Source organism: Curtobacterium sp. Csp1 (genome assembly GCF_013347185.1).
This window is the reverse complement of the sequence record NZ_CP054594.1, coordinates 2,312,818-2,368,377: the sequence shown is the minus strand read 5'-3', so window position 1 is coordinate 2,368,377 and position 55,560 is coordinate 2,312,818. Positions and strand designations below refer to the sequence as shown.

57 protein-coding genes (1 of these 57 only partly in view) are annotated in these 55,560 nt (G+C 73.3%); 24 read left to right on the top strand and 33 right to left on the bottom strand.

The window, feature by feature from the left end; all coding sequences use genetic code 11:
• Positions 1–17: 17 nt before the first annotated feature.
• From HUN58_RS11330 to HUN58_RS11320, 3 genes are all read right to left on the bottom strand, one after another.
• A complete protein-coding gene (locus HUN58_RS11330) occupies positions 18–893 on the bottom strand; it encodes an HAD family hydrolase (RefSeq protein WP_180224796.1) in 876 nt (291 codons plus the stop codon).
• On the bottom strand, positions 890–2,158 hold the full coding sequence (serS, locus tag HUN58_RS11325; RefSeq protein ID WP_180224795.1) for a serine--tRNA ligase: 1,269 nt from the start codon (positions 2,156–2,158) through the stop codon (positions 890–892). Before serS ends, HUN58_RS11330 begins: the two co-directional genes overlap by 4 nt.
• A gap of 70 nt (positions 2,159–2,228) precedes the next feature.
• A complete protein-coding gene (locus HUN58_RS11320) occupies positions 2,229–2,705 on the bottom strand; it encodes a MarR family winged helix-turn-helix transcriptional regulator (protein ID WP_114850510.1) in 477 nt (158 codons plus the stop codon).
• Between the two features lie 61 nt (positions 2,706–2,766).
• On the opposite strand from HUN58_RS11320, the gene HUN58_RS11315 reads away from it, so the two are divergent.
• Entirely contained in the window at positions 2,767–3,135 is a 369-nt protein-coding gene (locus HUN58_RS11315; RefSeq protein WP_114850511.1) for a VOC family protein, read from the top strand.
• A 41-nt stretch (positions 3,136–3,176) separates the two neighbouring features.
• Positions 3,177–4,259, top strand: coding sequence for a diacylglycerol kinase family protein (locus tag HUN58_RS11310; RefSeq protein WP_141862597.1), 1,083 nt, complete (start codon positions 3,177–3,179; stop codon positions 4,257–4,259).
• A gap of 33 nt (positions 4,260–4,292) precedes the next feature.
• Here HUN58_RS11310 and pheA read toward each other — a convergent pair whose 3' ends face one another.
• The 4 genes from pheA to HUN58_RS11285 all read right to left on the bottom strand — a co-directional run bounded on the left by pheA (position 4,293) and on the right by HUN58_RS11285 (position 8,263).
• The gene (pheA, locus tag HUN58_RS11305) at positions 4,293–5,249 is read right to left on the bottom strand and encodes a prephenate dehydratase (RefSeq protein WP_114850513.1); all 957 of its coding nucleotides are present in this window, start codon (positions 5,247–5,249) and stop codon (positions 4,293–4,295) included.
• 78 nt (positions 5,250–5,327) lie between these two features.
• Positions 5,328–6,362, bottom strand: a complete 1,035-nt coding sequence (locus HUN58_RS21025) for a bifunctional helix-turn-helix transcriptional regulator/GNAT family N-acetyltransferase (RefSeq protein ID WP_306669557.1) — start codon at positions 6,360–6,362, stop codon at positions 5,328–5,330.
• A gap of 9 nt (positions 6,363–6,371) precedes the next feature.
• A complete protein-coding gene (locus tag HUN58_RS11290) occupies positions 6,372–6,824 on the bottom strand; it encodes a hypothetical protein (RefSeq protein ID WP_147281448.1) in 453 nt (150 codons plus the stop codon).
• Entirely contained in the window at positions 6,821–8,263 is a 1,443-nt protein-coding gene (locus HUN58_RS11285; protein WP_306669556.1) for a molybdopterin-dependent oxidoreductase, read from the bottom strand. Before HUN58_RS11285 ends, HUN58_RS11290 begins: the two co-directional genes overlap by 4 nt.
• A gap of 18 nt (positions 8,264–8,281) precedes the next feature.
• Here HUN58_RS11285 and HUN58_RS11280 point away from each other — a divergent pair, with 18 nt between their 5' ends.
• From HUN58_RS11280 to HUN58_RS11270, 3 genes are all read left to right on the top strand, one after another.
• Positions 8,282–9,766: a glycosyltransferase family 87 protein gene (locus HUN58_RS11280; RefSeq protein ID WP_114850516.1), complete on the top strand. Its 1,485-nt coding sequence runs from the start codon at positions 8,282–8,284 to the stop codon at positions 9,764–9,766.
• Positions 9,767–9,876: 110 nt separating this feature from the next.
• A complete protein-coding gene (gene moaA, locus HUN58_RS11275; protein ID WP_180224794.1) occupies positions 9,877–10,914 on the top strand; it encodes a GTP 3',8-cyclase MoaA in 1,038 nt (345 codons plus the stop codon).
• 2 nt (positions 10,915–10,916) lie between these two features.
• Positions 10,917–11,156, top strand: a complete 240-nt coding sequence (locus HUN58_RS11270) for a MoaD/ThiS family protein (protein ID WP_208738919.1) — start codon at positions 10,917–10,919, stop codon at positions 11,154–11,156.
• Here the strand turns inward: HUN58_RS11270 and HUN58_RS11265 are convergent.
• From HUN58_RS11265 to HUN58_RS11245, 5 genes are all read right to left on the bottom strand, one after another.
• Positions 11,153–12,178 carry an ABC transporter ATP-binding protein gene (locus HUN58_RS11265; RefSeq protein WP_254631457.1) on the bottom strand — a complete coding sequence of 342 codons (1,026 nt, stop codon included), beginning with the start codon at positions 12,176–12,178 and terminating at the stop codon, positions 11,153–11,155. The genes HUN58_RS11270 and HUN58_RS11265 overlap by 4 nt on opposite strands.
• Complete coding sequence (locus tag HUN58_RS11260; protein WP_114850518.1) at positions 12,175–12,960, bottom strand: ABC transporter permease; 786 nt, start codon at positions 12,958–12,960, stop codon at positions 12,175–12,177. Before HUN58_RS11260 ends, HUN58_RS11265 begins: the two co-directional genes overlap by 4 nt.
• On the bottom strand, positions 12,957–13,760 hold the full coding sequence (gene modA / locus HUN58_RS11255; RefSeq protein WP_114850519.1) for a molybdate ABC transporter substrate-binding protein: 804 nt from the start codon (positions 13,758–13,760) through the stop codon (positions 12,957–12,959). Before modA ends, HUN58_RS11260 begins: the two co-directional genes overlap by 4 nt.
• A gap of 37 nt (positions 13,761–13,797) precedes the next feature.
• Positions 13,798–14,844, bottom strand: coding sequence for a HesA/MoeB/ThiF family protein (locus tag HUN58_RS11250; RefSeq protein ID WP_180224793.1), 1,047 nt, complete (start codon positions 14,842–14,844; stop codon positions 13,798–13,800).
• A gap of 92 nt (positions 14,845–14,936) precedes the next feature.
• Positions 14,937–15,350 carry a molybdopterin-binding protein gene (locus HUN58_RS11245; RefSeq protein WP_058741187.1) on the bottom strand — a complete coding sequence of 138 codons (414 nt, stop codon included), beginning with the start codon at positions 15,348–15,350 and terminating at the stop codon, positions 14,937–14,939.
• Positions 15,351–15,441: 91 nt separating this feature from the next.
• Here HUN58_RS11245 and HUN58_RS11240 point away from each other — a divergent pair, with 91 nt between their 5' ends.
• Positions 15,442–17,079, top strand: a complete 1,638-nt coding sequence (locus HUN58_RS11240) for a glycosyltransferase family 39 protein (RefSeq protein ID WP_180224792.1) — start codon at positions 15,442–15,444, stop codon at positions 17,077–17,079.
• Between the two features lie 44 nt (positions 17,080–17,123).
• Here the strand turns inward: HUN58_RS11240 and HUN58_RS11235 are convergent, their stop codons facing one another.
• The 5 genes from HUN58_RS11235 to HUN58_RS11215 form a co-directional block, all read right to left on the bottom strand.
• Positions 17,124–18,056 (bottom strand): 4-(cytidine 5'-diphospho)-2-C-methyl-D-erythritol kinase, encoded by a 933-nt coding sequence (locus HUN58_RS11235; RefSeq protein WP_114850522.1) that lies wholly within the window; start codon positions 18,054–18,056, stop codon positions 17,124–17,126.
• Between the two features lie 9 nt (positions 18,057–18,065).
• On the bottom strand, positions 18,066–19,370 hold the full coding sequence (locus HUN58_RS11230) for an O-acetylhomoserine aminocarboxypropyltransferase/cysteine synthase family protein (protein ID WP_180224791.1): 1,305 nt from the start codon (positions 19,368–19,370) through the stop codon (positions 18,066–18,068).
• Positions 19,370–20,437: an LLM class flavin-dependent oxidoreductase gene (locus HUN58_RS11225; RefSeq protein WP_180224790.1), complete on the bottom strand. Its 1,068-nt coding sequence runs from the start codon at positions 20,435–20,437 to the stop codon at positions 19,370–19,372. Before HUN58_RS11225 ends, HUN58_RS11230 begins: the two co-directional genes overlap by 1 nt.
• A gap of 85 nt (positions 20,438–20,522) precedes the next feature.
• Positions 20,523–21,518 carry a RimK family alpha-L-glutamate ligase gene (locus HUN58_RS11220; protein WP_180224789.1) on the bottom strand — a complete coding sequence of 332 codons (996 nt, stop codon included), beginning with the start codon at positions 21,516–21,518 and terminating at the stop codon, positions 20,523–20,525.
• Positions 21,519–21,570: 52 nt separating this feature from the next.
• A complete protein-coding gene (locus HUN58_RS11215; protein WP_180224788.1) occupies positions 21,571–22,425 on the bottom strand; it encodes a helix-turn-helix transcriptional regulator in 855 nt (284 codons plus the stop codon).
• A 101-nt stretch (positions 22,426–22,526) separates the two neighbouring features.
• Here HUN58_RS11215 and HUN58_RS11210 point away from each other — a divergent pair, with 101 nt between their 5' ends.
• Positions 22,527–23,267: an SDR family oxidoreductase gene (locus HUN58_RS11210; protein WP_141862607.1), complete on the top strand. Its 741-nt coding sequence runs from the start codon at positions 22,527–22,529 to the stop codon at positions 23,265–23,267.
• A gap of 157 nt (positions 23,268–23,424) precedes the next feature.
• Here the strand turns inward: HUN58_RS11210 and HUN58_RS11205 are convergent, their stop codons facing one another.
• The 7 genes from HUN58_RS11205 to rsmI form a co-directional block, all read right to left on the bottom strand.
• A complete protein-coding gene (locus tag HUN58_RS11205) occupies positions 23,425–23,841 on the bottom strand; it encodes a hypothetical protein (RefSeq protein ID WP_180224787.1) in 417 nt (138 codons plus the stop codon).
• A 33-nt stretch (positions 23,842–23,874) separates the two neighbouring features.
• Positions 23,875–24,354 (bottom strand): hypothetical protein, encoded by a 480-nt coding sequence (locus HUN58_RS11200; protein ID WP_180224786.1) that lies wholly within the window; start codon positions 24,352–24,354, stop codon positions 23,875–23,877.
• Positions 24,355–24,393: 39 nt separating this feature from the next.
• Positions 24,394–24,609 (bottom strand): hypothetical protein, encoded by a 216-nt coding sequence (locus HUN58_RS11195; RefSeq protein ID WP_180224785.1) that lies wholly within the window; start codon positions 24,607–24,609, stop codon positions 24,394–24,396.
• Between the two features lie 243 nt (positions 24,610–24,852).
• Positions 24,853–25,701 (bottom strand): 16S rRNA (adenine(1518)-N(6)/adenine(1519)-N(6))-dimethyltransferase RsmA, encoded by an 849-nt coding sequence (rsmA, locus tag HUN58_RS11190; protein ID WP_180226129.1) that lies wholly within the window; start codon positions 25,699–25,701, stop codon positions 24,853–24,855.
• A 2-nt stretch (positions 25,702–25,703) separates the two neighbouring features.
• Positions 25,704–26,642 (bottom strand): TatD family hydrolase, encoded by a 939-nt coding sequence (locus tag HUN58_RS11185; RefSeq protein WP_180224784.1) that lies wholly within the window; start codon positions 26,640–26,642, stop codon positions 25,704–25,706.
• Positions 26,639–28,219 (bottom strand): methionine--tRNA ligase, encoded by a 1,581-nt coding sequence (gene metG, locus HUN58_RS11180; protein ID WP_144804969.1) that lies wholly within the window; start codon positions 28,217–28,219, stop codon positions 26,639–26,641. The genes HUN58_RS11185 and metG overlap by 4 nt, the downstream gene beginning before the upstream one ends.
• 129 nt (positions 28,220–28,348) lie before the next feature.
• Complete coding sequence (gene rsmI / locus HUN58_RS11175; protein WP_180224783.1) at positions 28,349–29,170, bottom strand: 16S rRNA (cytidine(1402)-2'-O)-methyltransferase; 822 nt, start codon at positions 29,168–29,170, stop codon at positions 28,349–28,351.
• Positions 29,171–29,225: 55 nt separating this feature from the next.
• Here rsmI and HUN58_RS11170 point away from each other — a divergent pair, with 55 nt between their 5' ends.
• Positions 29,226–30,857, top strand: a complete 1,632-nt coding sequence (locus HUN58_RS11170; RefSeq protein WP_180224782.1) for a dolichyl-phosphate-mannose--protein mannosyltransferase — start codon at positions 29,226–29,228, stop codon at positions 30,855–30,857.
• Between the two features lie 267 nt (positions 30,858–31,124).
• Here the strand turns inward: HUN58_RS11170 and HUN58_RS11165 are convergent, their stop codons facing one another.
• A complete protein-coding gene (locus tag HUN58_RS11165) occupies positions 31,125–31,784 on the bottom strand; it encodes a TetR/AcrR family transcriptional regulator (RefSeq protein ID WP_180224781.1) in 660 nt (219 codons plus the stop codon).
• A gap of 145 nt (positions 31,785–31,929) precedes the next feature.
• Here HUN58_RS11165 and HUN58_RS11160 point away from each other — a divergent pair, with 145 nt between their 5' ends.
• Entirely contained in the window at positions 31,930–33,480 is a 1,551-nt protein-coding gene (locus HUN58_RS11160) for an MFS transporter (RefSeq protein ID WP_141862611.1), read from the top strand.
• 191 nt (positions 33,481–33,671) lie between these two features.
• A complete protein-coding gene (locus tag HUN58_RS11155) occupies positions 33,672–34,532 on the top strand; it encodes a sulfurtransferase (RefSeq protein ID WP_141862613.1) in 861 nt (286 codons plus the stop codon).
• 298 nt (positions 34,533–34,830) lie between these two features.
• Here HUN58_RS11155 and HUN58_RS11150 read toward each other — a convergent pair whose 3' ends face one another.
• Positions 34,831–35,058 carry a hypothetical protein gene (locus HUN58_RS11150; RefSeq protein WP_180224780.1) on the bottom strand — a complete coding sequence of 76 codons (228 nt, stop codon included), beginning with the start codon at positions 35,056–35,058 and terminating at the stop codon, positions 34,831–34,833.
• A 41-nt stretch (positions 35,059–35,099) separates the two neighbouring features.
• Between HUN58_RS11150 and HUN58_RS11145 the strand changes: the two genes are divergently transcribed.
• The 5 genes from HUN58_RS11145 to HUN58_RS11125 all read left to right on the top strand — a co-directional run bounded on the left by HUN58_RS11145 (position 35,100) and on the right by HUN58_RS11125 (position 42,432).
• Positions 35,100–35,627 (top strand): hypothetical protein, encoded by a 528-nt coding sequence (locus HUN58_RS11145; protein ID WP_180224779.1) that lies wholly within the window; start codon positions 35,100–35,102, stop codon positions 35,625–35,627.
• A gap of 4 nt (positions 35,628–35,631) precedes the next feature.
• Positions 35,632–36,159, top strand: coding sequence for an AAA family ATPase (locus HUN58_RS11140; protein WP_180224778.1), 528 nt, complete (start codon positions 35,632–35,634; stop codon positions 36,157–36,159).
• Positions 36,160–36,241: 82 nt separating this feature from the next.
• Complete coding sequence (locus HUN58_RS11135) at positions 36,242–38,086, top strand: thioredoxin domain-containing protein (RefSeq protein ID WP_180224777.1); 1,845 nt, start codon at positions 36,242–36,244, stop codon at positions 38,084–38,086.
• An 82-nt stretch (positions 38,087–38,168) separates the two neighbouring features.
• Positions 38,169–42,044: an ATP-dependent RNA helicase HrpA gene (gene hrpA, locus HUN58_RS11130; RefSeq protein ID WP_180224776.1), complete on the top strand. Its 3,876-nt coding sequence runs from the start codon at positions 38,169–38,171 to the stop codon at positions 42,042–42,044.
• A gap of 109 nt (positions 42,045–42,153) precedes the next feature.
• On the top strand, positions 42,154–42,432 hold the full coding sequence (locus HUN58_RS11125) for a VOC family protein (protein WP_368075736.1): 279 nt from the start codon (positions 42,154–42,156) through the stop codon (positions 42,430–42,432).
• Here HUN58_RS11125 and HUN58_RS11120 read toward each other — a convergent pair.
• Positions 42,413–42,970 (bottom strand): YbaK/EbsC family protein, encoded by a 558-nt coding sequence (locus tag HUN58_RS11120; protein ID WP_180224775.1) that lies wholly within the window; start codon positions 42,968–42,970, stop codon positions 42,413–42,415. The two genes, HUN58_RS11125 and HUN58_RS11120, sit on opposite strands and share 20 nt — an antisense overlap.
• A gap of 119 nt (positions 42,971–43,089) precedes the next feature.
• Here HUN58_RS11120 and HUN58_RS11115 point away from each other — a divergent pair, with 119 nt between their 5' ends.
• Entirely contained in the window at positions 43,090–43,677 is a 588-nt protein-coding gene (locus tag HUN58_RS11115) for a hypothetical protein (RefSeq protein ID WP_180224774.1), read from the top strand.
• Between the two features lie 21 nt (positions 43,678–43,698).
• On the opposite strand, the gene HUN58_RS11110 is transcribed toward HUN58_RS11115, so the two are convergent.
• Positions 43,699–44,520 (bottom strand): hypothetical protein, encoded by an 822-nt coding sequence (locus HUN58_RS11110; protein WP_180224773.1) that lies wholly within the window; start codon positions 44,518–44,520, stop codon positions 43,699–43,701.
• Between the two features lie 69 nt (positions 44,521–44,589).
• Positions 44,590–45,261 (bottom strand): DUF2461 domain-containing protein, encoded by a 672-nt coding sequence (locus tag HUN58_RS11105; RefSeq protein ID WP_058743164.1) that lies wholly within the window; start codon positions 45,259–45,261, stop codon positions 44,590–44,592.
• Between the two features lie 62 nt (positions 45,262–45,323).
• Here HUN58_RS11105 and HUN58_RS11100 point away from each other — a divergent pair, with 62 nt between their 5' ends.
• From HUN58_RS11100 to HUN58_RS11090, 3 genes are all read left to right on the top strand, one after another.
• The gene (locus HUN58_RS11100; RefSeq protein WP_180224772.1) at positions 45,324–46,007 is read left to right on the top strand and encodes a CatA-like O-acetyltransferase; all 684 of its coding nucleotides are present in this window, start codon (positions 45,324–45,326) and stop codon (positions 46,005–46,007) included.
• Between the two features lie 47 nt (positions 46,008–46,054).
• Positions 46,055–46,528: a nucleoside deaminase gene (locus HUN58_RS11095; RefSeq protein ID WP_144804945.1), complete on the top strand. Its 474-nt coding sequence runs from the start codon at positions 46,055–46,057 to the stop codon at positions 46,526–46,528.
• Positions 46,529–46,667: 139 nt separating this feature from the next.
• Positions 46,668–47,399, top strand: a complete 732-nt coding sequence (locus tag HUN58_RS11090) for a class I SAM-dependent methyltransferase (protein WP_180224771.1) — start codon at positions 46,668–46,670, stop codon at positions 47,397–47,399.
• A 40-nt stretch (positions 47,400–47,439) separates the two neighbouring features.
• Here HUN58_RS11090 and HUN58_RS11085 read toward each other — a convergent pair whose 3' ends face one another.
• Together HUN58_RS11085 and HUN58_RS11080 are read right to left on the bottom strand one after the other, a co-directional pair.
• The gene (locus tag HUN58_RS11085; RefSeq protein ID WP_180224770.1) at positions 47,440–48,177 is read right to left on the bottom strand and encodes a response regulator; all 738 of its coding nucleotides are present in this window, start codon (positions 48,175–48,177) and stop codon (positions 47,440–47,442) included.
• Positions 48,174–49,451 carry an ATP-binding protein gene (locus HUN58_RS11080; RefSeq protein ID WP_254631455.1) on the bottom strand — a complete coding sequence of 426 codons (1,278 nt, stop codon included), beginning with the start codon at positions 49,449–49,451 and terminating at the stop codon, positions 48,174–48,176. The genes HUN58_RS11085 and HUN58_RS11080 overlap by 4 nt, the downstream gene beginning before the upstream one ends.
• 135 nt (positions 49,452–49,586) lie before the next feature.
• Here HUN58_RS11080 and HUN58_RS11075 point away from each other — a divergent pair, with 135 nt between their 5' ends.
• The 5 genes from HUN58_RS11075 to HUN58_RS11055 all read left to right on the top strand — a co-directional run bounded on the left by HUN58_RS11075 (position 49,587) and on the right by HUN58_RS11055 (position 54,276).
• A complete protein-coding gene (locus HUN58_RS11075; RefSeq protein ID WP_180224769.1) occupies positions 49,587–50,621 on the top strand; it encodes a tripartite tricarboxylate transporter substrate binding protein in 1,035 nt (344 codons plus the stop codon).
• The gene (locus HUN58_RS11070) at positions 50,618–51,217 is read left to right on the top strand and encodes a tripartite tricarboxylate transporter TctB family protein (protein WP_180224768.1); all 600 of its coding nucleotides are present in this window, start codon (positions 50,618–50,620) and stop codon (positions 51,215–51,217) included. Before HUN58_RS11075 ends, HUN58_RS11070 begins: the two co-directional genes overlap by 4 nt.
• A gap of 1 nt (position 51,218) precedes the next feature.
• Positions 51,219–52,739: a tripartite tricarboxylate transporter permease gene (locus HUN58_RS11065; protein ID WP_174777621.1), complete on the top strand. Its 1,521-nt coding sequence runs from the start codon at positions 51,219–51,221 to the stop codon at positions 52,737–52,739.
• Positions 52,740–52,829: 90 nt separating this feature from the next.
• Positions 52,830–53,837, top strand: coding sequence for a LacI family DNA-binding transcriptional regulator (locus HUN58_RS11060; protein WP_114850550.1), 1,008 nt, complete (start codon positions 52,830–52,832; stop codon positions 53,835–53,837).
• A gap of 49 nt (positions 53,838–53,886) precedes the next feature.
• Positions 53,887–54,276, top strand: coding sequence for a VOC family protein (locus HUN58_RS11055; protein WP_167510131.1), 390 nt, complete (start codon positions 53,887–53,889; stop codon positions 54,274–54,276).
• A 145-nt stretch (positions 54,277–54,421) separates the two neighbouring features.
• Here the strand turns inward: HUN58_RS11055 and HUN58_RS11050 are convergent, their stop codons facing one another.
• Positions 54,422–55,243: a triacylglycerol lipase gene (locus tag HUN58_RS11050; RefSeq protein ID WP_254631454.1), complete on the bottom strand. Its 822-nt coding sequence runs from the start codon at positions 55,241–55,243 to the stop codon at positions 54,422–54,424.
• Positions 55,240–55,560: the 3' portion of an alpha/beta fold hydrolase gene (locus HUN58_RS11045; RefSeq protein ID WP_180224767.1), read on the bottom strand. It continues 453 nt past the right edge of the window; 321 of the gene's 774 nt are visible here — the last part of the coding sequence; the start codon falls outside the window, past its right edge; the stop codon is at positions 55,240–55,242. The genes HUN58_RS11050 and HUN58_RS11045 overlap by 4 nt, the downstream gene beginning before the upstream one ends.

Below are 55,560 nucleotides of genomic sequence, written 5' to 3'. Positions count from 1 at the left end.
AGCGGCCCCGCCGACCGTCAGCGCGGGAGCGTGTCGAGCGCCGCGGCCAGACCGTCGTCGGTGACCCCGCCGGTCAGCTCGTTGCCCGCGTCGACGACGTCGGACGGCGCCTGCCCCATGACGACCCCGCGCCCGGAGGTCGACGCCCACCGGAGCATGTCGATGTCGTTCCGCCCGTCCCCGGCCGCCATGACCCGGGAGCGCGGGATGTCGAGCCACTCGCGCACACGCTCCATCGCGGTGGCCTTCGTGACGCCCTCTGGTGCGATGTCGAGCCACGACGTCCAGCCGACCGAGTAGGACACCTTGTGCAGGCCCATCCGCTCGACGACCTGCAGGAAGTCCTCGGTGTCGTGTCCGGGCGAGATGACGACCACGCGTGTGGCCTCGACCCCGAGCAGCCGCTCGAAGGGGACGTGCTCGCCGGAGACCGTCATGGTGTCGTCGGGGAAGTTGCCGGACAGCAGGAAGTGGCCGGTCTCGTCCTCCACGCCGAACGCCGCGTTCTCGAGTGCGCCGTGGATGGTCTGCAACACCTCGGACGGGTCGAAGCGCTCGACGTGCACGCGATCGTAACCGCCGTCCTCGCGGCGCCCCAGGATCAGCGCCCCGTTCGCGCAGACGAGGTACTTCGGGCGGATGCCGAGCGTCTCGAGCAGCGGCACCGTCATGCCCTCGCTGCGACCGGTGGACAGCATGACCTCGTGCCCGGCGGCCTCGGCATCGCGCACGGCGGCCACGACGGCGTCGGTGATGACCCCGTCCTCGCGCATCGTCGTGCCGTCGACGTCGAGCGCCACGAGCCACCGCTTCGTCCGAGCCGGAGCACCAGCAGCGCCGGCAGTGCCGCCACCCTGCGCCGACCCGTCCACGAACCGCCCCGCGGTGCTCATCGGGGTGCGATCACCTCGACGCCGCCCAGGTACGGCCGGAGCACCTCGGGCACGACGACTGAACCGTCCTCTTGTTGGTGCGTCTCGAGGATCGCGACTATCCAGCGGGTGGTGGCGAGGGTGCCGTTGAGCGTGGCGACCGGTGCGGTCTTGCCGCTCTCGGTGCGGTAGCGGGTGTCCAGGCGACGGGCTTGGAACGTGGTGCAGTTCGAGGTCGAGGTCAGCTCGCGGAAGGTGCCCTGCGTCGGGACCCACGCCTCGATGTCGTACTTCCGCGCAGCACTCGTGCCGAGGTCGCCCCCGGCGACGTCGATGACGCGGTAGTGCAGCCCGAGGTCCTGCATCATCGACTCCTGCATCGCGACGAGGCGCTCGTGCTCCGCCTCGGCGTGCTCGGGCAGGACGTACGAGAACATCTCGAGCTTGTTGAACTGGTGCACGCGGAGGATGCCGCGGTTGTCCTTGCCCGCCGACCCGGCCTCGCGCCGGTAGCAGGTCGACCACCCGGCGTACCGGATGCCCTCGCCCGACTCCGGGAGCGACAGGATCTCGTCGGCGTGGAACCCGGCGAGGGCGACCTCGCTCGTGCCGGTCAGGTACAGGTCGTCGGCCTCGAGGCGGTAGACCTCGGCCGCGTGCTCGCCGAGGAACCCGGTGCCCGCCATGGTCTCGGGGCGCACGAGCGTCGGGGTGATGAGCGGCTCGAACCCGTGCTGGACCGCGCGGTCGAGCCCGAGGTTCATGAGCGCGATCTCGAGCCGGGCGCCGAGGCCGCGGAGGAAGTAGAAGCGCGAGCCCGAGACCTTGACGCCGCGCGGGATGTCGATGATGCCGAGGTGCTCGCCGAGGTCGGCGTGGTCCTTCGGCTCGAACGAGAACGTCGGCTTCGTGCCGACCGTGCGGAGCGTGACGAAGTCGTCCTCGCCACCCTTGGGCACGTCCGGCAGCACGACGTTCGGGATGGACCGGACGACGCGGTCGAACGACTCCTCGGCCGCGGTGACCTCGGCCTGCGCCTCCTTGACCTTCGCGGCGAGCGCCTGCGCCTGCTGCACGAGGGCGGCCTTCTCGTCCTTCGGGGCCTTCGCGACGGTCTTGCCGAAGGCGTTCTGCTCGGCGCGGAGCGCCTCGAACGCCGTGATCGCCGCGCGTCGCGCCGCGTCCGCCGCCACCGCGTCGTCGACGACGGACACGGAGGCGCCGCGCGCCTCCTGCGAAGCCTTGATGACGTCCGGGTGGTCGCGCAGCAGCTGGAGATCGATCACCGGTTCATCCTAGGGGGACCCGATGACGGACCGGAGGCCCGTGGCAGCGCTGCCACGGGCCTCCGGTCCGTCATCCGGTCGCGTCCGCCGACGGGTCGTCGCGCAGGGCGGCGACCATCCCGCGGAGCAGGCGGAAGGCCGCTGCGCGGCCCGCCTCGTCGAGGTCCTGGGTCATCCGGAGCTCGACCTCGCGAACGGCGGCGCTCGCGCGCTCGCGCTGCCGCCGGCCCGCCGCCGTGAGGCGCGTCGGCAGCACCTTGCCCGCGGTCGGCGTCGCGGCCCGCTCGACGACGCCGTCCCGCTCGAGCTGCTGCAGGAGCGTGTTCATCGACTGGCGGGTGACGAAGGTGCCGCGCGCGAGCTCGGAGTTCGACATCCCGGGGCGCTGCGCGAGCAGTTCGAGGCACGAGTAGTGCGTGATCGTCATGCCGAAAGGACGGAGGGCGTCCTCCATGGCGGCGCGGAGGGCGCTCGCGGCCTCCTTGAGGACGTACCCGACGGAGGAGTCGAGGTCGATGCGTTCGTCGTGTCGATCGTCTTGACGCATGTCAGGAGTCTGACATAGAGTCCGCGTGTCAGACAACTGACACACAACGAAGGAGCACACCATGACCGCCACCGGGATCGACTTCACCTCGCTGCAGGTCCGCGACCTCGACGCCGCACAGGCGTTCTACGAGCGGTACCTCGGGCTCGTCCGATCCCCCGCCGGCCCGCCGCACGCCGTCGTGTTCCAGACCGAGCCGATCGCGTTCGCACTGCGCGACGTGGTCCCCGGCACCGACCTGGACGCCGCCCCGCAGCCGGGCCTCGGGGTGGCGCTGTGGTTCCACGCGACCGACGTCCAGGCGACCCACGACGCGCTCGTCGCCGACGGCCACGAGATCGTCACCGCACCGTTCGACGGCCCCTTCGGTCGGACCTTCACGTTCGCCGACCCGGACGGCTACCACGTGACGCTCCACGACGGACGCTGACGCCCGTCCGCTCGCAGGGCGCGGTCGGTAACGTCGGGGGCATGTCGACCCCATCGGAGACCGCGCCCGCGGACCAGGACGCCCTCCCGACCGAACAGAAGACGGCCGCCGTCGTCTACAACCCGGTCAAGGTGCACCTGGAGACCCTGAAGAGCACCGTCGCGAAGCACCAGCAGGAGGCCGGCTGGGCTGAGACCCTGTGGTTCGAGACCACGGAGGAGGACCCGGGCGGCGGCATGACGAAGGCCGCGCTCGAGGCCGGGGCCGACGTCGTCGCCGCGGCCGGCGGGGACGGCACCGTCCGCGCCGTCGCCGAGGTCGTGCACGGCTCGGCGGCTGCACTCGCCCTGCTCCCGAGCGGGACGGGCAACCTCCTCGCGCGCAACATCCCCTCGCCGATCGACGACCTGGGCGCGAGCGTCCGGACGATATTCCGCGGCGAGGACCGCCCGATCGACATCGGCGAGGTCCAGGTCGAACGCCCCGACGGCAGCCGCGAGGAGTTCGGGTTCGTCGTGATGGCCGGCCTCGGCCTGGACGCCCGCATGCTCGTGAACACCAAGCCCGAGCTCAAGAAGAAGGTCGGCTGGCTCGCCTACGTCGACTCGCTCTTCCGCTCGGTGCGGGACGCCGACGCGTTCGAGTTCCGGTACCGGCTGGACGGCGAGAGCAACCAGTCGGTGCGCGCCCACTCGCTGATCGTCGGCAACTGCGGCATGCTGCAGGCCGGCGCGACGCTGCTGCCGGACGCCGAGATCGACGACGGCGTCTTCGACATCGTGGTCATGCGTCCCCGCGGCTTCTTCGGCTGGGTCCGGATCGGCGCCCGGGTGTTCTGGGAGAACGCGATCCTGCGCTCGTTCCAGCGCTCGAAGATCGGTCAGACCCAGGTCGGCAAGCGCATCGCGACCGCGGCCCGCGAGGAGCGCCCGCTGCGCTACCTGCGCGGTGAGGAGTTCGTGGCACGCCTCGAGCGGCCGGACGAGTTCGAGATCGACGGCGACCCGGTGGGCGAGGTCGTCGCGTTCCGGGCGAGGATCGACGCCGGCGGGCTGCGGGTCCGGGTCGCCGGGCCGCAGGACCAGACGCGCAACACCCGGCGGGTCGAGGACGCGCACAGCTGACGTGGGCCGGGCGGCGGCCCCGCGCCGCCCGGTTCAGTCCGCGTCGGGCTCGCCGGAGACGATCGCGCGCAGCCAGTCCCGCGCCTCGACGAACGCCTCGTCGGAGTAGCGCGCCGACACCTCCGGCCGGAACCCGTCCGCCCGCGGGTACGACCCGAGGAACGTCACGCGCGGGCTGAACCGCCGCAGGCCGAGCAGCGCGTCCGCCACCCGCTCGTCGTGCACGTGGCCGTCCAGGTCGATGACGAACCGGTAGCGCCCGAGCTCGTCACCGATCGGCCGCGAGGACAGCAGCCCCATGTTGATGCCCCGCGTCGCGAACTGCTCGAGCATGTCGACGAGCGCACCGGGGTGGTCCGCCGGCAGCTCCACGATGACGCTCGTCTTGTCCGCCCCGGTCCGCGGCGGGATCGCCAGCGTGCGTGACACGAGCACGAACCGGGTGACCGCCGACGCGTTGTCCCCGATCGACGACGCGAGCACGGCCAGGTCGTGGTGGTCGGTGATCCCGGGCGGGGCGACCGCGGCGTCCGCGACGGGGTGCTCGTCGAGCAGGGCAGTCGCTGCGGCGACGTTCGAGGACGCCGGGATGTGCCCGTGTCCGCGCAGGTTCGTCTCGAGCCAGCGGTGGGTCTGGGCGTAGGCGACCGGGTGCGCGTTCACGGTGCGGACGTCCGCGAGGGCCGTGCCGTGCCGGGCGACGAGCACGAAGTCGACCGGCACCAGGTACTCGCCGACGATGCGGACGCCGGGGATCCGGGCGAGGGCGTCCTGCGTGGCGCTGACCCCGCCGTCGACGCTGTTCTCGATCGCGATCACGGCGCCGACGGACCGGCCGGTGACGACGTCGTCGAGCGCCTCGCCGACGTTGTTCACGCTGCGCCAGGGCTTGCCGGCCGCGGCGTCGACGAGCCTCAGGGCCGCCTCGGTGAAGGTGCCGGCGGGACCGAGGTACGAGTAGGTGTCGGTCGGCTCGGCGCGCTCGGTCATGCCTCCGAGCCTACTGGTGTACCAGTCCCGTCACACCGACGCGGACCGCGCCCGGCCCGCCGACGCGCAGCGTGCCCATCAGGTCCGGACGAGCAGCGTGTCCGAGTCGCCGTTCCGCCCCACCGTCCGGAACCCGGCCCGCTCGTACAGGATCCGCGCCCCGGTGTTCCCGTCCTCGACGCTCAGGCTGACCCCCGGCCACCCCGCAGCCCGCCCGGCGTCGAGCAGGCGTTCGAGGAGCGCTCCCCCGACACCGCGTCCGCGCCCCCGGGCGTCGACGGCGATCGTCAGCTCGGGCACGTCCGCGGCGACGAACCCGTACCCGGGGTCGTCCTCCGGCAGGAACCGCGCCCACGCCACCCCGACCGGGCCGTCCCCGTCCACGGCGACGACACCGCGGTCCCGGGCCGGGTCGAACCCGTCGAAGTAGTGCGCGAACTCGGGGCGGTCGAGGTCGGCGTCCGTGAACGTCTCGGTCCGCCAGTTCATCGCCCGGAGCGTCGCCCGGCGCAGCAGCGGTCCGTCGTCGGCGGTGGCGTCGCGGAACAGCACCCCGGGGACCTCGGGTAGCCCCTCGCCGGCGTCCGCGCCGGTCAGCCGCGCCTCACAGAGTGCCTCGTCCCCCCGCGGGTACGTCAGCGCGGCGAACCGCCCCTCGGGGTCGAGCCGGCCGAGGAGCGCCCGGGTGATCCCGTCGAGCTGCGCGACCTGCTCGTCGGCGAGGGCGTCGATCACGTAGCGGCGCGCGGTCCGGACGTGCTCGGGCGCGGCCTGCACGATCGTGTCGTACCCGGCGTCGGTCAGTCGGACGTCGGTCGCCCGCCGGTCGTCGGCGGACGGGCACCGCGTCACGAGACCGCGCTTCTCGAGCCGGGACACGACGTGCGACAGCCGTGGGAGCGAGGCGTTGGTGGCCGCGGCGAGCGCCGACATCCGCAGCGTGCGGGACTCCGTCTCGGACAGCATCGCGACGACCATGTAGTCGAAGTGGGTCAGGTCAGCGTCCCGCTGCAGCTGCTGGTCGAGCGCCGCGGGCAGGAGCTCCATGACGGCGACGAGCTTCATCCAGGCACGCAGCTGGTCGCGCGTCAGCCACGGGGTCTCGTCGGTCATCCCCACATGCTACCGATTGGTTGTCGCTGCAACCAGTGGCCTGCGCCGTCGGGCCACGACGATCCCGGCGACGAGCACCCCGACCACCACCGCGAGCAGGACCCCCTCGACGACGAGCAGCCGGGTCGCGTAGTCGAACGGCAGCACCGTCGGGTTCTTCTGCCCGTGCGCCTTCGCGGCGATCTCCGGCACGACGACGAGCGCGAGCACGCTCCCGAGCACGACGGCGGCCTGGACCGTGACGAGCACCCAGACGCGCAGCGACCGCCCGGCCCGGCGGAGCAGCAACCCCGCGCCGACGACGAACGGCGACAGCAGGACGTCGTGCAGCAGGACCGCTGCGACGAGCCACGTCACGAGCCCCCAGATGCGCTCGGGCCGCACGGTCGTGACCATCGTCCACGCGCCGAACGCCATCACGAGCACGCCCACCAGGACGAGCACGGTCCTCGCGGCCCTCATCGGATCACCTCGATCTTCCCGATCCACTTCGTCTGCAGGACGCCGGGTCGTCCCGGCGCGATGACCCGGGCGGGGAACCCGTGGTCCAGGTCGAGCGTCGCGCCGTTCAGCTCGAGCGCGACGAGCGTCGTCGGGTCGGCGGCGTACTCCGGCCCCATCTCGGTCACGCGGTAACCGCCGCTCCGCTCGAGGCTCGTGATCCGCAGCGGCGACGACGGGTCGGCCTGCACGGTCTCGAGCAGGTCGCGCATCCGCACGCCCTTCCACGTCGCCGTCTGGCTCCACCCCTCGACGCACGCGATCGGCAGATCGGCCGTCGTGGTGCCGAGGGCGACGAGCTCGGCACGCGAGAACGTCCGGCTCATCCCCGGTCCGACGACGGTGAGCGTCCAGTCCGCGGCGGTGGCGGTGGCCAGCACACCCGCGGCGCGCGCGGTGCGGTTCACCGGCAGGTCGTTCGGCCCGAGGTGCCGCTGCCGTGCCCCGAACACGTTGAAGGGTTCGAGCAGTCGCGTGGACTGCCCGGCGGTGAGCGCGACGACGCCGACGGTCGCCGCCGTCACGCCCGCCACGAACCCGCGTCGGGCGATCCGCTCGCGTCCGCCGTCGGTCGCCGTCCGGGCCGGACGGGAGGCACGCCCCGCCTCCGCCCCGTCGGCTGCGGGCCCACGGTCCGGATCACCGGAACCGAGACTCGCGCTGGGCGACGAGTCGCGGGACGTCGCGTCCGAGTCGTGTCGCGCAGCGCGAGACTCGTCAGGCGCGGCTGCGGCCGGCGCGCCGTCCACCCACCGCAGCAGGCGGCCGGTGAGGCCGCGGGGGTAGGGGCCGGACACGCCACGATCCTCCAGACCCGTGTCGGGGAGCAGCTCGCTGCCCACCGTCGGGTCCGCGACGAAGCGACCGTCCGCGTCGTACGCGTCGCGTGCGCGCCAGTACCGCGCGATGATCCGCAGCTTCACGCCGACGTGCACGACGAGCGACCCGATGATCACGTAGGCGAGCGCGTTGTGCACCTGCCGGAACGGGAACGGCCACGGGTACCACTGGTACGTGTTCACGAGCCCGGTCCCGACCTGGACGATCGCGGCCGACACGAGCACCGCGATCGACAGGCGTTCGAGCAGGTGCAACACGCCGCGGACGGGCGGCGTCTGCGCGAGCGCGGGCATCACCGCGTTCAGCTTGGCGAGCAGGAGCGGGATGATCGCGACGCCTGCGGTGATGTGCAGGCCCTGCGTGAACTGGTAGAACTGCACGGGCCGGGTCGGGAAGCGCATCCCGGGCAGCGGGTCCTGCAGCAGGTGGCTGTACACCCCGGTGCCGAAGCACACGAGGAACGCGACGCCGAGCAGCCGACCCCAGACGACGGCCGAGCGGGCGTTCCGGTTCGGCGACGCCGCCGCGGACCGTGCGTCCAGCAGCAGCCGTCGCACCATCGGTAGCCTCGGGCCACGATGAACGAACGACTGCGCGCCGTCCCGCTGCCCACCAGGCCCGGCGTCCTGCCGACCGTGGTCGCCGTCGTGGGCGTGCTCGCGCTCGCGGGCGTCATCGCCTTCGGCATCACGCATCTGGGGTTCCTCCGTGCCGGTCATCGTGCACCATTCGTTGCGTGGACGCTCATCGCTTGGGCGGTCTTCGCCGGAGCCGTCCTCGCGCTCCGCTGGGTACCCCGTGCCTGGGTGACCCGGATCGTCCTCGGTGGGGCGGTCGTGGTCGGGGTCGCGGCGCTCGTCGGCCCGCCGAACACCAGCACCGACTCTGCCAGGTACGCCTGGGACGGCATCGTGCAGCACGCGGGTGTCTCACCGTACGCGCACACGCCGCAGTCCGGGGCGTTGGCCGCCCTGCGCCCCGAGTGGCTCTTCCCGGACAAGATCGACGGCACGTGCAAGCCCCTCGAACCGCGGATGCGCGGGCTCGGGGACGGCGCGGACGGGCACTGCGTGGCGATCAACCGACCGGACGTCGTGACGATCTACCCGCCGATGGCGCAGCTGTGGTTCGCGGCGGTCCGCGCGTTCGTTCCCGTCACCGCGCAGTACATGCCGTTCCAGGTCGCCGGGCTGCTCGTCTCCCTGGGCGTCACGGTCGGGCTCGTCGTGACCCTGCGCCGCCTCGGACGGCCGACCTGGTGGGCCGCGCTCTGGGCGTGGTCGCCGCTCGTCGCGTCCGAGGCCGTCACGAACTCGCACGTCGACGTGCTCGGCGCCGCGCTCGCGACGGCCGGTGTGGTGCTCGTCGCCTTCGGCCGGCCGGTATGGGGCGGCATCGCACTCGGTGCGGCGACCGCGACGAAGCTCATCCCGGCGATCGTGTACCCGCCGCTCCTCGGCCGGTGGCGACACTGGTGGGCGATCCCCGTCGGCGTCGCGGTCTTCGGACTGCTCTACGTGCCGTACGTCCTGAGCACCGGCGTGAAGGTCCTCGGCTACCTGCCCGGCTACCTCTCCGAGGAGGGCTACGAGGACGGCTCCCGCTTCGCCCTGGTCTCCCTGCTCGTCCCCGGTGACGGAGCGACGGTCGTCGTCGGGCTCGTGGTGTTGCTCGCGGCCGTCGTGGCCTGGCGCCTCGCGGACCCCGCCCGGCCGTGGTCCGGCGAGGTGCTGATGATCGGCGTGACGTTCCTCGCGGTGACCCCGCGGTACCCCTGGTACGCACTGCTCCTCATCCCGTTCGTGGTGCTGTCCGGCCGGTGGGAGTGGCTGTCCCTCGGGCTCGCGATCGCCCTCCGCGGTGTGTGGCCCTCGGCCGACGCCTTCCGCTGGTGGCTCGGCGCCGCGGTGCTCGTGATCGTGGTGGTCACGGTCGTCCGGACCGACCGTGACGAGTGGCGGCGGTGGGGTCGACGGCTCGACCCGCGGCGGTGGCGGCAGACGGACAGCGGAACGGACGGCGGACCGGAGGGTCGGCGGCGCCCGGTAGCATCGGCCCGGTGACGGCGAGGATCCTGCCCGCGACGGGCGAACGGCCCACGACGGGTGCGCCTGCGGGGCTTCCTGCGGCGGGTCCACCGGCGTCCGTCCCGGTCGCCTCACTCCTGCGCCGGGTGCGCAGCGGCTCGGCCGAGCTGCCGCCCCGACCTGCCGACGAACCGGCGCTGCTCGACCGCTTCGGCCGCACCGCGGTCGACCTGCGCGTCTCGCTCACCGAACGATGCAACCTCCGCTGCACGTACTGCATGCCGGCCGAGGGACTGCCCGTCATCCCGTCCGACGCCCTGATGACCGCGGACGAGATCGACCGGCTCGTGGGTCTCTCCGCCGCCCGCCTCGGCGTGCGCAAGGTCCGGTTCACGGGTGGCGAACCGCTCCTGCGCGCCGACCTCGTCGACATCGTCCGCCGGTGCGCCGCGCACGACGTCGAGCTCTCCCTGACCACCAACGCCATCGGCCTCGCGAACCGCGCGCAGGCGCTGGCGGACGCCGGACTCCGACGGGTCAACGTCTCGCTCGACACCGTCGACCCGGACGTGTTCGCCGAGGTCACCCGCCGCCCGTTCCTGGACCGCGTGCTCGAGGGCATCGCGGCCGCCGCCGACGCCGGCCTCGGGGTGAAGGTCAACGCGGTGCTCCTCCGCGGCGTGAACGACCACCTCGCGGCGGACCTGCTCGCCTGGTGCCTCGAGCGCGGCCACGAGCTCCGGTTCATCGAGCAGATGCCCCTCGACCCCGGGCACGCCTGGGACGGCGCGACGATGGTCACCGCCACGGAGACCCGGGCGCTCCTCGGCGAGCGCTTCGTGCTCACCCCGGACGAGGCCCCGCGGAACGGCGCCCCGGCCGAGCGCTACCGCGTGTCCACCCACGACGGCGAACCGCTCGGCACCGTCGGCGTCATCGCGAGCATCACCGAGTCCTTCTGCGCCGACTGCACCCGCACCCGTCTGACCGCCGAGGGCCACGTCCGCTCGTGCCTGTTCTCCGACGACGAGGTCGACCTGCTCAGCCCGCTGCGCGACGGCGCCGACGACGACGCCCTGCTCGACACGTGGCGGCGCGCGATGTGGGCGAAGCCCCGCGACCACGGCGACGACGTGGACGGCATCGTGCACCCGTCCCGCGGCATGAGCGCGATCGGCGGCTGACCGTGACGACCCTCCGCTTCTTCGCCGCGGCCCGCGCCGCGGTCGGCCAGGACGAGACCACCACGTCGGCCGCGACCCTCGACGACGCCCTGCGCGCCGTCGCCGCCTCCGACACCGATCGCTGGGCGGCGCTGCAGGAGCGCTGCTCCTACCTGGTCGACGGGGTCACCACACGCGACCGCTCGACACCGCTCGCTGGCGTCGACACGGTCGACGTGATGCCACCCTTCGCCGGCGGCTAGGCGCCCGGCTCGTAGACCGCGACCTCGTCCGGCGCGACCGACAGCCGGACCGTGACGCCCGGCGCCAGTCCGAGCCCCGCGGCCGTCGCGACCGTCACGTCCGCCACCAGGTCGGCCGTGCGCACGCGCACGAGTCCGTCGCGCGGCTCCAGCGAGGTCACCGTGCGCGCGGGCCCCGGCCCGTCCCGCGTCAGGCGGACGGCCGTCGGGTGCAGGGCGGCGACGACGGGTCGGCCTGGAGGCACGGTGCCGGTCGTCGACGCCAGCGCACCGCCGCCGTCGAGTGCGATCCCACCCGCGGTGGCGGTCCCGCGGACGAGCGCGAGTCCGGAGAAGGACGCCGCGAACGGCGTCCGGGGGTGCCGGAGCACCGCGTCGACGGGTCCCTGCTCGACGACGCGTCCGTCCTGCAGCACCACGACCCGGTCGGCGAGCGCGACGGCCTCGAGCGGGTCGTGCGTGACGAGCACCGTCGGCCGACCGGCGCGCGCGGTGGCGAGGGCCTCGCGGACGGCGGCGCGGGCGTCGACGTCGAGCGCCGAGGTGGGCTCGTCGAGGAGCAGGACCGCGGGGTCGGTGGCGAGCACCCGGGCGATCGCGACGCGCTGCGCCTGCCCGCCGGACAGGGCCCCCGGCGCCCGGTCGACCAGCCCGGCCACGCCGACCGTGGTGAGGGCCGCGACGGCCCGGTGACGTGCCTCCCGGCCGCCCGTCCCGGCCGCGCGCGGACCGAAGGCGACGTTGTCGACGACGGACAGGTGCGGGAACAGATCGGCGCGCTGGGCGACCAACCCGACGTGTCGGCGGTGCGCCTGGAGCCGTGCCAGGTCGCGGCCGTCCAGCGCGACCGTGCTGTCGGGAGCGCGGAGGAGCCCCGCGACGGTCTCGACGACGGTGGACTTGCCGGCGCCGTTCGGACCGACCAGCGCGACGCACTCCCCCGGACCGACCGCGATCGTGACGTCGACGTCGCGGTCACGGTCGACGACGTGGACGAGCAGACCGGCGTCGGGGGCCGTCACGCGACGACCGTCCGGGTGCGGAGCGACGTGACCCCGATGACGACGACCGCGACGACCACGAGCACCAGGGCGAGGGCGACCGCCGTGTCCGGGTCGACCTCGCGCTGCAGGTAGACCTCGAGCGGGAGCGTCCGCGTGACGCCCTGCAGGCTGCCCGCGAAGGTCAGGGTGGCGCCGAACTCCCCGAGCGCCCGCGCACCGCACAGCACCAGACCGGAGACGATGCCGGGCAGGACCCGCGGGGTCGTGACGGTCAGGAACGTTCGGGTCGGTCCGGCGCCCAGGGTCGCCGCGACGCGTTCGTACCGGTCGCCGCCGACGCGCAGGGCACCCTCGACGCTCGACACCAGGAACGGCATCGAGACGAACACCTGCGCCATCACGACCGCCGTCGTGGTGAACGCGATCCGCAGGCCGTGCGCGTCGAGGAACGCGCCGAGCACGCCGAGCCGCCCGAAGGCCGCGAGGAGCGCGAGGCCGCCGACCACGGGCGGCAGGACGAGCGGCAGCAGCACGAGGGCACGGAGGACGCCCACCCACCGGGCGGTCGACCGGGAGAACAGGACGGCCAGGGGGTAGCCGAGCACGAACGCGATGCCCGTGGTCGCAGCGGCGGTGCCGAGGCTCAGGGCGAGCGCGGTCGTCGACGCGGGCGAGGTGACGAGGGCGACGAAGGACGACCAGTCAACGCGACCGACCATCGCGAGGACGGGCACGACGACGAACAGGCCGCCCAGGACCGCGGGGGCGGGGAGCCACCAGGGGACGGGGGTGCGGGTCATCCCTTCGGACGGCCGAACCCGGCGCGCTCGAGCACCTGCTGCCCGGCGTCGGAGCGGACGTACGTGGCGAACGCGGCGGCGGTGGTCGGGTTCGAGGACTCCTGCAGGACGCCGATCGGGTACGTGTTGACGGCCTTCGCCGACTCGTCGAACGGGACGCCGTCGACCTTGCCCGCCGCACCGCGGACGTCGGTGACGTAGACGAGCCCCGCGTCGGCCTGGCCGGACTCCACCTTGCCGAGCACGTCGGTGACGGACTGCTCCTCGCTGACCGGGTGCAGCTGCACGCCGGCGGCCCGCTCGACCTCCTGCGTCGCGGCACCGCACGGCACGGGTGACGCGCACGTGACGAGCTGCACGCCCGAGTGGTCGAGGTCGGCCAGGCTCCGGATGCCCTTCGGGTTCCCCGGGGCGACCGCGATCTCGAGGACGTTCGTGGCGAAGTCGCGCGGCCAGCCGGCGGCGAGGTCCGACGACGAGAGCTTCGCCATGTTGGCCTGGTCGGCGGAGGCGAACACGTCGGCCGGGGCCCCGTTCTGCACCTGGCTGACGAGGTCGCTCGACCCCGCGAACGAGAACGTGACCGTGGTGCCGGGGTGGTCCGCCTCGAACTGCTCCCCGAGCGCGGTGAAGGTCTTCTGGAGGGACGCGGCGGCGAACACGGTGATGCTGCCGGACGGCGTCGCCGAGGCCGACGGGGTCCCGGTGCCCGTGCCGCTGGTGGCGGCTTGCGTGGTGCATCCGGTCAGGGCGAGACCCGCGACGACGAGCAGGACAGCGGAACGCAGGAGCGGCTTCACACTGTGATCCTAACCGCAGGTGCGGGTCACTCGCGGTTCAGGTCGTCGTCGGGTGGCCCTCGGACCGCCACGCGGTGATGCCGCCGTCGAGGACGACCGCGTCCCGTCCCGCGGCGATCGCCGTCCGTGCCCATGCAGTCGCGCGTCGCCCCGAAGCACAGACCACGACGACCGGGCGGGGGTCGTCGTCCGCGAGGGCGTCCGGCGTGACGGACCCGGCGATCGTCCCCGTCGCACGCTCCTCGTCGGTGCGGACGTCCACGAGCACCGGTGCCCCGTCGCCGGCGAGCCGCTCGGCCAGGGCGCTCGGCGAGGTGCGCTCGGGCTCGACGTCGGCGGACGGCACCGGACGACCGCTGCCCGGACCACGCCGCAGCGGGCTCTCCGTCCACCGCCACCGCCGGGCGTCCACCGTGAGCACCCGACCGAGCAGGGGCGCACCGAGCAGGTGTCGGTCCGGTGCCGTCGACCCGGGTCGGGGTCCGGCCAGCAGGGCCGTCACCTGGGCGGCCATCACCGCGCCGACGGCGCCGCACAGCGCGGGGAGCACGCCGTCGAGCGCGCAGGACCCCTCGTCCGGCAGAGCCTCCGGGTGCAGGTCGTGGAAGTCGACCGGATCATCCGCGGCGTCGTGGAACACCGAGACCTGTCCATCGAACCCGAGCACCGTGCCCCAGACGAACGGGATGCCCGCGGCGGCGCAGGCGTCCGACACCGCCCGGGTGACCTCGACGCTGTCGGCCGCGTCGACCACCACGTCGTGGTCGGCCACGTGCTCCGGGCGGAAGGGCTCCGCGAGCGCGACGACCTCGGCGACCGGGTCGACCGCCCGGACCCGCGCCGCGGCGACCTCGGCCTTGGGGAGTCCGACGTCGGCGAGGGCGAAGAGCGTCTGCCGGGCGAGGTTCGAGGCGTCGACGACGTCGTGGTCGACGACCGTGATCCGCCCGAGCCCGGCGCCGGCCAGGTAGGTGAGGACGGGGGCGCCGAGCCCTCCGGCCCCGACGACGAGCACCCGGCCCGTGGCCAGGGCGTCGGTCGCGCGCTGCCCGGCCCCGGCGAGCGCCGCGGTGCGCGAGGTCATCCGCCGACGGACCACCAGCGGGTCGCCGTCCGCCGGGTCGGGGCGCGCCGGATCGGGACGCATCGGCGTGCGCATCCCGGACGGGTCGCCGGTCACCGTGCGCCTTCCGGACGGTCAGGCACCTCGACCGTCACCATCGTCGCCTTGACCGACGCGACGGCGACGGACCCGACCTCGAGCCCGAGGTCGCGCACCGCCTCCGAGGTCATCAGCGACACGACCCGGTTCGGGCCGGCCTGCAGCTCGACCTGCGCCACGACCCCGTCGACGACCAGGTCCGTGACGATCCCCACGAAGCGGTTCCGCGCGGAACTCCGCACCCCGGACGGGTCGTCGAGCCCCGCGTCTCGTCCGCGGACGTACGCCGCCAGGTCCTTCCCGAGCACCACCGTGCGCCCGGCGGCGTCCTCGGACCGGGGCAGGGTGCCGGCCTCGACCAGGCGTCGGACGGTGTCGTCGCTGACGCCGAGGTACCGCGCAGCATCACGGATGCGGAGTGTCGTCATGGTGGACGGCACCCTACGGCATCGCGAACTCTCACGGACGGCCGGGGCCGCGCGGGGCACCTGTCCAGACGGCCCGGATACCGTCGTGCACGTGACAGCACCCCAGACCGGCACGATCCGTGTGCCCGCGACCGTCGGCGTCCCGCCGGTCCGATCGCGCCTGCGCTCCGCGTCCTCGGTGATCGGCCTGGCCGTCGTCCGGACGCCCGAGCTCACGGTCGGGGCGATCGGCGTGCTCACGGGCGCCGCCTTCGCCTGGGTGCCGTCGCTCTGGTACGACGAGGGCGCGACGGTCACGAGCGCGCAGCGCAGCTGGCCGCAGCTCTGGGCCGAACTGCACAACGTCGACGCGGTGCACGGCCTGTACTACGCGCTCATCCACGCCTGGTTCTGGCTCGTCGGCTACACGCCCTTCACCCTCCGCTTCCCGAGCGCCCTCGCCATCGGCGTGGCCGCCGGACTCCTCGTGGCGCTCGGCCGCCGGCTCGGGGGTCGCCGGCTCGGCATCACGGCCGGACTCGTGTTCATCGCCCTGCCCCGCGTCCAGTGGGCCGGGTCCGAGGGCCGCCCCTACGCGACCATCACGACGCTCGCGGTGCTGCTCACCCTCGTCGGCCTGACCGCGGTCCGACGGACACGGACGACGCACCGCACTCGCTGGTGGGTGGCGTACGGCGTCGTGGCGCTCGTCTCGGTGACGTTCAACGTCTACCTGTCGCTCGCCGTGGTCGCGCACGCCGTCGCCCTCGGGTGGACGGTGGCCGCGCAGCGTCGGGCGGAACGGACCGGCCGTGGCGCGACACCGCTCGTGAGCCGCCGGACGCTCGTCCGCTGGCTCGTCGCAGCGGCCGGGGCCGCCCTGCTCGTCTCGCCCCTCGTGCTCGAGGTGATGGCCCAGTCGAAGCAGGTCGCGTGGATCTCCGGCATCGGGGAGCGCACGCTCCCGCAGGTGTTCTCCACCGCGTGGTTCGGCGGGATCACCCTGTACGCCGCGGTCGCCTGGGCGCTCGTGGCCCTCGGCACCGCCGTCCCGCTGATCGCCGCGCGACACCGCGTCCCGGACGTCCGCGACCTCGTGCGCGCGCAGGCGGTCCGCGTCGCGCTGCCCCTCGCGGTGCTGCCCACGAGTGTGCTGCTCATCGCGACCGCGCTCGGCAAGCACCTCTACTCCCCCAAGTACGCGTCGCTGAGCCTGCCGTTCGTGGCGCTCCTCATCGCCCTCGCCGTCACGCTCATCCGCCCGCGGGCCCTGCTCGCGGCCGCCGTGGCCGTCTGCCTGGTCGGCGGCATCCCCTCTGCCGTGTACGTGAAGAGCCCGCAGTCCAAGCAGGACTCCACCTGGGCGAACGCCGCGTCGATCATCGCCAGCGAGCGTGCTGGTCGTGCCGGTGCGAACGAGGGCGTCGTGTTCGGCAGCGTCTACGGCCACCCGGGGACCACCGCCGACATCATCCGGATCTCGTACCCGTGGGCGTTCACCGGCATGACCGACCTGGGCGCGACCAAGATCGGCGCCGAGAGCGGTGTGCTGTGGAACCAGAACGGTGACCTCGCGACCACCATCCCGGCCCGGCTCGGCGAGATCGACACCGTGTGGTTCGTCGGCGGGACCCCGAAGGCGCGGAACATCGAGCCGGAGACCGCCGCCGTCCTGGCCGAGCACGGCTTCCACGTCGAGCAGCAGTTCCGCTCCGGCCGCGTCGTGATGACGGAGTTCGTGAAGGGCTGACGCCCGGTCAGTGCAGCGGCTGGAGCGCGCGGCACCGCCGACGGTCAGTGCACGACGCGTGCGCCGTGCACCGGGCCGGTCGCCCGGAGCGCCACGAGCCCGGCGGCGCTCAGCTCGACCTGCACCTCGAGCGCGGCGTCACGGTCGGCGACCAGGAACGCCACGGTCGGTCCGCTGCCGGACACGATGCCCGCGAGCGCACCCGCCTTCTCGCCGATCTCGAGCGTCGTCGCGAGCGCCGGCTGGAGCCGCATCGCCGGAGCCTGCAGGTCGTTGTGCAGGCAGTCCGCGAGCAGCCCCGGGTCCCCCGCGCGGAGCGCCTGGAGCACGTTCGTCTCGACCACGGGGGTGGTCGGCGCCGGCCGGATGTCGGCCCGGTAGCGCTCCCGGTGTGCGTCGAGCGCGCGGTACACGGCCGGGGTCGAGAGTCCGGCGTCACTCAGCGCGAGCACCCAGTGGAACTCCCCCTTGGCGAGCGCCGGGCTGAGCTCGTCCCCGCGTCCGGTGCCGACGGCCGTGCCGCCGGCGAAGGCGAACGGCACGTCCGCCCCGAGCCGTGCTGCCAGCGCCAGCAGCCCCTCACGGCCGAGCGCCGTGCCCCACAGCGTGTCCACCGCGAGCAGGGTCGCCGCGGCGTCCGCGGACCCCCCGCCCATGCCGCCGGCGACCGGGACCTGCTTGTCGATCGTCAGCCGGACCCCGCCGCGGTGCCCGGCGGCGTCCGCGACCAGGCGGGCTGCGCGGATCGCGAGGTTCGACTCGTCGGTCGGCACCCCGCTCGTGTCGATGGGACCGGTGAACCGCACCGAGAAGTCGTCGGCGGGTTCGGCGGTGACGTCCTCGTACAGCGACACCGCCTGGTACGCCGTCGCGACGTCGTGGTAGCCGTCGTCCTGCAGGGCCCCGACGGACAGGAACACGTTGATCTTGCCGGGAGCGCGCACCCGTACGCGGGTCGGAGCGGCCAGCGAGGTCATGGCTCCAACCTATCCCGCGCGCGCTGCGGTGAAACCACGCTCCAGGTCGGCCAGGACGTCGTCGACGTGTTCGAGCCCGATCGACAGTCGGATCAGCCCTTCCCCGACGCCCGCGGCCGCCCGCTCCGTCGGGGTCATCTGCACGTGGGTCGTCGACGCGGGGTGCACGACGAGCGAGCGCACGTCGCCGATGTTCGAGACGTGGTCGAACAGCTCGAGGGCCGCGACGAACCGCCGACCCGCCTCGAGCCCGCCGACCAGGTCGAACGCCAGCACCGCCGACGGCCCCTTCGGCACGTAGCGCTGCTGCAGGTGGTGCCACGGCGACGACGGCAGGCCCGCGTAGTGCACGCCGCCGACCTGGTCGTGCGCGTCCAGCCAGGCCGCAACGGTCGCGGCGTTCGACACGTGCCGGTCCATCCGGAGCGAGAGCGTCTGGATGCCCTGCAGCACCAGGAACGCGTTGAACGGGGCGATCGCGGGGCCGAGGTCCGCGGACAGCTTCGACCGGGTGCGCTGGATGAAGGCCCGCCGACCGAACTTCTCGGTGAACGCCGTGCCGGCGAACCCGGACTGTTCGACCGTCGTCAGCTGCGGGTACTTCCCGGGGTGTGCCGCCCAGTCGAAGTTCCCGCTGTCGACGATGATCCCGGCGATGGCGCTGCCGTGCCCGGCGAGGTACTTCGTCGCCGAGTGCACGACGATGTCCGCACCGTGCTCGATCGGCCGGACGAGGTACGGCGTCGCGATCGTGTTGTCGACGATGAGCGGGACCCCGGCCTCGTGCGCGACGCCGGCCACCCCGGCGAAGTCGAGCACGTCACCGCGCGGGTTCGGGATGCTCTCGCCGAAGAACGCCCGCGTCTCCGGACGGACCGCGGCGGCCCACTCGGACAGGTCGGTGGGGTCCTGCACGAACGTGAAGGTGATGCCGAGGTCGCGGAGCGTCGACGCGAACAGCGTGTACGTCGCGCCGTACAGCGAGGCGCTCGACACGACGTGGTCGCCGGCGCGGGCGACGCCGAGCACCGCGAGCGACGTCGCGGCCTGCCCGGACGCCAGGGCCAGCGCACCGACCCCGCCCTCGAGGTCGGCGATCCGCCGCTCGAGCGCGGCGGCCGAGGGGTTGTTCACCCGCGAGTACGTGTGCCCCGGTGCGTCGAGCAGGAACCGCGCCGCGGCGTCCTCGCCCGACGGGTACACGAACGCGGCGGTCTGCGCGATCGGCGGAACGTTCCCGCCGAAGCCCGGGTCGGCCTTGAACCCGGCGCGGATCTGCCGGGTCTCGAACGCCCAGTCGTCCTCGACCGCCATCAGGCGACCGACCCGGCGGAGGCGGACGGGGAGACGGACGCACCGGTCGGACGGACGAGCGGGATGACCTGCTCGCCGAAGCGCTCCATCTCCTCGGCCTGCGGCGAGAACTGCAGCAGGAGCGTGTCGACCCCGGCGTCCTCGAACTCGAGGATCCGGTCCGCCACCTGCTGCGGCGTCCCGACGAACCCGGGGCGCAGGCCGCGGTTCGACACCGAGTAGTCCTCGAGCGACGGCACGTGCTCGAGCTGCGACTTCGAGATGAAGTCCTGGTAGGACTCGTACGCCTTGCCGTGCTGCACGTCGGTGATGCGCGCGAGCTCGGCCTGCGCCTCCGCCTCGGTCTCGCGCACGATGACGTACGCGGCCATGCCGAACGCCTCGAACGGCGCTGCTCCGGCGTCCTCGCGGCGGCGGCGCATCTCGGCGATCTTCGTCCGGAGCTCGTCGACCGTGCCGCCGTGCGTCAGGTACGCGTCGGCGAAGCGCGTGATCGAGCTCTTGCCGGCCTCGCTCTCGCCGCCGGCGTAGATCCGCGGCGTGACCCGGGGCTTCGGCTCGAGGTGCGCGTTCTGCACGTCGTAGTACTCGCCCGAGAACGAGTACGGCGTCTCCGACCACAGACCCTTGAGGATCCGGACGAACTCCTCGGTGCGCGCGTACCGGTCATCGTGCTCCGAGAAGATGCCGCCGTACTGGCGCGCCTCCTCCGCCCACCAGGCGCTCACCACGTTGAACGTGAACCGGCCGCACGAGATCTCGTCGATGGTCGCCGCCTGCTTCGCCGTCACGGCCGGCAGGTGGTAGCCCGGCCGCATCGCCGCCATGATCTCCAGGCGCTCGGTCGTCGCCGCGAGCGCGGCCGCGAGCGCCCACGCCTCGAGACTCGGTGCCGCCGTCCCCTTGATGTCGTTGAGGTTGAGCTCCGGCACGAGGGTCAGGTCGAAGCCGATGCGCTCGGCTCGCTGCGCGAGCCGCCTCACGTAGTCGAAGGTGACGGGCATGTCCTCGTCCTCGACGTTGCGCAGCCAACCGCCGAAGAGCGGGGTCCAGTATCCGAATCGCACGAGTGGTTCCTTGCTGGTGGGGAGTGACGGACGGGAGGCACGGGGCGGGCCCGCACCGTGCCTCCAGGCCGGTGGGTGGTTCGTCTCAGACCGCGGCGACCGCGTGGTCGCGCTCGAGGAGCGCGCCCGTGAAGCGCGCGATGGCGCGCGGTCCGGAGACCGGCGCGACCGCCTCGACGGCGGGGTTGTAGTTCGTGTTGGTGTTGATGTCGTAGACGACGGTGCGACCGTCGGTGGTCTCCATGAACTCGACGCCCGCGATCTGGATGCACTGGTCGGCGAGGAACGTGCGGAGGCGCTGAACGAGCGGGTGCTCAGACGTGACCTCCTCGCGCAGGCTGAACGCCGCAGGAGCACCGGGTGCCTCGACACCGGGCACGTCGCAGACCGCCCCCGCGATGACCTGGGGGACCTCGCACGCGTCGGCCGGGCAGAGCTCGAAGCTGCCTGCGCTCGTGTCGACCCGCACCGCGTAGACGAACTCGCCGCCGACGAACTCGGCGCGCGTGATGAACGGCTCGCGGGCCGTCAGGTACTCCTGCAGCAGGGTGATGCCGTCGACCGGGGCCTCGAACTCGGGGCTGTCGACGTACGCGTCGAACTCGGCGAGCGAGTCGAACCGGCGGACGCCGAGGCCCTTGCCGCCCTGGTTGTGCTTCGTGATGAAGGGGACGTCCTGCCCGCCGGTGAAGGTGCGGGCGGCCTCCTTGAGCGGTGCCGTGCCGAAGACGGCGGAGGTGCGGGGGACGTCGAAGCCCGCGGCCTGCAGCAGCCCGTGCTGGGCGACCTTGGAGACCTCGAGCTCGAGCACGTGGCTGCCGCCGACGACCGTGCGACCGGCACGCTCCAACCAGCCGAGCACGGCGCGGGTGTACTCCTTGCTGTGCTCGTGCCCGCGGGTGTGGCTGCTGGCCGACATGCGGCTCCAGTACACGCCGGGCTCCGGCTCCGCCCCGAGGTCGATCTGCCCCTCGGTCAGCAGGACCTCCTGCACCGGGACGCCCTCGGCAGCGAAGGCGGCGGCGAGCGGTGGGAACCACTCGGGGTTCTCGTGGATGACGTACACGCGCGGAGTGCTCACCGCCCCACCCTAGGCACGGATGGTCGGGAGGTGCCAGGAGTGTGACGCGGTGCTACCGCGCCGGTTCGGTGCCGAACTGCTGCGTGCCGAGGACGCCGAGGAGCTCGAGCTTCTGGGCGTCCTCGCTTCCAGGGGGCGCGGTGAACAGCAGCAGGGCCTGCGCCTGGTCGTCGGTGTGCAGCACTTGGCAGTCGACCGTGATGCGTCCGAGTTCGGGCTGCAGGATCGTCTTGTTGTCCGACCACCGCGTCGCGACCTCGTGTCGCTCCCAGACCTCGGCGAACGCGGGGCTCCGGCGCTGCAGCTCGGCGACGAGCTCGGTCGCACGGCGATCCCCGGGCCCGGCGAGCCCGACGGCCGCCCGCAACGACGCGACGACCACCCGGACCAGGCGCTCGTGCTGCTCGGGAGCGTACTTCGCCGGCTCGGTGCCGGTGACGAACCACCGCCACGCCTGGTAGCGCTCGTTGCCGGGCAGGTCGACCGACCCGCCGAGCAGGGCCCGGGCGAGCCGGTTCTCGACGAGCGTCTCGCCGAGGTCGCTCACCACGATCGCAGGGGTGTCCTCGAGCCGGTCGAGCACCCGGAGGATCGCGGGGTCGACGTGGTCGGCCCGGTGCATCCGGACCGGCGCGGTGTGGCCGGCGAGGTGGAACAGGTGGTCACGCTCGTCGAGGCTGCACCGGAGCGCCCGAGCGATCGCGGCCATCATCTGCTCGGACGGCTGCGGCCCGCGCTGCTGTTCGAGCCGCGTGTAGTAGTCGACGCTCATGCCCGCGAGGGCGGCGACCTCCTCGCGTCGCAGCCCGGGCGTGCGGCGCCGGGCCCCTGCACCGAGCCCGACGTCCTCGGGCCGGAGCAGCTCGCGGCGGCGACGCAGGAAGTCGGCGAGGGCGTGGCGGTCCATGTGCCCATCGTCCTCCGACGGGCGGCCCGGAACCAGGGATCGCCGGTCCCCCGATGCGCGCGTCCTGGTGCGGGGCGGGCGGGGAGCGGATCGTGGTCGTCATGGACACCACCACCAGCACCGTCTTCATCCCCGGCGCGACCTCCGGCATCGGACTCGCGCTCGCCCAGCGTCTGCAGGCGGCGGGCAGCACCGTCGTCATCGGCGGGCGGCGCCGCTCCCTGCTCGACACCCTCGCCGCCGAGCACGGCTTCGACACCGTCGCGATCGACGTCTCCGACCCTGCCTCGATCCGCGTCGCAGCGGCCGAGGTCCTCGACCGCCACCCCGCGCTCGACGGCCTCGTCACGATGTCCGGCATCATGCGGAACGAGGACCTTCGCGACCCCGGGCACATCGACGACGCCGTGGCGACCGTCGAGACGAACCTGCTCGGCACGATCCGCCTGATCGACGCATTCTTGCCGCAGCTGCTCTCGCGGCCGACATCGACCCTGGTGACCGTCACCTCGGGGCTCGCGTACGTGCCGCTCACCGCGACGCCGACGTACAGCGCGACGAAGGCCGCCGTGCACTCCTACACGCAGGCCCTGCGGCAGCAGCTCGTCGGCAGCTCGGTCCAGGTGCTCGAGCTGGCGCCGCCGGCCGTCCGGACCGACCTGATGGGCGGCGCGGACTTCGGCGGGATGCCCCTCGACGCGTTCGCCGACGAGGTCATGGACCTGCTGCGCTCCGGTGCGGCGCCCGAGGTCCTCGTCGAGGACGTCCTGCCGCTCCGGTGGGCCGAGCGCGACGGGACGCACCAGCAGATCCTCGAGGCGATGGCCGGCCGCGGGCACTGAGCGCGTCCGGCGGGCCACCGCGGTCCCGCGTCCGGGAGGTCCGCACAACCGGAAGCGCAGCGCGCCGCTGAAGTCCGTGGTGCGGTGTGCTTCCGGTTGTGCGGGGGCACGCGACGCCGCGCTTCCGCCCGCCGGTGCGGGCGGTCCGGGCTGCCCGTCAGTCGGCCTCGCCCGCGGCGGGTCGACGGCGGATCTGTGCGTCGACGACGCGGTTCACCATCCAGAGCGCGAGCGTGATCCCCGTGACGACGACCGCCTCGGCGACCGTGCGGTCGAGGGCCCCTCGGAGCAACCAGTACGCACCGCCCGCGATGACCACCACGATCGCGACGGTGCCGATCCGGCCCGTGGCGGAGCGGTTCAAGGTCGCTTCGTCGGCGGCGTCATCGGTCCCGAGCCGCCGGAACCACAGCCCCCACACGCCCACTCCCAGGCCGAGCAGCACGGCTGCCCACGCGGCGTCGTCCCGGACGTCCCGCACGAGGGCGACGAGGGCGAGCACGATCACCGCCAGCCCCACCACGAGGAACCCGAGCGTGATCGCGTCGGCGGTCCGGGAGCGAGGAGGGTGCACTCCTCTGAGCCTAGGGCTCCGTGGAGGCGTCGTTCAGCTCGGCTGACCGCGGTACCGTCGCGCGGCCGCGACACTGTCGACGTCGACGAGCAGGGACAGCGTCGCAGCATCGATGACAGCGAGTCCCGGATCGACGCTCACGAGTGCGTCAGCATCGACCGCGATCGTCGTGGCGACCTGGATCGCTCCGCTCGCGGTCAGTCCGTAGCGCGCCACGAGAGCTTCGACGTCGTCGGCGACTTCGTCGACGCCGACCCAGTGCACGCGTGTCGTCGACTTGATGGTCTCCCACTCGGCCACGAGTCCGGGCCGACCGATCGCGTGCGCAGACTCGATCAGCTCCAGCTCGGTGAGGCCGTTGGAGAAACAGTCGGCGGTCACGAGGTCCAGCCGCTGCAGGAACGCCGCCGCAGCACCATGCCCCCGGGCCGTCGTGTCGATGGCCCGCCGGAGGAACCACGAGTCGAGGACGACTCGTGCCGGTACCGCGTCGAAGTGTTCGAACGCGAGCACGCCACGCGTCCCTGACTCCTCGAACGACGACACGAGCGGTCACCCTCGTCGCAGGAGTCGCGATGCCGGCGTGAACTCCTTGCCGGAGGCGAAGGTGTTGAGCGCTCGTTGCAGGCGGGCTCGCCGCTCCTCGGGTGTGCCAGCGGGCGTCGGCGTCCGGGCCTTGATCGCCTCGATCTCGTCGCGCGAGAAGACGCGGGGGCCGCGGGATCCCGAGGTTCGGGCGCTTGCGTCGGCAAGATCAGTCGGGGTCATCGGTGCTCCTTCGCTCGTGTGGAGCGACGGTGTTCGGCGGCGTTCAGCGAGAGCAAGTATTTTGTATTTTTGCTGTGGCCACGGTCGTCCGAGGGGCGAGTGCACCCCGCATGGTCGCAAGCGCAGCGCACCGCGGAACTCCACGGTGCAGCGCGCTCCCGGTTGTGCGGGGGCACGCCGAACCGCCGCGCGCGAGGGCCACGCCGGGCACCGGGCCACGCCGGGCGCGCCGCGAGACGAGCGTCAGGACGCGTCGAGGACCGTGCGACCCAGGCGGACGAAGTCCTCCGGCGACAGGGCCTCGCCGCGCGCCGTCGGGTCGATCCCGGCGGCCGTGAGCAGCTCCGTCGCCCGGGCGCTGCTGCCGAGCTCCCCGGACAGGCTCTGGCGCAGCATCTTCCGCCGCTGCTGGAACGCACCGTCGACGAGCGCGAACACCTGCGCCCGCAGGGCCTCGTCGCCGGGCTGGTCGTGCCGGTCGAACCCGACGAGCACGCTGTCGACGTTCGGCACCGGCCAGAAGACCTGCCGGCTGATCTGCCCCGCGGTCGACCACGATCCGTACCAGGCGGCCTTGACGCTCGGCGCGCCGTAGACCTTGCTGCCCGGACCCGCGGCGATCCGGTACCCGACCTCGGCCTGGACCATCACGAGCACGCGCTCGATGGTCGGGAAGGTCGCGAGCAGGTGCAGGAGCACGGGGACGGACACGTTGTACGGCAGGTTCGCCACGACGTGGGTGGGCTGCTCGGGCACGTCGTCGGCGGCGACGGTCAGGGCGTCCTGGTGCACGACCTGCAGGCGCGCGTCCGGCTGCATCGCGGCGACGGTGTCCGGCAGCTGCGCCGCGAGCCGGCCGTCGATCTCGACAGCAGTGACGGAGGCGCCGGTCTCGGTCAGCCCGAGGGTGAGCGACCCCAGCCCTGGACCGATCTCGAGCACGCGGGAGTCCGCGGTGACCCGCCCGGCGGCGACGATCCGGCGGACGGTGTTGGCGTCGTGCACGAAGTTCTGGCCGAGCTTCTTCGTCGGGGTGACGTCGAGCTTGGCTGCGAGGTCCCGGATCTCCGCCGGGCCGAGCAGGGCACCCATCGTCACTCGTCCACCGTGACGGGCTCGGCGTCCCAAGCGCCGTAGACGAGCTCCGTGGTCGACGCGATCTGCGCGGCGAGCATAGAGGCGTCGGTGCCGAGGGTCTCGGCCATCGACCGCAGGGTGAGCGGGATGAGGTACGGCGCGTTCGGCCGACCGCGGTACGGCGTCGGCGTCAGGAACGGTGCGTCGGTCTCGATCATCACGAGGTGGCGCGGCACCACCTGGAGCGCGTCGCGCAGGAGCTGGGCGTTCTTGAACGTGACCGTGCCGGCGAACGACATGTACCACCCGCGCTCGGCGCAGAGGCGCGCGAGGTCGGGGCCGCCGGAGAAGCAGTGGAAGACCGTCTTGTCGGGAGCGCCGACACGGTCGAGCACCTCGACCACGGCGTCGTGCGCGTCGCGGTCGTGGATGGTCAGCGCGAGGTCGTGCTCCTTCGCGATGCGGATGTGCTCCTCGAACGACCGGACCTGGGCGGCGCGGCCGTCCTCGCCGGTGCGGAAGAAGTCGAGCCCGGTCTCGCCGATCGCCCGGACCCGGGGCAGCGCCGCGAGCCGTTCGATCCCGGCGAGGTGCTCGTCGAGCAGTCCCTGTTCCGCCAGCACGGGTGCTTCGTTCGGGTGCAGCGCGACGGCGGCGAGGACGCGGGGCTCGCGCGCGGCGATCTGCGCGGACCACTCCGACGTGGCGAGGTCGGTGCCGACCTGCACGACACCGCGCACGCCGACGCTCGACGCACGGTCGAGGTGCTCCCGGTAGTCGAGCGGACCGTCGCCGCCCTCGCCGACGCCGTCGGCGATCTCCATGTGCGTGTGGTTATCGTAGACCGGCACCACGAGCGCCTGGGGCAGCGGCGGGTAGCTCAGGTCCCGCTTCGACCCGCCCGACGACCCGTCGCCACGCGCCCGGACGTGCGAGCCGTCCGCCGCGTCGGTCACGCGGCGCCCTGCTCGTGCTGCGGCTCGATGCGCGGGAAGAGCCCCGACTCGAGCGGCACGACGGTCTCGGCGCCCTGCCACTCGTACGCGCGGTCGACGCGCTGCTCCGTCACGGAGCCGCCGGCGCCGATGGCCGACCAGAGCTTCTCGGTCGCCTTCGGCATCACCGGCGAGACGAGCACGTTCACGGTGCCGAGCCCGCGCAGCGCCGTCGCCAGCACCGTGCCGAGCCGCTCGCGCTGCGCCTCGTCCTTGGCCAGGGCCCACGGCTCCTGCTCGGTGATGTACCCGTTCAGGGCGTCGACGAGCTCCCAGACGATCGCGATCGCGTCGTGCGGTGCGAAGGCCTGGACTGCCGCGTCGGCACGCTCGGTGACCGACACCGCGAGGGCGTCGATCGCCCGGTCGGAGTCGGTCAGCTCGCCCCGGGCGGGGACCGCACCGTCGAAGTACTTCTGGAGCATGGCGACCAGGCGCGACGCGAGGTTGCCGAACCCGTTGGCGAGGTCGGCGGCGTAGCGGGCGGAGATGTCCTCCCAGCTGAAGTTGCCGTCCTGCCCGAAGGTGATCGCGCGGAGGAAGTAGTAGCGGAACGCGTCCGAGCCGAACGTGTCGGTGATCTCCGACGGCGCGATGCCCGTCAGCTTCGACTTCGACATCTTCTCGCCGCCGACGAGCAGCCATCCGTGGCCGAACACGCGCTCCGGGACCGGCAGCCCCGCGGCCATGAGCATCGCGGGCCAGATCACGGCGTGGAACCGGGCGATGTCCTTGCCGACGACGTGCACGCTCGGCCAGAGGCGCCGGAAGGCCTCGTCGTCGTCGGAGCCGTAGCCGAGCGCCGTCACGTAGTTGAGGAGGGCGTCGAACCACACGTACAGGACGTGGTCGTGGTCCCAGGGGATCTGGATGCCCCAGTCGAAGCTCGACCGCGAGATCGAGAGGTCACGGAGGCCCTGCTTGACGAACGAGACGATCTCGTTCCGGACGCTCTCCGGCTGGATGAACAGCGGGTTCGACTCGTACAGGTCGAGGAGCCGCTGCTCGAAGTCGCTCATGCGGAAGAAGTAGTTGCGCTCGGCCAGGACCTCGACCGGGATCGAGTGGATCGCACAGACCTGCTGGCCCTCGTACGCCCCGGTGCCGGGCACGAGGTCGCTCGGCTGCTTGTACTCCTCGCAGCCCACGCAGTAGAAGCCCTCGAACTCGCCGGCGTAGATGAAGCCGTCGTCGTAGAGCTTCTGCAGGAACGCGGTCACGCCGCGCTCGTGCCGTTCGTCGGTGGTGCGGATGAAGTCGTCGTTCGCCACGTCGACCGTGTCGAGCAGCGGCTTCCACGCGTCGGTGACGAGCCGGTCCGCCCACTCCTTCGGCGACACGTCGTTCGCCGACGCCGTGCGGAGGATCTTCTGGCCGTGCTCGTCGGTGCCGGTCAGGAGCCAGGTGTCGTCACCCCGCTGCCGGTGCCAGCGCGCCATGAAGTCCGCGGCGACCTCGGTGTAGGCGTGCCCGATGTGGGGCACGTCGTTCACGTAGAAGATCGGCGTGGTGATGCTGAACGAGGACCCGTCGGACATGCGGACCATCCTACGGGCGGGCGCGGGCCGGATGACGCGCCCCCGCGGGCCTGTGGGGAACCCGGCCGGGCACCGGACGGGAGGATCGTGGCGGGCCCGCCCCGATCCTCCAGGCCGGTGGTCGGCCCGTCAGCGCGCGGCGAGCGCGCCCTCGTACAGGTCGCGCTTCGACAGGCCCGTCGCGTCCGCGACGGCGGACGCCGCCTCCTTCATCCGGGCACCAGCGGCGACCCGCTCGAGCACGAGCCGGACCCCGTCCTCGATGCTCGTGACGTCCGACTCCCCCGCGGCGCCCTGGACGACGACGCAGATCTCGCCGCGCACCCCGTCCGACGCCCAGGCAGCGAGCTCGGCGAGCGACCCACGGCGCACCTCTTCGTGGAGCTTCGTCAGCTCCCGGCACACCACCGCACGGCGGTCGTCCCCGAAGCCGGACGCCATGTCGGTGAGCGTGTCCGCCAGGCGGTGCGGCGACTCGAAGAAGACCATCGTCCGCTGCTCCCCCGCGAGCGAGGCGAACAGCCGCCGCCGCTCACCGCCCTTCCGTGTCGGGAAGCCCTCGAACGTGAAGCGGTCGGTCGGCAGTCCGGAGACGGCGAGCGCCATGAGCACCGCGGACGGGCCGGGCAGCGCGGTCACGGTGACCCCGGCGGCCGCAGCGGCCTCGACGAGCGGGAAGCCCGGGTCGCTGATCGCCGGCATGCCCGCGTCGGTGAGGACCACGACGTCCTCGTCGCGGGCGAGTTCGACGACCTCGGCCGCCTTCGCCCGCTCGTTGTGCTCGTGCAGCGCGATGAGCCGGGGGCGGTTCTCGATGCCGAGCGCCCGCATCAGGTGGATCGCGGTCCGGGTGTCCTCGGCGGCCACCACGCTCGCGTTCGAGAGGGTCTCGACGAGCCGGCGGGACGCGTCGCCGAGGTTGCCGATGGGCGTTGCTGCGAGGACGATCACCTCCCCATTGTGGTGGCAGGTCCGGCTCGGGGGCGATCCGTAGGATGACCTCTCGATGACCACGGAGCTGATCGACGACCCGACGACCACGCCCTCCGGGCCGGTCGGCTCCCGCTTGGACGACTGGTGGGGCCGGGTGCTCTCGACGTCGCGGCGGGTCGCGGTGTGGCGCTGGACGGGTCCGCTCGCCGTGACGCTCCTCGCCGCGGTGCTGCGGCTCGTCGGGCTCGGGCACCCGCACTCGCTCGTGTTCGACGAGACGTACTACGTGAAGGACAGCTGGTCGATCGTGCACCTCGGGTACGAGGGCACCTGGCCGGCGAACGCCACGGACGAGGGCGCTCCGACCACCGACCGGCGGTTCGCGAGCGGGCAGACCGACCTCTACTCGAGCGCCGCCGAGTTCATCGCGCACCCGCCGCTCGGGAAGTACCTGATCGGGCTCGGCATGCTGCTGTTCGGCGCCGACAGCTCGTTCGGCTGGCGCATCACGGTCGCCGTGCTCGGCACCGCGACCGTCCTGCTCACGGCGCTCATCGCCCGGTCCCTGTTCCGCTCCACCGCGATCGGCACGCTCGCCGGCTTCCTGCTGGCGGTCGACGGCCAGGCGATCGTCCTGAGCCGGGTGTCCCTGCTCGACGGCGTCCTGACGTTCTTCGTCGTGCTCGGCGCCGGCGCACTGCTGCTCGACCGGCGGTGGGCGCAGCGGCGGCTCGACCGCTGGGTGACCGCACGGACCGCGACCGACCGGGACACGCTCTGGGGGCCGGTGCTGCTCTGGCGGCCATGGCTGCTGGCGATGGGCCTGGCGCTCGGGGCCGCGTCGGCCGTGAAGTGGTCCGGGCTGTACTTCCTGGCGTTCTTCGCGCTGTACTCGGTGCTCGCCGACATGATGATGCGCCGCCGGGCGGGCGTGGCCTTCTGGTCGTCGAGCGCATTCCTGCAGCAGGCACCCGTGACGTTCCTGCTCACCGTGCCGATCGCCGCCGCGACCTACCTGGCGTCGTGGACCGGCTGGTTCGTGTCGAAGGACGGCTGGGACCGGAACTGGATCGCGTCCGGCGGCGAGCGGTGGACGGGCGTGCTGGCGTGGGTGCCGGACAGCGTGCAGAACTGGTGGCACTACCAGTCCGAGATCTACGGCTTCAACATCGGCCTGCACACCCCGCACTCGTACCAGGCGAACCCGCTGCTCTGGCTGCTCATGCAACGGCCGACGTCGATGTACTACGTCGGCACGGACGCCGGGCAGGGCGGCTGCGGGTCCTCCCGCTGCGGCGAGGCCATCACCGGCATCGCAAACCCGTTCGTCTGGTACGCGGCGGTGGTCGCGACCGTGGCGCTCCTGGTGCTGTTCGTGCTGCGGCGCCGGTGGGAGTACGGCTTCGTGCTCGTCGGGGTCGCCGCCGGGTACCTGCCGTGGCTGATGTACACGGACCGCACGGTGTTCCAGTTCTACACGGTGGCGTTCGAGCCCTTCATGGTGACGGCGCTCGCGGCGGCGATCGGGCTGGTGGTCGGGCGGCGCGACGATCCCCGGCACCGTCGGACGCTCGCGCTCACCTGGGTCGGGGTGTACCTGGGCGTGGTGGTGCTCGCATCGGCGTACTGGTACCCGATGTGGACCGGGATGCAGATGCCGTGGGACTTCATCCGGTCGCACTACTGGCTGCCCAGCTGGTTGTAGGCGGTCCCGCGCGTGGGGTGCCGATCCGCGCGTGGTCGACCGATCCGCGCATGGTTGACCGATCCGCGCGTGGAAGGGCGTTCCTTCCGTCCTCCGACGCGCGATCCGTCCTCCCATCACGCGTGCGATGGGCAGGAACGTCGCGACGCGACCGGGGGACGGACTGGAGGCACGGGTCGACCCCGCCACGCGCCTCCCGGCCGGTGGGCGGTCACCTGACGGACGTGCGGCGCTGGTCCCCGACCGGCGCGCGGCAGGCCGCGTCCGTCAGGGGGACGCGTGCAGCGCGCGCTCGAGCGCCTCGCGGTCGAGCGGCGTACCGGGCAGCCCCGACACGGGCGTCTGCGGCAGCACCCCGTCGACGATCACCTGCGCGTACCGCCGCCACGCTTCCGGATCGGTCTCGCGTGTGGCGTCGGCGACCGCACCGACCATCGTCGTGAGCATCGGCAGGTCGCGGTGGTCGAACCCGACCCGGACGACCCCGGCCTCCCGCGCACGCTCGATGATCCGACCGACCTGCTGCTCGAGGCGGTCGCGCTCCCGCACGATCGACGGCCGGCCCTTGCCGGCGCGCACGATGGTGTCGGCGAGTGCGCGGTCACGGGCGCGGAACGCGAACACGCCCATCAGGTAGACACGCAGGGCCTCGCGCGGGTCGGGTTCGTCGGCGGCGAGCGCCGCGGCGTCGTTGAGCGCCTCGAACTTGGCGGCGAGGAGCGCCTCGATCAGGGAGTCCTTGTCGGCGAAGCGTCGGTAGACGGTGCCGACGCCGACCCCGGCCTCGTGCGCGATGTCGTTGAGGGTGACCGAGGTGCCGCGTTCCGCGAAGCAGCGACGCGCCGTCTGCAGGATCAGCTCACGGTTGCGCGCGGCGTCGGCGCGGAGTGGCCGCTCGACGTCGGCCGCGGACTCGGTGGTGCTCACGCCGACGAATGTAGTTGAACTTTCTGGGAACAAGTGGATGCGCCTGCTCCGTTTTGGGCTACAGTGGGTCGAACCGGATGCAGCGCATCCGTTTTCCCGGTCCACCAGACCACCTCTCCCCTCCACCTTCTCGAAGGAGGCTGCCGTGACGGCAGAACAGACCGCGGCGCCCCGAACGGGCGCCGCTCCCACCATCGCGAGCGGCACCGGCGCAGCGCCCGACCGCCCGCAGCACCGGTGGATCGCCCTCGCGGTGATCGCACTGGCCCAGCTCATGGTCGTGCTCGACGCGACCATCGTGAACATCGCGCTCCCCTCGGCCCAGGCCGACCTCGGCTTCGCCACCGACCAGCGGCAGTGGATCGTCACCGCCTACTCCCTGGCGTTCGGCTCCCTGCTGCTCCTGGGCGGGCGGCTCGGCGACCTCTTCGGCCGCAAGAACACCTTCATCATCGGGCTCGTCGGTTTCGCGGCGGCGTCGGTCCTCGGCGGCCTGGCCGACTCGTTCGGACTGCTCGTCGCGGCCCGCGCGCTGCAGGGCGTCTTCGGCGCGCTCCTCGCCCCGTCCGCCCTCGGCATGCTCACGACGACCTTCCGCGACCCGAAGGAGCGCGGTCGCGCGTTCGGCATCTTCGGCTCCATCGCGGGCTCGGGTGCCGCGATCGGTCTGCTGCTCGGCGGCGTGCTGACCGAGTACGCCTCGTGGCGCTGGTGCCTCTACGTCAACGTCGTGTTCGCGGTGCTCGGTGTCATCGGTGCGCTCGTGTTCATGGCGCGCCCGCCGAAGGTCGACCGACCCCGCATCGACGTCGCCGGCGTCCTGACGATCACGGCCGGTCTGGTCGGCATCGTCTACGGCTTCTCCAACGCCGAGACGAACGGGTGGGACAGCCCGGTCACCATCGTGATGCTCGCCGCCGGCGTCGTCCTGGTCGCCGCCTTCGTGCTCATCGAGACCCGGGTCGCGCACCCGCTGCTCCCGCTCCGGGTCGTGCTCGACCGCGACCGTGGTGGCTCGTTCATCGCGATCGGTCTCGTGGCGATCGGCATGTTCGGCATCTTCCTGTTCCTGACCTACTACCTCGAGCAGACCCTCGGGTTCACCTCGCTGCAGACGGGTCTGGCGTTCCTGCCGATGCCGGCGTCGATCATGCTGTCCTCGACGCAGATCGGTGGCCGCCTGCTGCCGCGGGTCGGGCCGAAGGTGCTCGTCTTCGCGGGTGGACTCGTCGCCGCGACCGGACTCCTGCTGCTCCTGCGCACCGACGTCGACAGCACCTACGCGGGCACCGTCCTGCCGGCGCTGATCGTCATCGGGCTCGGGATGGGCACGATCTTCTCCTCCGCCATGAACACCGCGACGACCGGGGTGGCACGCGCCGACGCCGGCGTGGCCTCGGCGACGGTGAACACCGCGCAGCAGGTCGGCGGCTCGATCGGCACGGCGCTCCTCTCGACGATCTTCGCGGACGTCGTCGCAGACCGGCTCTCCGGGCTCGCCGCGGCGCCGACGAAGCTGCAGCAGGCGCAGGCGGTGCTCGACGGGTACCACGCGGCGTTCGCGATCTCGGCGGGCGTGCTCGTCCTGGTGGCGCTGGCGGGCGGGCTGCTCATCAACCGGCAGTCGGTGCGGCTCGCGAAGCTCGAGCACGCAGCGTCGACCGCGACGGGCAGTATCCCGGCCGCGGCGCACTAGCCGCACGCACCACCCTTCGCACGCACCACGCGTCGCGACGACCACGGACGGCCCGGGCCTCGCAGAACTTCTGCGCGACCCGGGCCGTCCTGGTGATCGGAAGTTCGGGGACCGCGCCTGCCGGACGACGGCGTTGCGCACTGTGTCGATCCTGCTGGGACCCGTCGGAGGCCCCGGATATCGTGAGCGCCATGGCCCCCGTCCTGACCTCGCCGCTCGTGTCGACGCAGTGGCTCGCCGACCACCTCGGTGCTGACGAACTCGTCGTCCTCGACGCGTCCGTGCACACCACGGGGGCCGGCCTGGACATGCGGTGGCAGGACGCCCGCGACGCGTACGAGCAGCACGGGCACGTCCCGGGTGCCCGCTACGCGGACCTCGTGCACGACCTGTCCGACGTCGATGCCGACCTGCCGTTCACCCGACCGACGGTGGAGCAGTTCGAGACCGCCGTCCAGGCACTCGGCGTGACGAACGAGTCGTGCGTCGTGGTCTACGACGACAGCGTCGGCGAGTGGGCCGCTCGGTTGTGGTGGATCTTCCGGGCGTTCGGACACGACCGCGTGGCGGTCCTGGACGGCGGGTTCACCAAGTGGCGGGACGAGGGCCGACCGGTCCGCGTCGGCGCCCTGCGCGACGGGACGGCCCCGGCGATCGGTGCACCGTTCCTGGCGGGTGAGGAACGCCCGGTGTGGGTCGACCACGACCGGGTCCTGCGCGCGGTCCGCGGCGAGGAACCCGCGGCCCTCGTGCTCGCCGCTCCCCCGGCGTCGCTCGGCGACACCCACCCCGCGGTGGTCCCGGGGAGCGCGTCGATCACCACGGACGACGTCGTCGACCCCCGCACGAACACGTTCCTGCGCCGTCCGGCCCTGGCCGAGGTCTTCGCACCGGTCCTCGACGCGTCGGAGATCGTCACCTACTGCGGCGTGGGCAACGCGGCCTGCGTCGACGCCCTCGCACTGACGGTCCTGGGACACGACGACGTCAAGGTCTACGACGGGTCCCTGCTCGACTGGTGGCGGCGGGAGCCGGAGCGACTGGCGTCCTGACCGCGGTGGCGGCACTACCGTTGCTGCCATGAGCACCAGGCGCGCCGTCGTCCTCGGCGGTACCGGCGGCATCGGCTCGGCCGTGGTCCGCGACCTCCTCGACGCGTCCGGCCACGGGGGTGACGACTGGCAGGTCGACGTCGTCGCCCGGCACGGCGGCCCCGCCACGGACGCGCTGACGGCCGCCGGAGCGACGTTCGTCCCCGGGGACCGCCGGGACACCGCCGTGCTGCGGGAGCTCCTGCGCCCGGGTGCGGACCTGCTCGTGGACGCGGTCGGCGCCACCCGCGGCGACGCCCTACAGCTCCGTCCGTTCCTCGACGACGTCGGCTCCACGGTCTTCGTGTCGTCGAAGGCCGTCTACGCCGATGAGCAGGGGCGGCACGCGAACTCGGTCGACCGGCCGGTCTTCGGCGGTGCCGTGACCGAACTGCAGCCGACCGTGCCCGCCGGGGACGGCGACCCCACGAGCCGCGAGGGCTACGGCGCCGCCAAGATCGCCGCCGAGCAGGTGCTGCTCGACCACGGCGCCCCGTCACGGTGCTGCGTCCCTCGAAGGTGTACGGCGTGGGCATCGGCCGCCCGCGCGAGTGGTTCGTGGTCCGTCGTGCGCTCGACGGTCGGGAGCGGATCCTGCTCGCCGACCGCGGCCGTGGCGTCGACCACACGACCGCGGCGTCCGGCATCGCGTCACTGGTCCGGATCATCGCGGACGCCCCAGACCGCCGTATCCTCAACGTCGCCGACGAGACCGCCCCGAGCGTGCTCGAGATCGTCCGGACCGTCGCGGGCGTGGTCGACCACCGGTTCGACGAGGTCCTGCTCGACCAGGACGCGCCGGCGTTCGTCGGGACGACCCCCTGGAGCTCGCCGACGCCGTTCGTGCTCGACACCACCGCCGCTCGTGCCCTCGGCTGGCAGCCACCGCGGTACGCGGAGGCCGTCCGACCCGAGGTCGCCTGGCTGCTGGAGACCGCCCACGCGGTACCGGCGGGCGGCGACGTCCCGTGGGCGGAGGACGCGTTCTGGGAGCGGATGTTCGACTACGGCCCGGAGGACGCGGCGCTGCTGCTGCTGTCGCTCGGACGGGACTGAGCCGGTGCCGCGGTCCGAGGTGCTCTTCGTCGGCGGCCGCTCGGGCGTCGGGAAGACCACCGTGGCCGAGGCACTGCACGACCTGCTGTTCGCCGCGGACGTCCGGCACGCGGTCGTCGAGGGCGACTTCCTCGACCTCGCCCACCCCGCGCCGCACGTCGAGCACCCCGAGGCGCGTCTCGCGGAACGGAACCTCGCGGCACTGTGGGCGGCGTACCGGGAACTCGGGCACCACCGGCTCGTGTTCACGAACACGGTGTCCGTCCTCGAGTGGCCGGCCCTGGCCGCCGCGATGGGGGACGACCCGGTGGTCACGGCCGTCCTGCTGCGCGCCGCCGACGACACCACGGCAGGTCGCCTCGCCCGGCGGGCAGGTGGCCGGGTCCCCGAGGCGCAGCTGGCACACAGCACGGCGACGGCCGGGAGGCTCGACGCGGCCACCGCGGACGGCGTCACCCGGGTGGACACCGACGACCTGACCCCGCAGCAGGTCGCGCGTCGACTCGCCACCCTGACCGGCTGGCTCGTGTGACCGCAGCTGTGCACGGCGCCGCTCGTCCACAGACCACCCGCCCCGCCCGGTGCGCCCAGCGACGCCGGGGCAGGCTGGATCCATGAGCGACAACCGACTCGGCACCGCGGTCAGCCCCTACCTGCGGCAGCACGCCGCGAATCCGGTGGACTGGCGCGAGTGGGGCCCGGACGCCTTCGCCGAGGCACGGGAGCGGGACGTCCCGGTGCTGGTGTCGGTCGGGTACGCGACGTGCCACTGGTGCCACGTGATGGCGCGGGAGAGCTTCTCCGACCCGGAGATCGGCGACCTCCTGCGCCGGGACTTCGTCGCCGTGAAGGTCGACCGCGAGGAACGGCCGGACGTCGACGCGAGCCTGATGGCCGCCGCGAGCGCGTTCACCCAGCAGCTGGGCTGGCCCCTGACGGTGTTCGCGACGCCCGAGGGCCGGGTGTTCTTCGCCGGGACCTACTACCCGCCGGTCCCGGTCGGGCAGGTCGGCTCCTTCCGGCAGGTCCTGGCCGCGGTGCTCGACGCGTGGCGGGAGCGGCGGTCCGAGGTCGACGCGAACGCGACCGCCATCGCGGCGGCGATCCGGCAGGGCGCCGAGGCGGACGCGGCCGCCCAGGGGGGTGCCGCGGGAGACCAGGGCGAGCCGCGCCTCCCGTCCGTCGACGCGATCCGCTCGGTGACCGGACAGCTGGCGGCGGCCGAGGACGCGACGTACGGCGGATTCGGGGGCGCGCCGAAGTTCCCCAGCGCACCCCTCCTCGAGTTCCTCGGCGACGTCGCGGCCGACGGCGACGACGACGCTGCCGCGCTCCTGGACCGCAGCCTGCGCGCGGTCCGGGACGCCGAGCTGACCGACGCCGACGGCGGCGTCTTCCGGTACGCGACCAAGCGCGACTGGAGCGTGCCGCACTACGAGCGGATGCTGTACGACAACGCCGGGCTGCTCGCCGTCGCCGAGCAGGGCCAGGCCCGCGGCATCACGGACTTCCTGCGCGACACCCTGCGGCGCGACGACGGCGCGTTCGTGGCGGCGCAGGACAGCGAGTCCACGATGGACGGCCAGCGGGTCGAGGGCGCGTGGTACCGGCTGCCCCTCGACGAGCGCGGACGGTTCGCCCCGCCGCCGCTCGACGACCAGGTGCTCACCGGGTGGAACGGTCTGGCGATCCGCGGCCTGGTGATCGCCGGCGCGCGCCACGGCGACGCCGAGATGATCGCGCTCGCCCGCGGCGCCGCGGACGCGATCGTCGCCGGGCACGTGCGCGACGGACACGTCACGGTCCGCTCGAGCACCCCGCGGGGAGCCTCGAGCGCACCGCCGACGATCGAGGACGTGGGCCTCCTGGCCGAGGGGCTGCTCGAGCTCGCCCTGGTCACCGGCGACGTCGCGTTCGCCCAGGTTGCACGCTCCCTGGTGGACGACGGCCTCGCGGGACGCTTCGCCGTCGACCCGGTGCTCGCCGCGGCCGGGACCGTGACGGGGGAACAGCCGCAGACGGCGCTGCGGTCGGGCACGGTGGCACTCGCCGCTGCGGCGGCCGTGCTCGCGGCGCTGACCGGCGACGCCGGGTACCGCGAGGCCGCCGCGGTCCTGGTCGCGGACCGGGCACACACCGGCACGGAGCGTCCGCTGGGGCACGCGGACGCGCTCGGCATCGCGCTCGCGCTCCAGCGCCCGTCGCGCGAGGTCGTCGTCGTGGCCCCGGTCGACGACCCGATGCGCGCGGCCGCCGTCGCCGCGCGGCGGCCGGGCACCGTGGTCGCCACGGTGACCGGGGAGCAGGCCGCTGCCTGGACGGCGGCGGGCTTCGAACTGTTCGCGGGCCGCGACCTGCCGGGTGCCGCGGCGTACGTCTGCCACGACCGGGTGTGCGGCCTGCCGGCACGCTCCGCGACGGACCTCGCCGCGCAACTGGCCGCCGGAGCGACCGGCTGACCGGGGCCCGACGGCCCCGGCTGACCGGGACCCGACGGCGCCTACTGATCGGGGCCTGACGGCCCGCTATCCTGGAAGGCTCATGTCTGCCGCACCCGTCATCACGTACCCGCCGGAACTGCCCGTCTCGCAGCGGCGGGACGACATCGCCGCCGCGATCCGCGACCACCAGGTCGTCATCGTCGCGGGCGCCACGGGTTCCGGCAAGACGACGCAGCTGCCGAAGATCTGCCTGGAGCTCGGGCGCGAGTCGATCGGTCACACGCAGCCCCGTCGGATCGCGGCGCGGACGATCGCCGAGCGCGTGTCCGAGGAACTCGGCGGTGAGCTGGGCGACCTGGTCGGCTACCAGGTGCGCTTCACCGACAAGGTGTCGGCGAACACCCGCATCAAGCTGATGACCGACGGGATCCTGCTCAACGAGATCCACTTCGACCGCGACCTGAAGCGCTACGACACGATCATCATCGACGAGGCGCACGAGCGCTCGCTGACGATCGACTTCCTGCTCGGCTACCTCAAGCGACTGCTGCCCCGACGTCCCGGCCTGAAGGTCGTCATCACGTCGGCGACGATCGACCCGGAGTCGTTCTCGCAGCACTTCGGCGGCGCGCCCATCATCGAGGTGTCCGGGCGGACGTACCCGGTCGAGGTCCGCTACCGCCCGCTCGTGGCGGACGACGCCACCGACGCGGACGACGACACCGACGCGCGAAACGACGACACCGACCCGCGGACCGACGACAGCGGCAGCCGCGGCGGTGCGGGCGCGGACGACCGCGACGTCCTGCAGGGCATCACCGACGCGCTCGACGAGCTGGCGCAGGAGGACCCGGGCGACGTCCTCGTGTTCCTGTCCGGCGAGAACGAGATCCGCGACGCGCAGGACGCGATCGAGGGGCGGAAGTACCCGGGCACCGAGGTCCTGCCCCTGTACGGCCGGCTGTCCGCAGCCGACCAGCACCGCGTCTTCGAACGGCGGAGCACCCCGGGCATCCGCCGCCGCGTGGTGCTCGCGACGAACGTGGCGGAGACGAGCCTCACGGTGCCGGGCATCAAGTACGTCGTCGACACCGGCACCGCGCGCATCTCCCGGTACTCCCCGCGCGCCAAGGTGCAGCGGCTCCCGATCGAGGCGATCTCGCAGGCCAGCGCGAACCAGCGCTCGGGTCGTGCCGGCCGGACGAGCGCCGGCATCGCGATCCGGCTGTACTCCGAGCCCGACTTCGACCGTCGCCCGGAGTTCACCGACCCCGAGATCCTCCGCACGAACCTCGCAGCCGTGATCCTGCAGATGATCTCGCTCGGCTTCGGTGACATCGAGTCGTTCCCCTTCCTGCAGCCGCCGGACTCCCGTGGTGTGAAGGACGGGCTCGACCTGCTCCGCGAGCTCCGGGCCGTGGACGGCGACGGGCGCATCACGAAGACCGGGCGGCAGCTGACCCGGCTCCCGATCGACCCGCGGCTCGGCCGGATGGTCCTCGAGGCGGGCCGGCAGGGCGTCGGGCGCGAGGTCATCGCGATCGTCAGCGCCCTGAGCATCCAGGACCCCCGCGAGCGTCCGCTCGAGAAGCGCGCGCACGCCGACCAGCTGCACGCGCGGTTCGCCGACCCGACGAGCGACTTCCTCACCCTGCTCAACCTCTGGAACCACATCGAGGACCAGCAGGAGGCGCTGTCGTCGAGTGCGTTCCGGCGACTGTGCAAGGCCGAGTTCCTCAACCACCTGCGCATCCGCGAGTGGCAGGACCTGTACCGCCAGCTGTCGCGCGCCGCGAAGCAGGTCGACGTCCGCGTCGGGCAGTCCCGGAGCGAGGACGGCGACGCGGTGCACCGGTCGTTGCTCGCCGGGCTCCTCAGCCAGATCGGCCTGCACGACAAGGAGAAGCGCGACTACCTCGGCTCCCGCAACACCCGGTTCGTGGTGTTCCCCGGCAGTGTCCTCGCGAAGAAGCAGCCCGACGCCGTGATGGCCGCCGAGCTCGTCGAGACGAGTCGCCTGTTCGCCCGGACCGTCGGGCGGATCGACCCCGCGTGGGTCGAGCCGCTCGCTGGGGACCTGTTGAAGCGCACCCACGGGGAACCGCACTGGGAGAAGAAGCAGGGCGCGGCCGTCGCCTACGAGCGGGTGACCCTGTTCGGGGTGCCCGTGGTGCAGCGGCGTCGCGTGCAGTACAAGCGCGTCGACCCGGAGCACTCGCGCGAGCTCTTCATCCGGCACGCCCTGGTCGAGGGCGAGTGGGACGCCCAGCAGGCCTTCGACCGCGACAACCGGAAGCTCCGCCGCGAGCTCGAACAGCTCGAGGAACGCACCCGTCGGCGGGACATCCTGTTCGACGACGAGCGCGTGTACGACTTCTACGACGCCCGCATCCCCGCGGACGTCGCCACGACGCGCGACTTCGAGGGGTGGTGGCGCCAGGCACGGCGCAACCAGCCGGACCTCCTCACGATGCGCCGGTCCGACCTGCTCGACGAGGACGCGGCCGAGGCCGCCCAGGACCAGCAGGAGTACCCGACGCAGTGGCGCTCGGGCGACCAGCGCCTCGCGATCAAGTACCGCTTCGAGCCCGGCGCGCAGGACGACGGCGTGAGCGTGCAGGTGCCGCTCGCGCTGCTCCCCCGCATGCGCGAGGAAGGCTTCGACTGGCAGGTGCGCGGCCTCCGGAAGGAGCTCGTCACGGCGCTCATCAAGTCGCTGCCGAAGCAGATCCGGAAGAACGTCGTGCCCGCGGCGGACTGGGCCGAGAAGATCGTCGCGGAGCTACCGGACGACGCCCCGACGGAGCCGACCGAGTCCTTCCGCGCGACGCTCGCCAAGGCGATCCAGCGGATGACGTACGTCACCGTCAGCGAGTCCGACTTCGACCTCGCGCGCGTCCCGGCGCACCTGCTCCCGACCTGGGCCGTCGTCGACGAGCGCGGTCGGCGGGTCGAGTCCGGCAAGGACCTGTCGGCCCTGCAGACCAAGCTCAAGGACCGGACCCGGCAGAGCGTCGCGTCCGCCACGGCGAAGGCTGCGTCCCGGCCTGGAGGCGCGGCGCGCGTCGCCGGGGCGTCCTCCGGTGTGCAGCTGGAGCGGTCCGGCATGACGGCGTGGCCGCCGCAGGACCTGCCGCAGGTGCTCGACACGAAGCAGGCCGGCGGGGTGATCCGCGCGTACCCGTCCCTGGTCGAGGAGGGCGACGGGCCGAAGGCGACGGTCGGCGTCGAGCTGCTCGCGACCCCGGGCGACCGGGCCGTCCGGATGCCGGCCGGTGTCCGGCGTCTGGTGATGCACGCGGTGCCGTCCCCCGTGTCCTACGTGCAGTCGCACCTCACCGCGCAGGAGAAGCTCGCGCTGGCCGCGAGCCCGTACCCCTCCACCGCAGCGCTCTTCGACGACGTGCTCGCCGCGGTCGTCGACGCGGGCATCCGTCGAGCGCACCCGGACGGCCTGGTCTTCACGAAGGCGGAGTTCGAGGCCGTGCGGGACGCCGTGTCCGCGACGGTCGTCGACACGATGTTCACGGCGGTGTCCGAGGTCGCCGCGGTCCTCACCGCGCAGCGCGCCGCCGACAAGGCCCTCAAGCAGGCGAACTCCATGGCGCTCCTGCCGGCGCTCAGTGACATGCGCCAGCAGTCGGAACGCCTGGTCTTCCCGGGCTTCGTCAGCGTCGCCGGCCTCGACCGCCTCCGGCGCATCCGCGTGTACCTGCAGGGCATCGACGCCCGCGTCCAGAAGCTCCTGCAGAACCCCGGCCGCGACGCCGGCTGGATGCGCGAGGTGTCCGTCGCGACGGACCGCTACACCGACGCCGGTGGAACCTTCCCGCCGTCGATCGGCGCGCACCCGGAGCTCGTGCACGCGCGGTGGATGCTCGAGGAGTTCCGGCTCAGCCTGTTCGCGCAGGAGCTCGGGACGGCCGAGACGGTCTCGCTGCAGCGCATCACGAAGGCCCTGGCCGCCGCGCGCTGACGGGGCTGGCGTGTGCCGCATGATCGGCACACTCGACGTCGTCGTCCTGGACTGCTCCGACCCCCGCGTGCTCGCGCGCTTCTAGGCCGAGTTGCTCGGCGGCGAGATCGTGGGCTTCGACGAGGACTGGGCCGAGGTGGCCCTGCCCTTCACCGACCACCGGCCGATCCTGGCGTTTCAGCGCGTCGACGACTACCGCGCGCCGGAGTGGCCCGGGCGGGACGTCCCGCAGCAGGAGCACCTCGACGTGAAGGTCGACGACCTGGACGCCGGTGAGACCGCGGTCCTGGCGATGGGCGCGACCGCCGCGGGGTCGGTCACCGACACGTTCCGCGTGTACACCGACCCCGCCGGCCACCCCTTCTGCCTCATCCGGCCGACGGACTGACCGGCTCGGTGGCGAGCCCCTCGACGACCGTGACGTTCGGCAGCGCCGCCAGGACGACCCCGGGCAGGAACACCTTCGCGCCGCGGAGACCGGCACCCACCACGATCTCCGGTGCGTCGAGCACCCGCGCGTCGACGTACACCGGCCAGTCGGCGGGGAGCCCGATGGGGGTGATCCCGCCGTACTCCATCCCGGTCAGCTCGACCGCCTGGTCCATCGGCGCGAAGCTCGCCTTGCGCACGTCGAGCAGTCGCTTCACCACGCGGTTGACGTCGAGCTTCGTCGACGCGAGCACGACGCACGCCGCGTACCGGGTCTCGTCCCCGCGCCGGCCCGCGACGACGATGCAGTTCGCGCCGCCGTCGAGCGGGTACCCGTACGCTTCGGAGAACGCCGCTGTGTCCGCGAGCTCGGGGTCGATCGGTGCCGCCTCGATCCGCGCGAGCAGGTCGCTCGGCAGCCCGACGAGGGCCTGGGCGACGGGGATCGCCAGGAACCCGGTGGCGACGAGGGCGGGGGAACGGTCGAGCGTCGGCATGCCCCCACCGTAGGGAGTCCTCCCCCGACGAAGATGGAGCCACGGCAGACGACGCTCGGCTGCCCCGACGAGGACGGAGCGCCACCGACGTGTTCGGACGACTCTTCCGGCGGCGACCGGTGCAGCGAGACCGACTGTCGCCGGCCCTCGCCGTGGAGCGTCGACCGGACCTGCCGCTCTCGACGCCGGGGCCGGAGCCGGTCGGCGTGCCCGAGGTCGTGCGCGCCCTGCTGACGATGCGTGCCCTCGACGTCCTCGGGCACCGGGACCCCGTCCGCACGACGACCCTGGCGGCGCAGGCGGTCGCGCTCGACCTCGGCGGACCGGCGACCGTGGCGTTGGCGGCGCACTACCCGGAGGACGACCCGGGACTCCTCGAGACCGCCCTGGTCGCGTGTCTCGCCGAGCTCGGTTGGCGGACCGCCTCGATGTCGTTCGAGGAAGCCGCTGTCCACGTCACCCGGGGCCGAGCCGCAGAGGTGCTCGTGCACGACACGGACGGGCGCTCGGTCGCCCGGTGGGTGCAGGACCACCTCGCCTGGGACGAGCGCGTGCGCTCCGCGGTCTTCAGCGACTTCGTCGAGCTGAACTGGGAGTACGACGAGTTCGACGAGGGTCTGCAGCGCGACGTCCCGGACGCCCGTCGTGCCGCGGCCGCGTTCCTCGAGAGGACGTCACCGGTGTCGGACCGCTGGCGCCACCGCTGAGCGACGGTCCCGCCCGCAGCCTCAGCGCTCCAGGCAGATCGTCCTGAGCACCACCGTCGGCCCCGGGCGCGCGTAGGACGACGACGCGAGCCAGTCCGCCCGCGGCTCGTACTGCTCCTCCGAACCGACCGCACTGCGCTCCGCATCGATGCCCTCGGCCTGCCATGCTGCTCGGACCGCCGCCAGGTCGGTCGCGGCGCCCGGCACGGTCGCGGCCCCCTCGGGCAGCAGGTCGGCCCCCGAGGCGTTCTGGAGTTCGGCCGCGATGAACCAGTACTCCCACTCCAGGCCCTCGTGCCGGTTGTCGAGCAGGCACGGTTCCGAGTACGCGCCGCCCTTCGGGGAGCCGTCGGACCGGAAGCCCTCGGACCGCCGGGAGCCGAGCAGCTCCACGGTGCGGTCGCCGATCCGGTTCAGCGCGGCTTCGGCGCCGCCCTCGCTGTGCGCGAAGTGACGCTCGGCCGCGGTCGCCGGCTGCGCGCGGACCCGGGCGTCCTCGGCGACCGTCCCGACCTGCCCGGCGATCCCGAGCGTGTTCAGCGGGACCGCGACGACGAGCACGACGATCGCCGAGATCACCGCGGCGAGTGAGGTCCGCGGCTGCCGCCGGCGCTTCAGGACGTACACGACGATGACCACGACCGGCACCCCGACCGCGAGCAACGTCCCGACGAGCAACCCCGCGAGGACACCGCCTGGTCCCGGTCGGGTGTCGTCCGCCCCGAACGAGGCCTGCAGCAGCACGCCGAGCTGAACGAGCCAGCTCACGACGAGCAGGACCGGCAGCGCCACGGCGAGCCCGACGGCTCCCGCCCGCCCGACGACCGGATCGTCAGTCCCCACGTTGTCCCCCTCACCCCGGGCCCATCCTGACAGGCGAGCGCCCGGAGTGCTCGCCGCACCGCGGAGTGCTCAGGCGCGCTCGTGGATCGACCGTGCCCCCGGCACGGGCGGCGCCGGGTCGTCCGCCGCCTCGGGGTCGTCGGCCCGCGCCCACTTCACCGTCCACCGCACGAGCGGCTGCACCCGGTCCCACGCGGCGACGATCGCGTCGAGCGAGCTGTCGAGCGGCAGGTGCACGAGCGCGGCGTAGTGCTGCATCCGGAGCAGGTCGATCCGCGGGTGGTCGGCGTCGAACCCGCGCGGGGCGGTCTTCAGCGGCGGCCCGGCGAGCTCGTACCCGGCGTCGGTCAGGTCGTCGAGCTCCCGCTGCAGGGCGGCGGCGGCCTGCGGGTGCTCGTCGATGGTCGTCCGCGCCGCGTGCAGCTGCGCCCGCGACGGCTCGTAGAGGCCGCCGCCGACCTGGAGCCCGTCGGCGCCGGCGCTCAGGTACATCCCGCCCGCGGTCAGGCCGGTGTCCTCGCGGTACGGCCGCTTGTCCGGCGTGAAGCGCAGGTCGCGGTGCTGGCGGAGCACCCGGCCGGGCCCGTACCGCCGCTCGGCCTCGTGCAGCAGCGCGTCCATCGGGTCGCGGACGTGCCGCTCCCAGTCGTCGCGGTGGTCCTCGAACCAGGACTTCTCGTTGTGCGCGGCGAGCCCGCGGAAGAAGGTCTCCAGCGCGGGCGCGAACGGCGTCTCGGTCATCCTCGCAGTGAACCGCGGCCGGTTGCACGCTCGTCGGCAGCCCGGGGTACGAGACTGACCGGATGAGCGAACTCCGACCGATCGACCTCGACACGTGGCCCCGTCGGGAGCACTTCGCGCACTACCGGCGGAAGCCGTGCGCCTGGGAGCTCACCGTCGACGTCGACGTGACGGCCTTCGTCGCCGCCGCTCGGGCCGCGGGCGCGAAGACGTACCCGTCGCAGATCTGGGTGCTCGCGACGGTCGTGAACCGCCACGAGGAGTTCCGCATGCAGCTCACCGAGGACGGCCACCCGGCGGTGTGGGACGTGGTGCACCCGACCTTCACGGTCTTCCACCCCGACACCGAGACCTTCTCGGTGCTCGTGGTCGAGTACGACCCGGACCCCCGGACGTTCCACGACGCCGTGGTCGCGACGACGGAGCGGTACCGCGACGACCACCGGATGTTCCCGCAGGGCTCGGAGCGCACGGACACCTTCGACGTCTCGACGCTCCCCCGGACGTCCTTCACCGGGTTCGCACTGCACCTCACCGGCGCCGAGGACCACCTGGCTCCCGTGATCACGCTCGGGCGGTACCGGCAGGCGGACGGGCGGACGGTCGTGCCCCTGGCGCTCCGGGTCGACCACGCGGCGGTCGACGGTTTCCACGCCTCACGCTTCGTCACCGAGGTCGAGGAGCTCTTCGCCGACCCGAGCTGGATCGCCGGCCCGGCGCAGCCCGGCGCGACCCGGATCGCCTGACCGGCCCGTCCCCCGGTCGCACACCCGTCGGGAGCACCGTGGTGGGCATGAACGACGACGACCTCACCGCCCTGGCGGTCTCCCGTGCCCTCGACAACGTCCAGGACGGCGGCAAGCCGTTCGCCTGCCTGATCGTCCGGGACGGCGAGGTCGTCGTCGAGGCGGTGAACCACGTCGCGCAGACCGGCGACCCCACGGCGCACGCCGAGATCCGCGCGATCCGGGCGGCAGCGGAGCAGGGGATCACCGACCTGACCGGGTACGAGGTCTTCGTCACGGCGTCCCCGTGCCCGATGTGCCTCGGCGCGCTCTACTACGCGCAGCCGGACCGCGTCGTCTTCGCCGCGACCCGTGAGCAGGAGGGCGAGCACTACGAGGACGGCAACCGCCTGATGACGCTCGCCACGTTCTACGACGAGTACGCGAAGCCCGTCGAGGACCGCACCCTGCGGATGGAGCAGGGACGGGTCGACGACCCGACGGCCCCGTTCCGCGAGTGGACCGCCCGCCACCCGGCCTGAGCCCGGCGCACCCACCACCGGACGGGAGGATCGTGGCGGGGCCCGCCACGATCCTCCCGTCCGTCGCCATTCACCTGCGTGAGCCGGTCCTGTGGCGTCTCGCATCGACGGCGGCGGCCGCACGGACCAGGCTGGGTCCGTGACCGACGACCGCTTCGCCCGCTCCTTCGGATCCGCCGTCGACGCCTACGAGCGCGGCCGCCCGGGGTACCCGGACGCCGTCGCGGCGGCCCTGGTGCCGGACGGGACGGCGCTCGTGGTCGACGTCGGCGCGGGGACCGGGAAGTTCACGCGGTCCCTGCTCGGCCGCGCGGCCGAGGTCGTGGCCGTCGAACCGGACCCGGCCATGCGCGCCCGACTGGCCGACCTGCTGCCGACCGTCCGCGCGCTCGACGGCACCGGCGAGGCGATTCCGCTGCCGGACGGCGCCGCGGACGTCGTGACGTTCGCGCAGTCCTGGCACTGGGTCGACCGGGCGGCGGGTGCCGCCGAGGCCTGGCGGGTGCTGCGACCGGGCGGCACGCTCGGGCTCGTCTGGAACGTCCGCGACGAGACGCGGCCGTGGGCCGCCCGGGTCGGCGCGATCGTCGCGCAGCCGGAGGCGCGCACGGGGCAGCAGGTGCAGCCGCTCGTCGGGCCGCCCTTCGACGCGGGCGCGCACGAGACCGTGCGGTGGACGCACGAGCAGGAGCGCGGGGCGTTCCTGGACGCGATAGCCTCGCGGAGCTACGTGATCCTCCTGCCGGAGGACGAGCGGCGGGCGGTGCTCGACGCTGTCCGCCGGGTGGTCGACGAGGACCCGGAGACGGCGGGGCGTCCGACGATCCCCGTCGACTACGTCGCGCACGTGCACCGGTACGTCCGGCCCTGAGGACCCTGCTCCGTGGTCGTCGCAGGGCGCCGTCGTCGTCTCAGGGCGCCGGGGTCAGGCGGTAGAGCACCTGGGGGCGACCGCGGCGGCCGTACCGGTGCGCGAGGTCGATCGCGCCCGTCGCGACGAGGTGGTCGAGGTAGCGCCGAGCGGTGGCGCGCGACGTCCCCGTCGTCGCCGCGACCTCGTCCGCCGAGCGGCCCACCACCGGGTCGAGTGCCGCGATGATCCGTTCGAGCGTGGTGGCGCTGACGCCCTTCGGCAGGCCGTCCTTCGCGGCGTGCGTCGCGCCGTGGGCCGGCCCGACCACGCGGACCGAACCGGTCGTGAGCAGTCGGTCGACGTCGCCCTGCCCCATCGGGACGTCGCGCTGCGCGGTGTCGCGGGACCGTCGCTCAGCGGCGTACGCGTGCAGTCGGTCCTGCAGCGCCTGGCGGTCGAAGGGCTTGAGCAGGTACCCGACGGGGTGCGCCGCGAGTGCCTGCCGGACGGTGACCTGGTCGCGGGACGAACTGACGACGAGCACGTCGGTCCGGTCGACGCCGGCGACGTGCATGCGGTGCAGCACCTCGATCCCGCTGATGTCGGGCAGCCGCATGTCCAGGAGCACGAGGTCGACCCCGCGGTCCACGGAGGCCAGGGCGGCACCGCCGGAGGCGACCGCACCGACGACCGTGAAGCCCGCGGTCGCGGCGACCCACCGGGTGTGCAGCGCGCGGGCACCGGCGTCGTCGTCGACCACGAGCACGCGCAGCGGCGGGGCTCCGGACGCGGTCACGACCCCGCCGCCATCTCGACGTCGAGACGGGCCCCGCCGAGCGCCGCCGAGGGTCCGACGACCACCGATCCGTCCCGGTCGGTGGCTGTGCGGCGGACGACCGCCAGCCCGATGCCGCGCCCGAGGCCGGTCTCGTCGGACTTCGACGACCACCCGCGGGACAGCACGCGGTGGGCGTCGGCCGGGTCGATGCCCGGTCCGTCGTCCTCGACCGTGACCGTGACGCGTCCCTCGCGGGCGCCGACGGCGCACACGACCGTGGCCGCACCGGCCTCGGCGGCGTTCCGGCAGAGGTTGGTGAGGACGAGCAGCACGGCGTCGTCGAGTAGGACGTCCTCGGCGACCCGCAGGTCGAGGGTGGCGCCGGCCACGGCGAGCTCGGAGCGCACCGCGGCGACGGAGGCCGTCGCGACGGCACCGCGGCGCGGCGACCCGGCGCCGCCGCCGCTCGTCAGCCCGGGCGCCACGGCGTCGATGTAGGCCATCGCGTCCTCGTCGTCCCCCTGCTCGACGAGCCCGCGGACCACGTGCAGTCGTGTGCCGAACTCGTGGGCCTGTTCGCGCAGGGCCTCGGTCGTCCACCGCACCTGCCGGCTCTCCGCGTCGACCGCGTCCGCCCGGCGCAGCCGACGGGCGATGACGAGCGACAGCAGCACGCTCGCCAGGGTCGCCGCGAGCAGGGCGCCGGTGCTCCAGGGCAGCAGGGTGCCGAGGGCGCGTTCCCGGTCGGCCGCGATGGTCGACTCGAGCACGCCGACGGCCACGGCGCCGACGACCTCGCCGTCCGCGGCGACGACCGGCACCTTCGCGCGCAGGGTCGTCCCGGACGGGCCGGTCTCGGTGCCGACGAACTCCGCGCCCCGGAGCACGGGCGCGATGGTCGTCTCGACGGGCTGGCCGCGTCCCGCGGGGTCCGGGTGGGTGATGCGCACGCCCTCGTCGTCGGTGACCACGACGTACGAGACGCCGGACGCGCCCTCGACGAGCGTCGCGATCGGCTGGAGCGCCGCGGTCGCCGGGGCGAGGTCCTCGGCGTCGGCGAGCGTGCCGGGAGTGCCCCGATCGGCGACCGCCGTCACCGCGTCCCGCACCTCGGGCAGGTCGGCCAGGCTCGCAGCGACGCCCGAGACCTGCTCGACGACGGACGTGCGGATGCTGCGCTCCTGCACCACCGCGGCGACCCCGGTCGTGACGCCCGTCGCCGCGAGCACGATCACGCTCGGCAGCGCGAGCACCGCGGTGCGCCGCAGCCGCCCGGAACGTGCCCTGGTCACCGTGGCGTCCCCCTTCGGCCGCGACGCCGTGAGCGTCAATGAGCACAACTCCACCGCCGGGTGCTCGTCCGGTCGGCGGCTGCCATCGTACTTCTCGACCTGCGGCACGACGACGTGCGCAGGAGGGAGCCATCCATGACAGAGCAGTCAGTGTCCAGGGAGTCGGCGCGTTCGATGCCGGCCGGGCCTCGTGCACCTCGGCCCGTCGCCCGCGTGGTCGGGGCCGCCGTGGCGGCGGTGTCCATCGCGGTCGCCGCGTTCGGGTCGGTGACGTCGGCGGCGGCCGGCGGCGACCCCACCCGGTCCGTCACGCTCGTCGCGCCCGCGGCGGCCGGCGGCGGCTGGGACGGTGTCGCCCGGTCCATGCAGCAGGCGCAGCGCGCGAACGGCATCGTGAACTCGGTCCAGGTCGTGAACATGCCGGGTGCCGGTGGCACCATCGCGCTCGGCAACGTGGCGCGGCTGTCGGGGCAGACGGACACGCTGCTCATCGGCGGGACGGGACTGCTCGCCGCGGAGATCCAGTTCGGCTCCGCGGTCACCCACGACGACGTCACGCCGCTCGCGGTCACCGTCGAGGAGTACGACGTCATCGTCGTCCCCGCCGACTCGCCGTACGAGACGCTCGACGACCTCGTCGCCGCGTGGCGCGAGCGGCCCGGCTCGGTGCCGTGGACAGGCGGCGGCTCGTTCGACCAGCTCGTCGTCACCGACCTCGCCGTGTCGGCCGGGATCGACCCGAAGCAGACGAACTACATCCCGTCGGACGGCGGCGGCGAGGCCATCCAGGCGCTGCTGAACGGCACGGCCGCCGCGGCCTCCGGGGGCTACCCGGACAACATCGACCAGATCGAGTCCGGCCGCCTGCGGGCACTCGCGCTCGTCGCCGCGGAACCGGTCGACGGCATCGACATCCCCACGGCCGTCGAGCAGGGACACGACGTGACGCTGACGAACTGGCGCGAGGTCGCGGCACCCGGCGGGCTCGACGACGAGCAACGGGCGCAGCTCACCGACATCGTGCTGGACACGCTCGACACCCCCGAGTGGGCCGATGCCGTCGAGCGCTACCACTGGACCGAACGGATCATCACCGGCGACGAGCTCGACGCGTTCATCGACGCCGAACGCGAGCGCATCACCGCACTGTACGAGGAGCTGGGCCGATGACCCGTCCGAGCAACCCCACGTCGTCCTCCGCGGTCGTCGGGCAGCGGCTCACGCTGCGGGCCGACCCCGGCCGTGTCGCCGCGGTCGCCAAGGAGCTGACCACTCCGGCGCTCTTCACCGCGTTCGCGGTCTACCTCGTCGTCGGCATCGTCACGATGGAGGTCCCCGCGGGTACCGCGTTCCCGGGGCCGGCGGTCTTCCCCGGGCTCGTCGCCGCCGCACTCCTGCTGCTCGCCGCCCTGCTCGTCGTCCGGTCCGTCCGGACCGCGCGCGGGCGACGGGTCGGAGCGGAGCCGGTCGTCGCCACCGATGCCGACACGGCGGGTCCCGCCGTCGAGGTGCGCTCGGTCCGCGTCGACTGGCGCTCCCTGGCCTGGGTCGTGCTGTCCTTCGCCGGGTTCGCGCTGCTGCTCGGCGTGCTCGGCTGGATCGTCGGTGCCGGGCTGCTGTTCCTCGGTGTCGCGAAGGGACTCGGCGCCCCCGGTTGGCTGCGGCCACTCGTCGTCGGACTGACGGTGAGCGCGATCAGCTACATCGCCTTCGACATGCTGCTCGACCTGTCGCTGCCCTCGGGCATCGTCGGATGGGAGTTCTGACGTGGACGTGCTCGGTCTGCTCGGGGACGGCTTCGCCGGTGCCCTGACCCCCGCCAACCTGCTCTGGGTCGTCGTCGGGTGCCTACTCGGCACCGCCGTCGGCGTGCTTCCCGGCCTCGGTTCCTCGATGGCGGTCGCGCTGCTGCTGCCGGTGACGTTCTCCCTCGACCCGACGGCGGCGTTCATCATGTTCGCCGGCGTCTACTTCGGCGGCCTGTTCGGCGACTCCACGATGGGCATCCTGATGAACACGCCGGGCCAGGCCTCGGCGATCGCGTCGACGTTCGAGGGCCACAAGATGGCGCTGAACGGACGCGCGGCCCAGGCGCTGGCGACGGCGGCGATCGGCGCGTTCGTCGGCGGGATGATCGCGTCCGTGCTGGTGGTCTTCCTCGCACCGGCGCTGGCGTCCTTCTCGTCGAGCTTCGGACCCGCCGAGTTCTTCGCCCTCGCGCTGTTCGCGTTCGTCACGACGTCGTCGGTCGTCACCGACGACGCGCTGAAGGGCCTCGGGTCGCTGTGTCTCGGCCTCGGCATCGCCGTGATCGGCGTCGACGGCATCTCCGGCGCACCGCGCTTCACGATGGGCGTCCCGGAGCTGTTCGACGGCATCTCGCTCGTCACGGTGACGGTCGCGGTGCTCGCACTCGGCGAGGTCATCTACGTCGCGTGCCTCGCCCGGCACCTGAAGGACGGTCGGATGGTGCAGGCCACCGGGCGTCCGTGGCTGTCGAAGCGGGAGCTGCGCGAGGCGGCGCCCGCCTGGCTCCGCGGCACCGCGATCGGGTTGCCCTTCGGCGTCGTGCCCGCGGGTGGGTCCGAGATCCCGACCTTCCTGGCGTTCGGGCTCGAGAAGCGACTCGACGCCCGCCGGAAGGACCCGCAGTTCGGCCGCGGGGCGATCCGCGGTCTGGCCGCGCCGGAGGCAGCGGGAAACTCGACGACCGGCATGGCGATGGGCGCGCTGCTGTCGCTCGGCCTGCCGGTGTCGGCCACGGCGGCGATCATGCTCGCCGCCTTCCGCCAGTACGGCCTACAGCCGGGACCGCTGCTGTTCGACCGCTCCCCCGACCTGGTCTGGGCGCTGCTCGCGTCGTTCTTCATCGCGATGGTGGTGCTGCTCGTCATCAACCTGCCGTTCGCGATGCTGTGGGCGAAGCTGCTGCGCATCCCGCGGGCGTACCTGTACGCGGGCATCGCGGTCTTCTGCGGGCTCGGCATCTACGCGACGAGCGGCTCGGTGTTCGACCTGCTCATGCTGCTCGGCATCGGGCTCGTCGGCTTCCTGATGCGGGCGCTCGACATCCCCCTCGCGCCGCTCATCATCGGCATGGTGCTCGGTCCGCTCGCCGAGACGAGCCTGCGGGACGCGGCGCTGAGCGCGGACGGGGACTTCTCGGTGCTGGTGGCCGGGCCGATCCCGATCGTGCTGTACGCCGTGCTGGCGGTCGTGGTCGCGGCCACCGTGACCAGCCGGATCCGGGCGCGACGCGCTGCGCGGCGCGAGCTGGTCGACGCGTAGTCAGGTCGTCGGTCGTCCGGTCCGGGGCCCGTCCCCGCGACCGGACCTCCGGGCCACCAGACGTCCGGAGGTCCGCGCTACGCTCGTCGGATGCGCGCGACCGTGCGGGACGTGGCGGCCATGGCCGGGGTGTCGCCGAAGACCGTCTCCAACGTCATCAACGGTGGCGTCGCGGTGCGCCCGGCGACCCGGGAGCGCGTCGAGCGAGCCCTCGCCGAGCTCGACTACGTCCCGAACCTGTCCGCCCGGGGGCTGCGCAACGGACGGTCCGGGGCGATCGCGCTGACGCTGCCCGAGCTCGGGAACGCCTACTCCGCCGAGCTCGCCCAGTGGTTCGTCGAGCTGGCGCGCGAGCGCGGCTGGACGGTGCAGCTCGACCAGACCGGCAACGACCCGGACCGCGAGCGCGAACTGGTCTCGCGGGCCCGCGCGCACCTGGTGGACGGGCTCGTGCTCAACCCGGTGTCGCTCAGCGCGAGCGTGCTCGCCGAGACCGAGGGGCTGCCGCCGACCGTGGTGATCGGCGAGGTCGAGCCGGAGCACGTCGACCAGGTGCACGTCGACAGCCGGCTCGCCGCACGCGAGGTCACGACCCACCTGCTCGACCGCGGGCACCGGCGGATCGCCGTCGTCGGGGCAGCGCGCCCGACGGACGCCACCGCCACGAGCGAGCTCCGTGACCAGGGCCACGCGGACGCGCTCGGCAGTGCCGGCCTCGTGGTCGACCCCGCGCTGCGCGTGCCGCTGCCGGCGTGGACGACGAGTGCGGCGGCGACGGCGTTCGCCGCGTGGCTGGACACGAACCCGCTGCCGGACGCGGTGTTCGCCTACACGGACTCCATCGCCTTCGGCGTGCTGCACGTGCTCGCGGCGCGGGGCGTCCGGGTCCCGGAGCAGGTGAGCGTCGTCGGGTTCGACGACGTCGACGCGGCGGCCTACGCGATCCCCGCGCTGACCACCGTGTCGTTCGACCGTCGGGCCTTCGCGACCGCTGCGCTCGACCTCCTCACCCGGCGGATCGCGGACCCGGCTGCGGCGCCGGAGACGGTCGTGGTGCCGCACCGGATCGTCGAGCGCGCGAGCGTCCGGGAACGCTGACCGGGCGCGCTGGACGAGTGGTGCGACGGCCGGGGGTACCGTCCGCGCCATGAGTGCCGACGATCCCGCGATGCCCGTCCTGACCGCGACCGTGCTGCAGTCCCCGGAGCCGGTCGCCCTCGCCCGCTTCTACGGCGCGCTGACCGGGTGGACCGTGCACGAGGACGGACCGACGTGGCTCCGGGTCCGCCCGGCCGACGGCGGTCCCGGCCTGTCGGTGCAGTACGACGACGCCTACGTCCCGCCGGTGTGGCCGCCCGAGTCCGGACGCCAGGGCATGCAGCTGCACCTCGACTTCCAGGTGGAGGACCTGCCCGCGGCGACCGCGCGTGCCCTCGAGCTCGGGGCGACCGAGCACGCGTTCCAGCCCCAGGACGACGTCCGGGTGCTCCTCGACCCGGACGGCCACCCGTTCTGCCTGTTCCTGCCGGGCGCCTGACCCGGCGACCAGGGCAGCACGCCCGACCGGGCCGACGCGCCGGGCGCACCACGTGCCTCCAGGCCGGGTCGCGCCGCGACGGCGGACCGCAGCGAGACCCGGCTCCGCGGACGAGACTCGGCCCGCCGAGGCACGGATCTGTCCGTCAGGCCGAGTCTCGGACCTGCCCCGGCCCCGCGGCGGCGGTCAGCACCGCCTCGCGCGTCTGCCGCGCGGCCAGGATCCGGAAGTGCCCGCCCACCGGGACGCGTACGTTCGTCGCACCCGCGAGCTCGCTCCCGGCCGGGATGAGCGTGTCGAAGACCCCCCAGACCGACGTGATCCGCGCGTTCACCGCGAGGTCCCGCCCGAGCGCGGCGAGCACCGGGTCCGCGGCACGGAACACCCGCAGGTGCCGCACCGGCGCGAGCCGCGCGTAGGCCGACCCGGCGAACGGCGTCGACACGGCGACCATCCGGTCGATGCGGTCCCCCTCGGGCAGGGTCATCGCGTACTTCCCGATCAGCCCGCCCTTGCTGTGCGCCACGACGAGGACGTCGCGCAGGCCCTCCGCCTCGAGGTACGCGAGCACCTCGCGCGCGGACTCCGGCACCGGCCGGATGTTGTGCCGCAGCACGGGCAGCACGTGGACGGGGTGCCCGGCGTCGTGCAGCGCGTCCATCAGGGGACGCATGAAGTGCCAGGTCTCGTAGACGCCCGGCACGACGACGACCGGCTGGCCCTCGCCGGTCCGGTAGTCCTCGGCGGTCGTCGGGCCGGCACTCCGCAGCTGCCACCGCGCCGCGTACCACCAGTCGAGGACGGCCCACCACGCGCGCCGCAGCACCGGCACGCGGTCCACCGGCAGACGGCCTGGAGGCACGGCTCGCGTCGGTCCCGCCGCCGCGGCCGAGCGGGCGGTCTGGCCGGCGGGGGTGGTCCGGTCGGCGGGCGTGGTCCGGTCCGTGGGCGTGGTCCGGTCCGTCACCGTGCGTCCTCCAAGGTCTGCACGCGGCGGAACTCCTCGACGAGTCGTCCGAACGCCTCCGGGTGCCGCTCCTGCACGTGGTGCCCGCCGGGCAGCTCGACGAGCGCCCCGCGCGGGGCCGCCTGCGCGAGGGACTCCGACCACTCCCGCCGCGCGATCGGGTCGCGGTCGCCGCGCACGACGAGCACGGGTTGGGTGAGCCGGGGCAGCACGTCCTCGAGCCGGTGCCGGAGCATCGGGCCGAGTTCGCGGACGTACTGCCGGATGCTCCGCAGGTAGTCGGTCGTGACGACGGAGTTCATGCGCGGGGTCTCGAC

Excerpts from the sequence above, each read along its gene's own strand:
- HUN58_RS11330 (WP_180224796.1), bottom strand. The coding sequence starts at position 893 with ATGAGCACCGCGGGGCGGTTCGTGGACGGGTCGGCGCAGGGTGGCGGC.
- HUN58_RS11320 (WP_114850510.1), bottom strand. The coding sequence starts at position 2,705 with ATGCGTCAAGACGATCGACACGACGAACGCATCGACCTCGACTCCTCC.
- HUN58_RS11315 (WP_114850511.1), top strand. The coding sequence starts at position 2,767 with ATGACCGCCACCGGGATCGACTTCACCTCGCTGCAGGTCCGCGACCTC.
- HUN58_RS11310 (WP_141862597.1), top strand. The coding sequence starts at position 3,177 with ATGTCGACCCCATCGGAGACCGCGCCCGCGGACCAGGACGCCCTCCCG.
- pheA (WP_114850513.1), bottom strand. The coding sequence starts at position 5,249 with ATGACCGAGCGCGCCGAGCCGACCGACACCTACTCGTACCTCGGTCCC.
- HUN58_RS21025 (WP_306669557.1), bottom strand. The coding sequence starts at position 6,362 with ATGACCGACGAGACCCCGTGGCTGACGCGCGACCAGCTGCGTGCCTGG.
- HUN58_RS11290 (WP_147281448.1), bottom strand. The coding sequence starts at position 6,824 with ATGAGGGCCGCGAGGACCGTGCTCGTCCTGGTGGGCGTGCTCGTGATG.
- HUN58_RS11285 (WP_306669556.1), bottom strand. The coding sequence starts at position 8,263 with ATGGTGCGACGGCTGCTGCTGGACGCACGGTCCGCGGCGGCGTCGCCG.
- HUN58_RS11280 (WP_114850516.1), top strand. The coding sequence starts at position 8,282 with ATGAACGAACGACTGCGCGCCGTCCCGCTGCCCACCAGGCCCGGCGTC.
- HUN58_RS11260 (WP_114850518.1), bottom strand. The coding sequence starts at position 12,960 with ATGACCCGCACCCCCGTCCCCTGGTGGCTCCCCGCCCCCGCGGTCCTG.
- HUN58_RS11250 (WP_180224793.1), bottom strand. The coding sequence starts at position 14,844 with ATGACCTCGCGCACCGCGGCGCTCGCCGGGGCCGGGCAGCGCGCGACC.
- HUN58_RS11245 (WP_058741187.1), bottom strand. The coding sequence starts at position 15,350 with ATGACGACACTCCGCATCCGTGATGCTGCGCGGTACCTCGGCGTCAGC.
- HUN58_RS11235 (WP_114850522.1), bottom strand. The coding sequence starts at position 18,056 with ATGACCTCGCTGGCCGCTCCGACCCGCGTACGGGTGCGCGCTCCCGGC.
- HUN58_RS11230 (WP_180224791.1), bottom strand. The coding sequence starts at position 19,370 with ATGGCGGTCGAGGACGACTGGGCGTTCGAGACCCGGCAGATCCGCGCC.
- HUN58_RS11215 (WP_180224788.1), bottom strand. The coding sequence starts at position 22,425 with ATGGACCGCCACGCCCTCGCCGACTTCCTGCGTCGCCGCCGCGAGCTG.
- HUN58_RS11210 (WP_141862607.1), top strand. The coding sequence starts at position 22,527 with ATGGACACCACCACCAGCACCGTCTTCATCCCCGGCGCGACCTCCGGC.
- HUN58_RS11195 (WP_180224785.1), bottom strand. The coding sequence starts at position 24,609 with ATGACCCCGACTGATCTTGCCGACGCAAGCGCCCGAACCTCGGGATCC.
- rsmA (WP_180226129.1), bottom strand. The coding sequence starts at position 25,701 with ATGGGTGCCCTGCTCGGCCCGGCGGAGATCCGGGACCTCGCAGCCAAG.
- metG (WP_144804969.1), bottom strand. The coding sequence starts at position 28,219 with ATGTCCGACGGGTCCTCGTTCAGCATCACCACGCCGATCTTCTACGTG.
- HUN58_RS11170 (WP_180224782.1), top strand. The coding sequence starts at position 29,226 with ATGACCACGGAGCTGATCGACGACCCGACGACCACGCCCTCCGGGCCG.
- HUN58_RS11155 (WP_141862613.1), top strand. The coding sequence starts at position 33,672 with ATGGCCCCCGTCCTGACCTCGCCGCTCGTGTCGACGCAGTGGCTCGCC.
- HUN58_RS11135 (WP_180224777.1), top strand. The coding sequence starts at position 36,242 with ATGAGCGACAACCGACTCGGCACCGCGGTCAGCCCCTACCTGCGGCAG.
- hrpA (WP_180224776.1), top strand. The coding sequence starts at position 38,169 with ATGTCTGCCGCACCCGTCATCACGTACCCGCCGGAACTGCCCGTCTCG.
- HUN58_RS11120 (WP_180224775.1), bottom strand. The coding sequence starts at position 42,970 with ATGCCGACGCTCGACCGTTCCCCCGCCCTCGTCGCCACCGGGTTCCTG.
- HUN58_RS11105 (WP_058743164.1), bottom strand. The coding sequence starts at position 45,261 with ATGACCGAGACGCCGTTCGCGCCCGCGCTGGAGACCTTCTTCCGCGGG.
- HUN58_RS11100 (WP_180224772.1), top strand. The coding sequence starts at position 45,324 with ATGAGCGAACTCCGACCGATCGACCTCGACACGTGGCCCCGTCGGGAG.
- HUN58_RS11095 (WP_144804945.1), top strand. The coding sequence starts at position 46,055 with ATGAACGACGACGACCTCACCGCCCTGGCGGTCTCCCGTGCCCTCGAC.
- HUN58_RS11075 (WP_180224769.1), top strand. The coding sequence starts at position 49,587 with ATGACAGAGCAGTCAGTGTCCAGGGAGTCGGCGCGTTCGATGCCGGCC.
- HUN58_RS11070 (WP_180224768.1), top strand. The coding sequence starts at position 50,618 with ATGACCCGTCCGAGCAACCCCACGTCGTCCTCCGCGGTCGTCGGGCAG.
- HUN58_RS11060 (WP_114850550.1), top strand. The coding sequence starts at position 52,830 with ATGCGCGCGACCGTGCGGGACGTGGCGGCCATGGCCGGGGTGTCGCCG.
- HUN58_RS11055 (WP_167510131.1), top strand. The coding sequence starts at position 53,887 with ATGAGTGCCGACGATCCCGCGATGCCCGTCCTGACCGCGACCGTGCTG.